Below are 47,336 nucleotides of genomic sequence, written 5' to 3'. Positions count from 1 at the left end.
ATTTCCAGTTCGTTGGCGCTGATGGTGGCAACCCCGCCGACATCGACCAGGCCTTGTTCCTCCCGGTAGCCCTGAAGCTTTTTCTCGGCAACACGCAGGTTGTCGCGCAGTTTGACCAATCGTGTGTTCATCCACGCGGTGGTGGTCTGCGAGGACTTTTCGCTGGTGTCGAGCTGACTGTCGGTAAAGCCATGGGCCAACGCGTTGGCCGCCGCTGCCGCCAGGACAGGGTCTGGCAGCTCGACCTCGATTTCGAGCAGTTGGCTCTTGCCGACGAACTTGACGCTGGTGTGCAGCATGAGGTTCTGCGTGACCTGATTGAAGACATCTTCTTCACTTGGCTCAGCTTTCATCGGCTTCAACAGGCCGCCCATTCCCGGGATCCATTGATCAAGGTTCAGGTCGGCCAGCCATTGGCGTGGCGTGAACCATGGCTTCGATTGCTGGCGCGGATCGGTGACCGGGTTGGTCGTCAGCTCGAGTTTTTTCACCGCTCGTTCGGCAAGGTCCCGTGATTGCAGGAGCGCCTGTTGTGTCTGCAAGTAATCAGTGGCGTTGCTGCCTGAGTCCTTGACTTGCTGGAAGGACATCAGCGGCGGGGTTTTATCGTTGAACAGCAAGGTGGTGCTGCCGACGTATTGCGGGGTGATGTTCGAGACCACAACGACCGCCAGCAAACCGCACACCAGGACAAACCATCCGATGCTCCATTTGGCGCGCCAGATCACCCTCCACAGTTTGAGAAGATCAATGGTGTCCTTGTCTTCGCTGTACTGCTGATGCAGATGCGTTTGCAGAGGACGTTCGACGTAGGTGCTAGGGCTGTTGTCCATGATTAGAAAAAGCCTTGTGCAATGGAAATGGTGTCGCCGGGGGCAATCGTGGTGTTTCGCGTGACCTCATCGGTGAGGGGCGGGCCGCCATCACCGCGCAGGATGGTCACGCGTTTGATGGAGGCTCGCTCGGTCAGTCCACCGCCCAGAGCGATGGCTTTTTCCAGGGTCAGTCCGGGTATGAAGGGATAGCTGCCGGGTTTTTTCACTTCGCCGTTGATGTAGAACGAGCGGTATTCGATCTGGCTCAAGCTGACTTTCGGGTCGTTCAGATAGCCTTGTTTAAGTCCGTTGACGATGATCTTTTCGACCTGGCCGGGCGTGAGTCCCTTGGCGGAAATCTCACCCAGGAACGGATAGGAAAATGTGCCGGCATCGCTGAGGCGGATCTTTTTAATGCTCAGCTCCGGCTCGCCGAACACGATGATGCGCAAGACATCGCCTGCGGCCAGTTTGTACTGGGTATCAGGGTCTGCTGCGTAGGTATCGGGTAGAACAACGAGTGCGAACAATAAGCCAAGGGTGCGTGAGTTCATGTCGAAACCCTCTTAAAGGCTGACGTTGAAGCTGATCTGAACAACGTTGCGGGTGTAGCTTTCGTCGTCGGCATCAGAGTCGTTGTCGCGGAATCGATAGCCGAGCTCGATGTCCAGCCAGCGGCGCATCGCGTACACCACGGCCAGGTTGTAGTCCTGATAGTTGTCGGTCCGGCTTTCGCCTTCGTAGACATAACGACCGTACCCGGCTTGTGCCACCGTGGTGATCCGTTCGGTCCAGCCATGGCGCCAACCGACCTGGGTGAAGGTGGACTTGACGGCATCGGCACCATCGTCGCCCTCGGCGAGAGCCTGGCGGGCCACAAGGGTGAATGTCGAATAAGTGCGTGGTTTCCATTGCAGGTCCACTTGCCAGGTGGGGTTGTCGAGGTCTTTGGATTCGCTGCTGTCGAAGTCCTTTTTCTCATAACCGACACGGACTTTACCGGTGGTCTTTGCGGTAATGTCCCAGACGGCACCGGCGAGTACCGCGTTGGATTTACTGCTGCGCGGGCTGTTGGGTTCCTGGTAGTCAAAATTGGTGTGGTCGTACTCGAGCAGGCCACGGGTATTGCTACCGATGCGGTGATACCAGGTACTGGTCAGGGCTGCGGTATTGCGCTCTTTGTCGTCATTGATGCCGTCGGCGTTGTCATAGCGAAGTTCCGCATAACTGGCGCCAAAATCGATCTGGTTGTCAGCGCTCCTGGCGCCGTAGGTATAGAGGCCGCCGACTCTTTTGTTATTGAGCTTGTCGTTGATGCCGTCGACCGCCGTGTCCTCGGTGCGCTCCCATTTGCGGTATTCGGCGTCGAGCTTCAGACGGTGCCGGTCGGTGAACTCCATGATGCTGTCCGCCCGCACCCGTTGTGCGGTGTTCGAGGCATCCGACTCGTCGTGATAAATGTAGCGGGTGGGTTGCCAGGTCAGTCGGGTAGCGCTGTTGCGATCTTCGGCCTTGAGTTCGAAAGAGGGCGCCAGCTTCGTGATCATCGAGGACTGTTTGTTGTTCTCCAGTTCTCGAAAGTTATCGTCATAGCTTTCTGAAAACAGAAAGGTAGGTGTGAAATCGAACCCGTAAACATCAATAGGTGCCGGATCAATACTCCAGGCCATTCCAGGGTAGAGAGAGGCCATGATCAGTGCAAAAGGGCAGCGTGAATTCAAGGCCATGTCATGGCTCCTGGAATAAGCGATCAGTCAGATATTGGATTGAAACGAGGGGTGCTGACGTTCGAGGTCACTTAGGGGCATGCTGATCGCCTGGTCCCGATTCAGAAACTGCATCAGGATCATGACGCGCTCAGCCCCATGTGAGGTGATGAAAATCCCCTCGAGTGTCGACAGTGGCCCACGGATAATTTGCAGGTGGTCGCCGGGTGTAAGGGGCGGGGCATCGTGGGATATCGATGATTCGAAACAGCGCGCACGCAGGTGCTCGATGACGTTCTCGGCCACCGTCGCAGGACCATGATTGAATTCGACGAAACGACTGACGCCCCGAGTGGAGCGTATGGGCGCCCAGTTGTCATTACCGCCAAGATGGATAAACAGATACCCGGGAAAAAGGGATTCGCGCACCCTCTGATATTTGCCGCGAATCAGGCGTTCACTCAACAGTTGGGGGTGAAATACGACATAGTTTTGTTGAAGCAGGTTGAGGTGCGCACGTTCATCCTGGTGAGGCTTGCACTGCAGAAGGTACCAGTTAGAGCGTTCGGAAGGGATTGCTGGCATGCTGGTAAACTCCGTATATATCGAAAGTTTAGGCAGGCAGTGGCTCTATAGAGGCCCGAGAAGTAATTAAGCGAGGCAGAGTTGTTGTTTTTATGGGGGGGGCGTAGATGTGTGTCAATAATGAATCAGGTAGTGTTACATCGGCGTAACAGCGTGATAATGAATGTGCGCTATATCTGACAGTCTGTTGGATATATAGCTTGAGTCATTATTCGGAGACAAAGCTACCGCACGGTCCATACGAAGGGGCCACAGGAAACAAATACTTCAGAAGTTGTCTGAGAAGCAGCGATAAAAGAACAAACTGCACTCGGATTCTGTTTCATCAGACCCGTGTAGTTATTGACCACTCGCAACAAGCTGTCAAACGTTCCTTGTCAAAAAACATGCCTTTCATCCAATAGTGTATTCGGCATTGGTTAACTTGTTGTTTTTAAAAACAATTTATTTTCCGTCAAACGGATTAAACTTTTTTAGCTATAAAGAGTCGTCGTGAAGGGCGGGAAAACCGCAAGGGTGCCCCAGTGATGGGGGCAGTTATGAAACTTGGATCCACGGTAATTGCAACGCTATAACTAACTGCCTGTAACTGGGTAAGCGGGGCGACATAATGACTATTCTCGTGACTGGCGCGGCAGGTTTTATCGGGTATCACACGGTCAAACGATTGTGCCTGGAAGGGCACGAAGTTGTTGGTATCGACAACCTCAACGCGTATTACAGCGTGGAATTGAAACACGCTCGGCTCAAGCAACTGAGCGAATTGCACGGCTTCCGTTTTCAGAGGATGGACATTGTCGATAAGCCGTCCTTGATGGCGTTATTCAAAGACAATAAGTTCACCGAGGTCGTGCATCTGGCGGCGCAAGCGGGGGTTCGTTATTCGCTGGATAACCCCGATGTGTATGCGCAATCGAATCTGGTGGGATTTCTGAACGTGCTCGAAGCCTGCCGCCACTACCGGCCTGTGCACTTGATCTATGCGTCCAGCAGTTCGGTGTATGGCGCCAACAGCAAACTCCCGTTCAGCGTCGACGACCCGGTCGATCAACCGGTGTCGCTGTACGCCGCCAGCAAGCGCGCCAATGAATTGCTTGCCCACAGCTACTGCCATCTCTATGGGATTCGTGCCAGCGGCCTGCGTTTTTTTACCGTGTACGGCCCTTGGGGACGTCCAGACATGGCGCTGTTCACGTTCACCGAAGCGATGCTCAAGGGCCGACCGATTGATATCTACAACCATGGCCAGATGGCGCGAGATTTCACCTATGTCGACGATATTGTCGAAAGCATCGCCCGTTTGCTTGCGAAGCCGCCGGTCCCGGACAAGGCGGCAAATGGCGTCAACCGGATTTTCAACATCGGGCGTGGAAAACCGGTCGCGTTGCTCGATTTTGTCGAATGCCTGGAGACGGCGCTGGGCATCACAGCGCAGCGCAATTATTTGCCGATGCAACAGGGTGATGTGATCAAGACGTGGGCCGATGTGTCAGCGCTGACAGACTGGGTCGGCTTCTCGCCCCACGTGGAGGTTGAAGCAGGCGTGAAGCAGTTTGTGACGTGGTATCGCGACTTCTATCAGGTCTGAGTCTTGCGTTTCACCTCAACACGAAATCCACCGGTTCGAGTGCCGCAGGCGGTGTGTCTCCCAGCGCTGCAAGAATTTCCCGCTCGATGTTGCGCACGATCGCGTCGATGGGCAGGTCGTTTTCGTCGCGGCCAAACGGGTCTTCCAGTTCATCACCAATCGCATCCAGACCGAAAAAGGTGTAGCTGACAATCGCCGTGAAAATCGGTGTCAGCCACCCCAGCGGTTCAGCCATTGCGAAGGGCAGCAAGAAGCAGAAGAGATAGCTGGTCCGGTGCAACAACAAGGTGTAAGCGAATGGCAGCGGTGTGTGTTTGATGCGTTCACACACGGCCTGGGCCTGGGTCAGGTGCGCCAGGTGATTGCTCATGATTGTGTAGCGCCATTCGTTGATCACCCCGGACTCGCTGAGTGTCGAACATTGCTGGCCGACCTGCTGCAAAATTTGCCCGCTGAAGTCCGGCGTGTGGTCCTCTGGGACCGGGTAAAGCCAGGGGCTACTGGCCTGCCGCTGATTTTCCAGGCGCAGTTTCGCGTTCAACGCATGGGCAAATCCGCACAAATGATGAAGCATTTTCCGGCGCTCGGTTTCGTCCTTGATGACCCGGGTTTCGCGAATCATCGAGCGAATCGCGACCATCACATCGCCCCAGGCTTTGCGGCCTTCATACCAGCGGTCATAACAGGCGTTGTTGCGAAAACTCATGAAAATCGACAGGGACAAACCCAGCAGTGTGAAGGGCGTTGCACTGACCTTGGAGAAGTAAGTCGGGTGCAAGGTCTCGACGAGCACGATGCCCGAAGCGAGCAGTGTCACCATCAGGCAGCGCAGGGCGATCTTTTTCGCGATCGAGCCCTTGATCGCACTCATGATGTTGAGGAAGTTCGGTTTGGGTCTGACGATCATGGTGTTCCGCCTGCGCAGATAACGGGTGATTCAGGTGTTCGATGTGCAACACAGTCAGGGCGGGCGCAGGCTAAGAGCCCGTAAGCAGTCCGTCCAATCACGTTGCCGACCGAGTGATCGATGGGCTCTATGACCCACACTTTTACGGCGACAGGTCGTAGACAGGCGTTGTTCACAGCGCATCGCCAAGTAATTTCAGGTATTCGGGACTCTCGGAAATGGAATTGTGGCCCACCCCCGGTATGACCCGCAGCGTGGCCACGCCTTTGGCGAAATGCGTGTAGAGCTGCTCGGTGCTTGAACGCGGTATGACTTCGTCGTGCTCCGCCGCGATCAGCAGCGTCGGTATCGTGATGTGCGCCGCGTACTTCCATGATTCAAAGCGCTCCTGAAGCAACCACTTCACCGGAAACCACGGGAACTGACGCACGGCGAGGTCTTCCAGGCTGTTGTAGGGCGTAATCAGGATCAGGCTCGAGGCCGGCCGCTGGCTGGCGAGACGCACGGCGACCCCCGAACCGAGGCTGCGGCCGACCACGGCGATGTGCGGATGAGTGTCGTAGACCTTGTCAAACAAGGTCATGGCATCGCGCTGAATCGACTCCTCCGAAGGCGAGCCGGAGCTTTCCCCGAAACCTCGATAGTGCAGCAAATAGATCGCATGCTCCGGGAAAGCCTGGGCGAAGCCGGGCAGGTTGCGAGAAACATCCTCGGCATTGCCGCCGAAATAGATCAACGCCTTCGGCCCGTCGTGGGGCCTGACCGACACCCGCACGTCCGCATCGACTACCGTCAGCTTGAGCAGCGTTTCGGGCGTCTCGATGGCGCTGGGCTGCGGGAAGTAGATGAGCGCGCGCTGAAACACGAACAGCGCCGCACAGAGCGCCAGGTACAACGCGGCCAGGATGACGACGATTAACACCAGGGTTCGTGGCATTCGGCTAACTTTAGTGGGCGACATTGACGGCTCTGGGCTGAGAAACCCAATCCACTGGATCGGAGCCAGAGTTTAGTTCATCGGTAGCGAGGCACATCGAGCCCGGCTACAGAGGAGGGCGCCCATGCCCATCGCGGCAAAATGGCTCGACGTGCAGCCCGGCGAAAGAACCGCCCTGATGCTGGGGTTCGCGTTCCATTTCTGCGTGCTGGCCAGTTATTACCTGGTGCGACCGCTGCGCGATGCCCTGGGCCTTGAGGGCGGTGCCGACAAATTGCAGTGGCTGTTCACGGCGACGTTCGTGGTGATGTTGCTGATGGTGCCGGTGTTCGGCGCGCTGGCGTCGCGGCTGCCCGCCACGCGGTTCGTGCCGTTGATCTATCGCGTGATCGCCGCGTCGATGCTGGTGTTTGGTGTGTTGATCGCCAATCACATCGCGCCGGTGGCCGTCGGGCGGGTGTTTTTCGTCTGGATCAGCCTCTACAACCTGTTCATCGTCAGCATTTTCTGGAGCGTGCTGGTCGACCGGTTTTCCAGTGAACAAGGGCGGCGGCTGTTCGGATTCATCGCGGCGGGGGGCACCCTGGGCACGTTCATCGGGCCGTTGCTGGCGGCGACCATGGCCACGCGACTGGGCCCGGTGGCGTTGACCGTCGCGGCGGCGTTGCTGCTGGAAGTCGCGGTGCGCTGCTATCGGGCGCTGCTCTCCCGGACCCAATCGCAGTCCGGCAGCCGCTTGATGGATGATCGGCGCATGGGCGGCAGCATGCTGGCCGGGATCACGTTGATTACGCGTTCGCCTTATCTGCTGGGGCTGGTGCTGTTCATGCTGCTGCACACCAGCGCCGCAACCTTGTTGTATTTCGAGCAGGGACGGATTGTGGCGGGTAGCTATGCTGATGTGGCCAGCCGGACGCAATTCTTCGCCGTGGTCGATTTGATCGTGTCGGCGCTGACCTTGGTCTTTCAACTGCTGCTGACGGCGCCGTTGATTCGGCTGGTCGGTGTCGGCGGGGCGCTGGTGGCATTGCCGCTGGCGACCATCGTGGCGTTCAGCGCCATGGCGCTGGCGCCGGTGCCCGCTACCGTCGCCCTGGCGCAGGGGCTGCGTCGTGCGGTCGAGTTCGCCATCGTGCGGCCGGCGCGTGAAGTGTTGTGGACCGTGGTCAGCCGCGAGGAAAAGTACAAGGCCAAGAATGTGATCGAAACCCTGGTGTATCGCGGCGGAGACGCCGCCAGTGGCTGGTTGTCGGTCGGTCTGACGGCATTGGGCGCCGGTTTTGGTCTGGTGGCGCTGGTGATCGTGCCGTTTGCCGGGCTGTGGGGCTGGTTATGCCTGTGGCTGGCCAGGCATCAGGAAAAACAGGCTGAAAGCAAAAAGGTGGAAGGGTCATTCCATGAGCCACACTGATCAATACACACGTCGCCAAATACTCACGCTGGCTGCCGGTGCTTCGGCGGTTTTTACCTTCGGCCCGGCCTTCGCTGCAACCACGCCGTCGAAGGACACAGGAGGCAAGAACATGCTGACCCGCGCCATTCCTTCCAGCTCCGAGCCATTGCCCCTCGTCGGGTTGGGCACCTATCGCGGGTTTGATGTCGAGCCGTCGAGCCCCGCCTACAAGCAGTTGCCCGCCGTTCTGCGCGCATTGTTCGAGAAGGGCGGAACGGTCATCGACAGCTCGCCGATGTATGGCCGGGCGGAAGAGACGACCGGTGAGTTGCTGTCGATTCATGAGCCACGTTCGCCCGCTTTCCTGGCCACCAAGGTCTGGACCCGTGGCCGCGAAGAAGGCATCGCGCAGATGGAGCAGTCCTTCAAGCTGCTGCAAACCGATCGCATCGATCTGATGCAGATCCACAACCTGCTGGACTGGCAAACCCATTTGCCGACGTTGCGCAAATGGAAGGAAGAAGGGCGCATCCGCTACATCGGCATCACCCATTACACGGCGTCGGCGTATGACGAGGTGGAAGCGGTGCTCAAGGCCGAGCCGTTGGATTTCTTGCAGATCAACTATGCGCTGGATGACCGCGGCGTCGAGAAACGCATCCTGCCGTTGTGCCGCGAACGCGGCGTGGCGGTGATCTGCAATCGGCCGTTCGGCGGCGGCAACCTGCTTACCCGTTTGAAGGACAAACCCTTGCCGCGCTGGGCGGCGGACGTGAGGGTCAACAGTTGGCCGCAGATGGCGCTGAAGTTCTTGCTGTCGCATTCAGCGGTGACCTGCGTGATTCCCGGCACCGGCAACCCGCGCTACATGGCGGACAACGCCGGCGCCGGTTTCGGGCCGATGCTGACCGGTGCGCAGCGTGAGCAGTTGATCGATATCGTCGGTTAGGCGCTAGTTATTGCTGGGGGCGATCAGCGACGATCCAGCCACACCGTCTGGGCATTGCAGAACTCGCGCACGCCGAAGTGCGACAGCTCGCGGCCAAAACCGCTTTTCTTCACGCCGCCGAAGGTGACGCGCGGGTCGCTTGCGCAGTAGCCATTGATGAACACACCACCGGTTTCCAGTTCGCCGGCCATCTGCTGGGCACGTTCGACGTTGCCGGTGTAGATCGTCGCGGCGAGGCCGAATTCGCTGTCATTGGCCAGTTCCAGCGCGTGGGTGGCATCGCGTGCGGTGATGATCGAGGCGACCGGGCCGAACAGTTCCTGCTTGAACGAAGTCATCTGGTCGGTGACATCACCGAAGACAGTCAGCTCGTAGAAGTTGCCCGGGCCTTCAGCCTTCTTGCCACCCAGCAGCAATGTCGCGCCTTCTTCCAGGGTGTCGCGCACCTGTTGATCCAGTTCATCACGCAGATCGAAGCGAGCCATCGGGCCGATGTAAGTGTCGGCGGCCAGTGGATCGCCGACCACCAGGTTGCGCGTGGCTTCGACGAACTTGCGTGTGAATTCCTCGACGATGCCTTGTTCGACGATCAAGCGTTTTGCGGCTGCGCAGACTTGCCCGGTGTTCTGATAACGGCCAATCACGGCGGCTTTGACCGCTTCGTCGAGGTCGGCATCGTCGAGTACGATGAAAGGATCCGAACCGCCCAGTTCCAGTACGCATTTCTTCAACGCTGCACCGGCCTGCGCGCCGATGGCCATGCCGGCGCGCACGCTGCCGGTGAGGGTCACCGCTGCGATGCGCGGATCAGCGATCGCCGTGGAGACGCCCTCTGGCGTGACGTTGATGACCTCGAACACACCTTCAGGGAAGTCGGCTTGCTTGAAGACTTCCCGCAGCAGGTAAGCGCTGCCCATCACGTTTGGCGCATGTTTGAGCACGTAGGTGTTGCCAGCGATCAGCGCAGGAACGGCGCCACGCAGGACCTGCCAGATCGGGAAATTCCACGGCATCACCGCGAGAATCGGGCCGAGCGGACGATATTCAATGCGTGCTTTGCCGCCTTCAACCAGGGTCGGCTCGGCGGTCAGCATGGCCGGGCCGTGTTCGGCGTACCACTCGCAGAGCTGGGCACATTTTTCGATTTCACCGCGGGCCTGGGTGATCGGCTTGCCCATCTCGAGAGTAATCATGTTCGCCATCGCTGCGGCGTTAGCGCGTAACGCTTGCGCCAGGGCGATCAAAAGCTGTGAGCGTTGCGCAACCGCTGTGCTGCGCCAGACACGGAACCCGGCAGCGGCACGGGACAGGGCGGCTTGCAGCGCCGAAGCGGATTCAAACGGGTAGTGGCCGATCTGCTCGCCGGTGGCGGGGTTGATCGAAATGGCGTGGGTGAGGCTGGAAACGTTGGTCATGGCACCGTCCTGCTAGGTGGGAATACGCTCAGGTTACGGTGGCGTTAGTTTTCTGGAAACTGAATAATGCTGAGCATATCGTTCACGTTTGGAGAATGACTTTGGATCTGGTTCAGCTGGAAATTTTCAAAGCAGTGGCCGAGCACGGCAGCATCAGCGTGGCCGCCCAACACATCCACCGAGTGCCGTCGAACCTGACGACACGGATCAAGCAATTGGAGCAAGACTTGGGCGTGGACCTGTTTATCCGCGAGAAAAGCCGCCTACGCCTGTCGCCGGCCGGTTGGAGTTTTCTCGATTACGCCCGGCGCATTCTCGACCTGGTGCAGGAAGCCCGTGCGACGGTGGCCGGTGAAGAACCCCAGGGCGCCTTTGCGCTGGGATCGCTGGAGAGCACGGCGGCGGTGCGCATCCCCGAGCTGCTAGCCGCGTATAACCAGAAACACGCCAAGGTCGAGCTCGACCTGTCCACCGGACCTTCCGGGACCATGATCGACGGCGTACTGTCGGGCCGGCTGGCCGCTGCGTTTGTCGATGGACCGGTGCTGCACCCGGCACTGGAAGGCGTGCCGGCGTTCGAGGAAGAAATGGTGCTGATCGCGCCGCTCAATCATTCACCGATCCATCGGGCGCGGGAGGTCAACGGCGAAAACATCTATGCCTTCCGCTCCAACTGCTCGTACCGCCACCACTTCGAAAGCTGGTTCAGCAAGGACGCGGCAGTGCCCGGGAAAATCTTCGAAATGGAGTCCTATCACGGCATGCTGGCCTGCGTCAGCGCCGGTGCCGGCCTGGCGCTGATGCCGCGCAGCATGCTCGAAAGCATGCCGGGCTGCACCACGGTCAGCGTCTGGCCGTTGTCGCAATCCTTCCGGTTTTTGTGCACCTGGCTGGTGTGGCGCAGAGGGACGGTGTCGCAGAGCCTGACCATGTTTGTGCGCCTGCTGGAAGAGCGCGGTGTGGTGCGGCCAGAAACCTGAATCCCTGAATAAACACAAAACCCTGTGGGAGTGAGCCTGCTCGCGATAGCGGTCTGACAGCCATGAATTCTTTGACTGACACACCCTCATCGCCAGCAGGCTGGCTCCCACATAGGTATCCGTACCTGCATCATTCAGCCTGAGCAGCGAACCATTGCATGACCTGCGCGCATGCCGGATGAGTCGCCGCCGAAGGTTGCAGGCACAGCGAATAGACGCCGCGGGTCTTCAACGGGCTGCCGAACGGAACGACCAGCACCCCGCGATCAATCGATTCCTGCGCCAGGGTCAGATCGGTCACCGCCACCCCCAGCCCACGAGCTGCCGCATCAAGCGCCAACTCGTCGAGGTTGAAGGGAATGTGCCGATAGTCCTGCAGCGGCTTGCCGTCATTGGCGGCCAGCCATTCGATCCAGGCTTGCTGGTCGGCCGAACGATGCAGCAGCGGGTATTGCACCAGATCTTCCACCGACGCCAGCGGCCGGGTTGCGCTGGCCAGGCCGGGTGCACACACCGGCACCAGCGCTTCCTCGAACAGGGTCAGGCAGGCGGGTTCGCTGGACGGTTCGGGCAGGTAGAGGATGTAGGCGTCGCTGTCGCTGGCCGGCTCGACGATCTCGGTCGCCACGGTTTCGATCGACAGGGAAATGTCCGGGTGAGAGCGATAGAAATCACTCAGTTTCGGCAACAACCAGCGCACCGCCAGCGACACATGCATGCGGATGCGGAACGGGCGTTTTTGCGGAGACAGCCGATCCTCAAGGGTTTTCAGTTGTTCAAGAATAGTGCGCGCGCTGGCCAATACCTGTTCGCCCTCCGGTGTGAGGCGAATGCTGCGGCTGCTCCTGACAAACATCGGCACACCAAAGTGGCTTTCCAGCTGCTGTATTTGCCGGCTGACGGCGCTTTGGGTCAGGCAGAGCTTATGCGCCGCTTGGGTGAAGCTGCCCATCTCAGCAACTTCCACCAAGGCCTGCATGGCTTGAAGGGAAGGCACGTGACGTATCTTATCCATGCTTTTTATGAATGGCTCAATGAGTTTATAACGTTGGTTGTAGCACCGAAGACCTAATAGATTCTAGTCCTGGCCGCCGCCGTCAGACATTGCCTATGCAATGGCCGCATGCATCGGCGAGCAGAACGACAGCATAGGCAGGTGACGCATGAAAAATGAATGTGGCTGGATCGCGCAAGCAGGATGTGCCCCGGCGCGCGAGGGTCTGATCGGCGCGCAAAAGGCCGATTGGCTGATCATCGGTGCGGGCATTACCGGCCTCAGTGCCGCCCATGCGCTGGCGCAGATGCACCCTCAGGCGCGCATCGTGGTGGTCGACAGGCAACGCGCAGCACAAGGCGCTTCAGCGCGTAATTCCGGATTTGTGGTGGCCCACGAACACCCCTCCAATGATGAATTGATCGGCAACTCCGGGTTTGCCGGGTTTGAAGTGGACACCACGATTTCCCGTGCCGCCAGTGCGGAAGTGCGCAAGGTGATCGCCCGACACAGCATCGAATGCGACTTCCGGGAGTCGGGCTATTTCTTCGCCGTCAGTGATCCCGGCAAGCTGACCCATATCGACGCCAAGCTGCACACCCTGCGGGCGCTCGGTGCATCGGCGGAGTTTTTTGAAGGTGAACAACTGAAGCAGAAACTCGGCACCCGGCATTACCGCGCCGCGATCTGGTGCGGCAAGGGCAACGCGTTGCTGCAACCGGCAAAGTACGTGAAGGGCTTGCTGGAAGCACTGCCGGAGACCGTGACCGTCTACGAAAATACCGACATCACCGGCCTCGAACGCTTGGGTAAAGGGCGAGTGCGGGCCAATGGCATCGATGGCAGCCTCGAGGCGAAGCAAGTGCTGATTTGCCTCAACGCCTTCGTGCCTCGCGCCGGCATTCAGGACAGCGGCACCTTTGCCATGGAACTCAGCGCCAGCCTGACGCGGCCGTTGAGTGACGAAGAGTTTCGCAACATCGGCAGTGTCGAGCCCTGGGGCGTGCTGTCCACCCGTCCGCTCGGCGCCACGGTACGGCTGACACCCGATCGTCGGGTGATGATCCGCAACACCGCGGAATACCGCTCGCGGGATTTGTCCGGCCCTGAACTGGCGATCCGTCGCCAGCACCATGTCCTGGGTTTACAGCGGCGTTTCCCGTGGTTGACCGAGCAGGATATCCAGCACACCTGGACCGGACACCTGAGCGCCTCGCGCTCCGGGCAGCCGTTTTTTTCCAAAGTGGAAGAGGGCGTGTTTGCCGTGGCCGGCTGCAATGGCTCCGGCGTGGCGCGCGGCACTCTTTGGGGCCGATTGCTCGCTGAATTGGCATCAGGTGTTGGCTCGCCTCTGCTCGATTCCGTGATGGATCGAGCCCAGCCTGGCTGGCTTCCGCCGCGACCCTTGCTCGACATCGGCGCGATGTTTCGGATGCGCGTCGAAGCCGTCCGGGCCAGGACAGAAATCTAGATTCCGGTTATCCCAAAAGAACAAAAAAGGTGATTGAACATGCAGGCCCCTACTATTTCCCTGATGGTTGCGCTCACGACGTTTTCAGCAGTCAGCTACGCGGCCGAAGAGGTCAATATTTCCAACTGGAACGGCTACATCGCCGACGACACCTTGAGCAACTTCACCCAGTCAACCGGAATCAAGGCCACTTACGACATTCACGACAGCAACGAAGTCCTGGAATCAAAACTGATGACCGGCAATACCGGTTATGACGTGGTCAGCCCTTCGAACCATTTCCTGTCGCGATTGATCAAGGCCGGTGCGATTCAGAAACTGGACAAAAGCCAGCTGCCGAACTGGAAAAACCTCGATCCGGCGCTGCTGAAAAAACTCCAGGTCAATGACCCGGGCAACCAGTACGGCTATCCGTACATGTGGGGCACGGCGGGTATTGGCTACAACGTCGAGAAAATCAAAGCAATCTTCGGCACCACCGACGTCACCCATTCCTGGAGCCTGATTTTTGATGAGAACAACATCAAGAAGTTGAGTGAATGCGGCGTGGCGATTATCGATAATCCGACGCAAATCCTGCCGATCACCCTCAATTACCTGGGACTGCCGCCCCATAGCCACGAGCCGGCGGATTACAAGAAGGCCGAGCAAGCGCTGCTCAAGATCCGGCCTTACGTCCAGTATTTCCATGCGTCCAAGTACGTCAGCGACCTGGCCAATGGCAATGTCTGTGCCGTGATCGGCTTCAACGGTGATGTGGTGCAAGCCGCCGCCAGTGCCAAGGAAGCGAACAACGGCATCGAGATCGCCTATTCGATCCCGGACGAAGGCTCGACCCTGTGGCTCGACATGGTGGTCATGCCCAAGAGCGCGCCCCACGAGAAGAATGGCTACGCCTACATGAACTACCTGTTGAAGCCGGACGTCATTGCCAATATCAGCAACAGCATCCACTACGCCAACCCGAACCTGGCAGCGGATACGTTGGTCAATCCGGCGGTGAAGCAGGACCTGGCGATCTACCCGCCGAAAACCGTGATGGACAAGTTGTTCACCGTCGAGGACCTGCCCGCCGCGATTGCACGGTTGAGCACACGGTTGTGGACCAAGCTGAAAACCAACACCTGACGCAAAGTTGCCTGGGTTCCGTTGACGGAACCCAGACCTCAAAGCATCACGCTCGTTTCGGCAGTTTCCAGTTCGGCCGAATGAAGTGGCAGGTGTAACCGGTGGGCAGTCTTTCCAGGTAATCCTGATGCTCCGGCTCTGCCTCCCAGAACGGGCCCGCAGGGACGATTTCAGTCACGACCCGGCCGGGCCACAGACCGGAGGCATCCACATCGGCCGCTGTGTCCTCGGCCACCGCTTGCTGCTCTTCGTTCAGATAGAAAATCGCCGAGCGGTAACTGAGGCCTATGTCGTTACCTTGGCGATTGGCGGTCGACGGATCGTGAATCTGGAAGAAAAACTCAAGGATCTGGCGGTAGCTGGTGATGGCCGGATCAAACACGACCTCGATCGCTTCGGCGTGGGTGCCATGGTTGCGGTACGTGGCATTGGGCACATCGCCGCCGGAGTAACCCACGCGCGTCGACAGCACGCCTTTTTGTTTCCTTATCAGATCCTGCATGCCCCAGAAGCAGCCGCCGGCCAGAAGGGCGGTTTCAGTTTGCGTGGTCATCGCTTACTCCTCAGTGTTCATTGATGTGATCAGGTTATTGCGCAGGGGCTCGATCGAGGTCTGCAGTGGCGTGAACTCATTCTGCATCAGACCGGTCGCGCCCGAAAACCTCGTTTCTGCCTTCCGACGGGTCGACGTGCACGGACACGTCGAACCCGCCGCGCGGTGTGTCACGCCGTGAGGACTTTCAGATCCACGTCGATGTTGCCACGGGTTGCCTTCGAGTACGGGCAGATCTGGTCGGCGGTGTGGGCCAATGTCTTTGCAACGTCGTCCGCCAGGCCGGGCACGCGCAGGGTCAAACGAGCTTGAAGGAAGTACTCCGCACCGGTCTGACCGACGTCGACTTCGATGTCGACGGACATGTCCGCCGGCAGCACCACGTTCAGGTCATTGGCCACCAGCCCGACGGCGGCGGTGTAGCAGGCCGACCATGCACCGGCGAACAATTGCTCGGCGGCCGGGTGCGGCTGGGTGGCGGCGAACACGTGCGCAGGCTGGGCGTTGCCGGGCGACGAGAGGGCGATGTCGAGGCTGCCGTTGTGGCCGCGCGAGGTGCTGCCGGTGCTGCTGGCGGTGGTGTGGGTTTTGCCGGTGGCCAGTACTTTTTCGATCTTGCTCATGGATGATTACCTGAATGTTTCAATATTTGGTGTTCGTATGCGCTTACATCGCATGCGATATATAAGATATTTCTAGAAAGCCAATTGATGTCAAAGCTTCGCGGTGTATCAGGCCGTGATGACGTTCAGGGCCACGTCAATGTTGCCGCGGGTTGCTTTGGAGTACGGGCAGATCTGGTCGGCGGCGTGGGCGATTTCTGTTGCGACACCCTGCTCCAGACCTGGAGCGCGCAGCGTCAGGCGTGCCTGGAGGAAGTAAGCGTCGCCGGTCTGGCCCAGGTCGACTTCGATATCGACGGACAAATCCGAGGGAAGCTCAACGTTGCGCTGTTTGGCAGCAAGACCGACGGCGGCGATGTAGCAGGCCGACCAGGCACCGGCAAACAGTTGCTCGGCTTTCGGGTGTGGCTGAGTGCCTTTGAATTCATGAACGGGCTTGTCGCTGCCGGGCGACGAAAGCACGATGTCGAGGCTGCCATTATGGCCGCGCGAAGTGGTACCCGTGCTGCTCATGGTGGTGTGGGTTTTGCCGGAGGCCAGGACTTTTTCGATCTTGCTCATGGGATGAATCCTCAAAGGTGCAGTAAGGTTTGGTTGTATGGCGTATACGTTTGTATCGTATGCGATGGAAATAATACTCGCGCAGTTGCCAATTGAAGTCAATAGGGGAAAGGCCTGCTTGGCGACAAACGGTCGGATGGGAAGGAAGTGGCATTGGCTCCCGGTTATTCGTACAACGAAAAAGCCCGCACAGGGCGGGCTTCGAAATCGAGTAGGTGGCCAGCGCTGGTCTCTGGCTTACAAGGTTTATCAGGCTTCTGACAGAACAGTTTTGTGCTGTCCTGCTTCACACGGCATAAGGGCTGGACCTCACCTCGGAGATCTTTCTAACCGTGTACCCTTAGGAGCGCGCCCCACGCTTCCTCGCTATCCTCTTGCGCATCAGTCTGCGTCTTCACCTACAGGTTTTAGAATAGCAAAGGCTGCGAATCGCAAACCGGACTTTTTAGACCGATTTCATCCTTGGGCAACGGCGGCAGGATGGATAAATGCTCAGGGAACAACCCGGTACCGCCTGCCGGGAAGGCAGGCCGCCATGGGGCCCGGCTTAAACCAGATTGAGGGTGACGTCGATGTTGCCACGGGTTGCTTTGGAGTAAGGGCAGGTCTGGTGGGCAGCATCCACTAACGCCCGTGCGACGACAGGATCAAGGCCAGGAAGGCTGACATTGAGGCGAGCCTGGAGGAAGAAGGCGTTGTCGGTCTTGCCCAGATCCACTTCGGCATCAACGGCGACGCCGCTCGGCAAGGTCACCTTCAGCGCGGCAGCCGCTTTACCGATCGCGCCGATGAAACAGGCCGACCAGCCAGCAGCCAGCAGCTGTTCCGGGTTGGTGCCAGCCCCTGAAGAGCCTGGCGGGGAAAGCTTGATGTCCAGACGCCCATCATCGCTTCGCGATTCGCCGTCGCGGCCGCCAGTGGTGTGGGTCTTGCCGGTATACAGCACGGTGTCGATTTCATTGATCATGACGGGTTCCTGCTAAAGGGTTGGGGGCCTCACCGTTTATGTCGCCGCGTTACGGACGAACGGGAGAAGCCCCACTTTTCCACCTTTATGTAGTGCCTATATGTCCTGATCCGCTGGTTGTGTATCGCTGTGTAAGATCGTCAGCGAACATACACACCGATACAAACCCGTTACGCCTGCCAGTTTTTTCGGTGAGCCGGTGCGCCCAATGGCGAACTGGTTGCGCCACCGTCGACGACAATCTCTGCGCCCACGACATTCGAAGAGTCGCTGGAGGCGAGGAACAAGGCGACGGTGGCCACTTCTTCAGCTTCGCCAATGCGACCGAGCGGGATGGTGGTGTTCAGTTTTTCCTCCAGCGCATCCATGCCCACTTTTGCCGTGTGGGGGTCCCAGACCGGTGTGCGTGCAGCCCCGGGGGTAATCTGGTTGACGCGAATGCCACGCGGCGCAAATTCTGCGGCCATCACCCGTGTCATCGAGCGAACGGCGCCCTTGCTTGCTGCGTAGGCGCTGTAACCCGGCCATCCCATGACGGCATGCACCGACCCGTTCAATATGATCGAAGCGCCCGGGTTGAGATGCGGTTCGGCTGCCTGCACGGTGAAAAACGTGCCGGTGAGGTTGGTCTGGATGATGGTCTGGAACGTTTCCAGCGAGGTGCCGCCGACCGGGGTCTGTCCGGCAATGCCAGCATTGGCGAACACGATATCCAGCTTGCCGAATGCCGCGACGGCTTCTGATACGGCGCGCTCGATCTCTTTCACGTCGGTCAGGTCCGCCTGGATCGCCAGCAGGTTGGGACCCAGCGCTTCCCGGGCTTCATCCAGGGTTTTTTGACTGCGCCCGGTGATCGCCACTTTTGCGCCTTCAGCGATGAACAATTTGGCGGTGGCCAGGCCCAGGCCGCTGTTGCCGCCGGTGATGAATGCAGTTTTTCCAGCCAGTTTCATTGGGAATCTCCTACGGTTTTATCATGCAACCATTGAGGGCGAAATCACTGTGCGTCTGGCACAGGGAATCACTCGAAATCGGGTTGTAGGTTTCATTATGAAACCAACGGAAGTGATTTTTACCAGTATGGGTTGTATTATGCAACCACCTGCCATCTGACCGAATTTGCGTCAGCGTTGGCACCCTTTTGGTGGAGGTTCGTTTACGTGAAACGCAAAAGCTTGCAGGGCAGTCCGTGTCCGGTCGCTCGATCCCTGGACCTCATTGGCGATTGGTGGTCCTTGCTGATCATTCGTGACGCGCTCTCAGGCACAAGGCGCTTCAGCGATTTTCAGAAAAGCCTCAATGTCGCGAAAAACATTCTGAGCACCCGCCTCAAAGGCCTGGTGGCAGAAGGTGTGATGCGGATGGAGCCGGCGGCTGATGGAAGTATCTACAAGGAGTACGTGCTCACTGAAAAGGGCAGGGCCTTGCAAACCGTCCTGATTGCCTTGTCGCAGTGGGGCAACGAGTTTTTGTACGAACCCGGCGAAGCGGGATCCGTCATGGTCGACGCACAGGATCGTCAGCCCATCCAGAAATTGCAGTTGGTTTCAACGGACGGGCGACGTCTCAAGCCAGAAGATATCGTGACCAAATTCGGCGTTGCGCATTGACGCGCATCTGCGGTTGTATCCGAACGTATCCCCGGCGCCGGTAGTTACCTGGGCATACAAAACCATGCTGTTCTCGACACTTGCGCGATACACCGCGACCTCGTAATGAAGCCACCGCAACCGCGGCATTCATTGGAGAATTGCGATGTCCCGTATCACATCCCGTCACACCGCAGGCCTGCTCGGCATCGCCCTGGCTGCCGCCGTATCACTTAACGCTTTCGCGGCTGAAGAAGCCAAAGCGCCGGCGCAAGCCACTCCGGCAAAAAGCTGGCAGACAGGCCTTCACCGCACGGACCTGGTGCGCCAGGACCTCGACATTTCCAAGGGTGAGGTGATTCAGGTGCGTGTCGATTTCGACCCGGGCGTCACTTCCCCCAAGCATTCTCATCCTGGGGTGGAAGTCGCTTACGTCATCTCGGGCACGTTTGAGTATCAACTCGAAGGGCGGGCGCCCGTCACGCTCAAGGCCGGTGACTCCTTGTACATCCCCGCAGGCACTGCGCATGTCGCGAAGAACATCGGTGACGGCAAAGCCTCGGAGCTGGCGACGTACCTCGTGAAAAAAGACACGCCGCTGTTGATCCTGGAAAAATAAGCGATAGCCGCCCGATGCACTGCATCGGGCGTCTTCGTTAAAGGGTATTCAGATCCCGACCGTCTCCCCTGGCCAACCCGCCTGACGCAAGGCCTTGAGCAGTGTTTTCGCGTCCAGACCCGGCACGGTGTGGCCGTTACCTTCAGTCGTTTCAGCGGCCAGCACGGCGTTGATGATCGCTTCCTCCACCGCTTCAGTCGCGGCCAAAAACAACTCGCTGATGTGGTCGTTGTTGACCATGCTCAGGTTGTCGCAAGTAGGCGCACCTTTCCCTTCGTAAGCGGCCGGTGGCACGTGTTGGTTGCCGGTGGCGAAGGCAATGAAAATGTCGCCGCTGTGGTCTTCGTTGCCGCCGCCGGTACGGGCAAGCCCGAGGCTGGCACGCTGTGCGAGGCGTGTGCATTGATGCGGCAGCAGCGGCGCATCGGTGGCCAGGCAAACGACGATCGAGCCCATGCCCGGATAAGGCAGCGATGCCCTGAGGAACGGTGAGTCAGCCTGTTCCATATAGCGACCGACCGGGTAACCGTCGACGCGCAGTTCATTGCGAATGCCATGGTTGGCCTGGACGATCGCACCGACGGTCCAGCCTCCCTGCGCCTTGCTCAATTGGCGCGAAGACGTGCCGATGCCACCCTTGAATTCGTGACAGATCATCCCGCTGCCACCGCCCACTGCGCCTTCCGTCACCGGTCCGCCGACGGCATTGCGCTGGGCCTCGGCCACATGTTCGGGCTTCACATGAAAACCGTTGATGTCGCTGAGCAGACCGTCAAAGGTTTCCAGCACCACCGGCATGTTCCAGTAAAGTCGTCCGTCATCGGGCTGAGCCTCGCGATCCAAAGCAATCAGCGCATCACGCACCACGCCCAGGCTGTGGGTGTTGGTGAAGGCGATCGGGCTGGTCAGCAGGCCGGCTTCACGAATCCACTCAAGCCCCGTGGCGTCACCGTTGCCGTTGAGCACATGGACGCCGGCAAAACACGGTTGCTGATTGGTGGACCCGGCACGCGGTTCGATCAGGGTCACGCCGGTATAGATGTCACGGCCATTGGCGGTCCGTCCGCGCACATCGCTGTGGCCGACGCGCACGCCGGGCACATCGGTGATGGCGTTGAGGGGGCCGGGTTGCAGCTGGCCGAACTGGATGTTCAAGTCGCGGGCACGTGGTTTCATCGTTTCTCTCATCTTGAATTTATTCAAAAAATGCGTGGCTGATGCGATCCCTGTAGCAGCTGGGATTACTGCCCGTTCTTCACCTTGCTCCAGATCCGTGTGCGCACCCGCTCGGTGGCCGGCGGCAACGGTTGAAGGGTGAACAACGTGGCCAGTGCTTCGGCCGACGGATAAACAGCGGGGTTGTTGCGGGTCGCTTCGGCCACCAGCGGTGTCGCGCTGCGGTTGCCGTTGGGGTAGGACAGGTGATCGCTGACCGGGGCGATGACTTCGGGGCGCATCAGGTAGTCGATGAAGGCCAGGCCTTGCTCTGGATGCGGTGCGTCCTTGAGCAGCACCAGCGTGTCGAACCAGACCGGCGCACCTTCCTTCGGCAGGCTATAAGCGATCTTCACGCCATTCTTGGCCTGCTCGGCGTTGGTCTTGGCTTCGAGCATCGCGCCGGACCAGCCCACCGCCACGCAAATGTTGCCGTTGGCCAGGTCGCTGATGAACTTGGAGGAGTTGAAGTAGGCGATGTGCGGCCGCAGCTTGAGCAACAGCGCTTCGGCCTTTTTATAGTCCTCGGGATTGGTGCTGTTCGGTGGCAAGCCCAGGTAGTGAAGGGCGACCGGCAGCATCTCCGACGGCGAGTCGAGCATCGCCACGCCGCACTGGCCGAGCTTGGCCAGGTTCTCTTCGTTGAACACCAGGTCCCAGGAATCCACCGGCGCCTTGTCACCCAGCGCGGCCCGAACCTTGTCGATGTTGTAGCCGATGCCGTTGGTGCCCCACAGGTACGGCACGGCGTACTGGTTGCCCGGATCGTTGTTGGCCAGTTTCGCCAGCAGCTCGGTGTCCATGTTCTTGAAATCCGGCATCTGTGCGCGAGGCAATGGCGCCAGGGCGCCGGCCTTGATCAGGGTCGGCAGGCTGAAGTTACTCGCCACCACCACGTCGTACCCGCTGCGGCTGGTCAGCAGTTTGCCTTCCAGCACTTCGGCGCTGTCGAAGGTGTCGTAAACCGGCTCGATTCCGGTGTCGCGCTTGAAGTCGTGCAAGGTGGTGGGGCCGATGTAGTCATACCAGTTGTAGACATGCACCGTGGGCCCCTCGGCAGCGAGCGCCGACAGCGAAACGCACAAACAGGCGCTCAGTCCAAGATTGATCTGTTGACGGCGACGACTCATGATGCGGCACTCCTGGCCTGCTGCAGGCCGGTGATGAACAGGTGCTTGCAGCGTATCGGCAGGCGGGGTACACACCCATTCCCATCATGGGTTACTCGAAAGGGGTAGTGCGTGGACGCGTTGTTGAAAGAGTTGCCGGTGCACCAGGGGCTGGCGCGGGTATTTGGCGCGTTGGGTCACGACGGTTTCTGGCGCGCGCTGGTCGACACGCTGCGGCTGCTGGTGCCGCTGGACAACGCACTGGTGGCGGTGATGCGGGAGGGGCGAGTGCCTCGCTTGTTGATCGACTTCGACTCAAAAGGTGGTGCCACCGAACACGAAGAACTGGCGGACTACAGCGCCGGCATGTACCTGCTCGATCCGTTTTACCAAGCGGCTTGCGCGGGCATTGCCGATGGCCTGCACAGCCTTGACTCGGTGGCCCCCGACCAGTTTCAGCAGAGCGAGTATTACCTGAGCTACTTCCGCTCGGTGGTCGGCGGTGACGAGTTGCAGTTCATGATCAACATCGACGGCGCCGTGCTCGGCTTATCGCTGGGTCGCTCGACGCGGTTCACGCTTGATGAGCAGGGGCGGTTGCTGTGCGTGCGCGATTGGGTGCTGTCGGCCATGCGCCGGCATCAGCAATTGATGCCGCCAGAAGGCACGACTGCCGAAGCCGTGGCCGGTGATCTGGCAACCTTGCTGGATCGCTTCGATGCGCGATTGTCCGTGCGGGAAGTCGAAACGGCTCGACTGATTCTCCAAGGCTTCTCCAGCAAAGCCATTGCCCAGCAAATGGGCATCTCGCCGGAGACAGTGAAAGTGCATCGACGCAACCTCTATCACAAGCTCAATGTGAACGGTCACGGCGAGCTGTTTGCGTTGGTGTTGCAGCCGCGTTGATCCATTACGAATCACCCCATCCCCCTGTGGGAGCGAGCTTGCTCGCGATTGCGGTTTATCATTCAACACAGATACCGGCTGACCCACCGCCATCGCGAACAAGTCGCACCGTCGCACCGTCGCTCCCACAGGGACCGGACTCAATCGCCGAGTGTGAACACCAACGCCTTCAACCCGCATTCAACATCAGCATCCGGAAACTCCGGCGGATTCTCCAGCCGCCGCTCAAACCGCAAACCCGGCGCTTCACGCATCACGCCATCAATCAGGAAGTCCGCCCCGAACGCCGGATCGTTCATGCACGCCAGCACCGTCCCTTGGGGGCTGAGCAACTCCGGCAGCCGACGCAATACGCGCTGGTAATCCTTGGTCAGCAGGAAACTGCCTTTCTGAAAGGACGGCGGATCGATGATCACCAGATCATAAGGGCCCTTGCCGATCACCTTGCCCCAGGACTTGAACAAGTCATGGCCGAGAAAACTCACCTTGCTCATGTCGTGGCCATTGAGCCGATGGTTGTCGCGACCACGGTTCAGCGCCGGGCTGGACATGTCCAGGTTGACCACGTGTTCGGCGCCTCCCTCAATGGAGGCGACCGAAAAGCCGCAGGTGTAGGCGAACAGATTCAACACGCGCTTGCCATCGGCATTGGCCCTTACCCAGTCGCGACCGTAGCGCATGTCGAGGAACAACCCGGTGTTCTGCTTGCGGCCCAGGTCCACGCGATAACGCAGGCCGCCCTCGGTGATGATCAATTCCTCGATCGCTTCCCCAAGCAGCCATTCGGTGGTGCTTTGCAGCAGGTAGCGGTGTTGCAGCAACAGGGTCTGCGCCCCTGACTGTTGCCACTGCGCCGATTCAGTGACCGCCATCAGCAACCGCTTCAACTCTTCCAGATGCGCTGCTTCAGGTTCCTTGAACAGCGACACCAGCACCACCCCCTGCAGCCAGTCGACGGTCAATTGCTCCAGCCCAGGCCAGCACCGGCCCCGGCCATGGAACAGCCGGCGGGTTTCTGCGGGTGCATCGGCCAGGGCCGTCAGCAAATGGTCGTGAAGGGTGGAGAGAGCGTCAGCGTTCATCGGGCAGGGGCCAGCAAAATTGTGGGGGCGGCATTTTAAACACAATTGTGGGCGGGCGAACGGCTGCGATGGTCGGGATGTACGCAGAATATTCAAGACGCGTGTATCAAAAATGAATTTCCGCCGAGTCCGCTGCTCATACCTGATAGACAGCGGATTTGAGCCGCGAAATCACTTATGCGATCAGGGAGTGGAAAGTCATGTGTCCAATACCGACGGCGGGCGAGCACCTTCCTGACGGGTTGATTCTGGTGGTTGAAGATGACCCGCTGATTCTGGAATTTCTCTGCGAAATTCTTCAGGAGGAAGGTTTCAAGGTTGAACCGCACGCTAGCGCGGACGCCGCATCGGTTTACCTGGAGTTGCACGCGAACGAGGTGGGTCTGTTGCTCACGGACATCACCATGCCTGGAAAGCGTAACGGCGCCGATCTGGCCAATGAGTTTGGCGATCGCTGGCCCGACAAGCCGATCATGATCATGTCCGGTTTTGAAACCCCCGAATCCTCCGGGGTGCGGCATGCGGTGTCGTTCATCAAGAAGCCCTGGGCGTTGGGACAACTGCTGGATTGTGTCGATGGGGCCCTCAAGTCGCGAAGGACTCTGTAGGTCGTGTACATTGACGGACCTGCCTGACACACGAAGGAAACGCATCCTTGTCTGCCGACGAATTCGTTTTTAATACCCCGTATCGTGCGTTCCTGTTCGACATGGACGGCACCGTTCTCAACTCCATCGCCGCTGCCGAGCGTATCTGGACCACCTGGGCCTTGCGCCACGGCGTGGATGTCGAGTCCTTCCTGCCGACCATTCACGGCGCACGCGCCATCGACACCATCAACCGTCTGGCGTTGCCCGGGGTGGATGCCGAAGCAGAAGCCAACTGGATTACCGAGGCGGAAATCGAAGACGTGGAGGGGATAGTCGAGGTGGCTGGCGCGGCAGATTTCCTCAGGTCCTTGCCGGCGAATCAGTGGGCAATTGTCACCTCTGCACCAAGAGCACTGGCGTTACGCCGAATGGCGGCGGCGGGGATTCCCGAGCCTGGTGTCATGGTCACGGCCGAAGATGTCAGCGCTGGCAAACCGGATCCTGCGGGCTATCGACTGGCGGCTAAGCGCTTAGGTGTTGAGGTGACCGATTGCCTGATCTTTGAAGATGCCACTGTCGGGATTCTTGCGGCGGAGGCGGCAGGGGCGGACCTTGTGATCATTACCTCGACCCATGACCATCCGATTCAGACACCACATGCGACGTTGGCCGGCTATGACTCCGTTTCGCATCGAGTGGATGGCGATGGCCGGCTCTGTCTACGTTCTTCGTAATCAACACCATCCCCTGTGGGAGCGAGCTTGCTCGCGATGAGGGGCTGACATTCAACATTTATGTTGACTGACACTCCGCCATCGCGAGCAAGCTCGCTCCCACATTGGATTTTCGGTGCTAATAAAACCCGGGGATCAGCCGCCAGCTACGGGCGCAGTACGCCTCATATTCACCCCCGAACTGTGCCCTCAGTAGCGCCTCTTCCGAGTGAATCCGGGCAATCAACGGAATCACCGTCAGCGCCGCCAGCAGCAACCCGACCCCCGAGCGAAACGCCAGCGCCCAGCCCACGGCGATGACCAACATCCCCAGGTAACTGGGGTTGCGCAAGCGACGATAAATCCCGTCGGTGACCAGACTGTGCCCCGGCTGAATCGCCACCAACCCGCTAAACCGCTTGCCCAGCACAAACACCGGCCACATCCGCAACGCGCCGCCGACGATGAACAGCAACGCCCCCACCCAGCGCACACCCACGCCACCGAAGGTCCAGAAATCGATCCGGTCGGTGTAGGCCGGCAGGTACCCACTCAAAACTCCGATGATGCCGAACGCCGGCAGCACCCAGCGATTGGCCCGGTCTTCACGTTCGCCGGAGCTCAGGTTGACCTCGGTGAACAGCGAGGCCACGGCCATCACCAAGGTTGCGACGGCAACCACCACCAGCGGCGCATGGGCGAAAAACGCCGCAAACCCGCCCAGCCCCCACACCGCGAGACCGAGGTAGGCGAGGGTGGAAACGATGGCGAAAAACGCCAGCCTGGCCGAGATTTTCATGAGCACCGATTCCAGTTGTTGAGCGATCTCCTCAGTGTAGAAGGTCATGCCGATTCGCCGGTTTGGGCTAGCCTGAGTGAACGGTTCGATCAGGCAAAAGGAAAGGCGCATGGGCCATTCAATGCTGGCTTATAAAACACCCCCGGGAGGTGCTCGTCGCTTGATAGCGATTGTGATGTTCCTGGCGGTCATCGGCGGCGTTGCCGCTTGCTCGACACCCTCGCTCGAACCCTTTTCAGCGCTTGTTCTGCCTCCGTCGGCACTCCCGTCCGACCGTCTCATCGCGCGATTCATGGGCGTATCGACCCTGATGCTCAGCGATGGCCATACATCGATCATGACCGATGGCTTCTTTTCGCGTCCGGGATTGCTGAGGGTAGCGCTGGGCCGGATAGGGCCGGACTGCGCGCGCATCGATACGGCGTTGCGCACTCTCGGCTATCCGACGTTGGCGGCGGTGATGGTGGCGCACGCTCATTACGACCATGCGCTCGACTCTGCCGTGGTCGCCTCGCGCACGGGGGCGGTGCTGATAGGGTCGGCATCGGTCGCCAACATCGGATTGGGGGCGGGGCTTGCACCCGGACGGATCAAAACTGTCGAAACACAACAGACTTTCGAGTTCGACCCGTTCAAGGTGCAAGCCTTCCCGTCGCCACACTCTCTGGACGCAAAATTCCCCGGGATCATTGACGCGCCTCTGAATCCACCGGCCAGAGCCAGTGCATACAAGGAGGGCGGTAATTACTCTTACTTGATCGAACAACACGATGGCCTGCGGATTCTCATCCACCCCAGTGCCAATTTCACCAAAGGCCAGTTCAACAACGTCAAGGCCGACGTTGTGTTTCTGGGCATCGGTATGCTCGGCAAGCAAGACCTGCAGTTTGCCCGGGACTACTGGCATGAAGTGGTGCAAGTCACCGGCGCACGGCTGGTGATTCCGATCCACTGGGATGATTTTTTCGAGCCGCTCGACAAGGGCTTGCACCCCATGCCTGCGTGGATGGACCCATTCGAGGTGGCGATGCAAAGGCTGATGCCAATGGCCCTGGCCGATGGCGTGGCCCTGCGGCTGATGCCGCTTTATCAAGCGGTCGACCTGCGAGCAGCGCTTCCCGCGCCCTGACGCTTATGCCGTCATCGGCGACCTGGCATTACGCCGAATCACCTGCGGCGGTTGGCCGAACGCCCGGAGGAAGGCTTCGCGCATGCGGCGACGGTCGGTGAAGCCCGCCTCGGCGGCGATCTGGTCGAGGGTCAGCCGTCCGCGCTCGAGCATTTGCCGCGCCGCCTCCAGGCGCAGGTTTTCGATGGCCTTGGCCGGGGACTGCCCGGTCTCGGCGCGAAACGTCCGGCTGAATTGCCGTGGGCTGAGGCGTGCCACTTCCGCCAGTTGCTCCACCGATAACGCCGATGTCAGGTGTTCCCGGGCGTAGCCGAGGACGGTCTGAATACGGTCGGATTTCGGCTCCAGTTCCAGCAAGGCCGAATGCTGCGACTGGCCACCCGCGCGGCGCTGGTACATCACCAGTTTCTGCGCCACGGCACGGGCCAGGTCGGCGCCATGATCCTTTTCAACCATGGCCAGCGCCAGGTCGATGCCCGCGGTCATGCCGGCGGAGGTCCAGATGGAACCGTCGACCACGTAAATACGGTCATCTTCCACTTTGATCGAGGGAAACCGCGCTTGTAGATCCCGCGCATAGGCCCAATGCGTGGTGGCCCGCCGACCGTCGAGCAGGCCGGCCTGGGCCAGCACGAATGCCCCCGAGCAGATCGACGCCGTGCGCCGGGCAGTTTTCACGCTGTCGCGCAGGTACGCCAACACACCCTCGGGCGCCTGCTCGAGAATCGAATCGCCGCCGACCACGATTACGGTGTCAAACACCCGCTTATCAAACGCCTGAGTGCCGACACTCAAACCGCCGGAAGCCCTTAAGGAACGGCCATCCTCAGAGATCACGCTGACCTCATAAAGCGCTTCACCAGCGCTGAAGTTGGCGTATTCGAACACCGGCATCGCCGCCAGCGCCATGGACTGGAACCCCTCGAAAACCATGAACGCCACGGAAGTCATGATGGTGCCCTCAAAGCCAATGTCCGAAAAACGTACTTTAAACGTCATTTGAGACGAGCGTCAGTCAATTTATAACGGTTCACACCCGGCGACCTTATCGCCTTACTGTGAAGGAAATTGAACATGGCCCTTTCATCCAAAGGCACTGCACTGATCACTGGCGCTTCGTCTGGCATCGGCGCGGTCTACGCCGACCGTCTCGCCCGGCAGGGTTACGACCTGATTCTGGTCGCCCGCAGCCAGGGCAAACTCAACGCTTTGGCCAATCATCTGAGCAACGAAACCGGCCGCGCCGTGGAAGTGGTCGCTGCCGACCTCAAAGACAAGGCCGACCTGCTGCGAGTTGAAAGCATTCTGCGCAACGACGCGAGTATCACCTTGCTGGTCAACAACGCCGGTGTTGGCGCAGTGATGCCGTTGCTCGGCAGCCCGGTGGACGACATGGAAGCCATGATCAGCCTCAACGTCACCGCGCTGATGCGTCTGTCCTATGCCGTGGTGCCTGGCTTCGTCGCACGGGGCACCGGCACCGTGATCAACATTTCCTCCATCGTCGCCGTCGCTCCGGAAATCCTCAACGGCGTTTACGGCGGGAGCAAGGCCTTCGTGCTGGGCCTGAGTCAGTCAATGCACCATGAGTTGGCCGACAAGGGCATTCGCGTTCAGGCGGTGTTGCCCGGCGCGACCGCCACCGACTTCTGGAGCGAGGCCGGCAACCCGGTGGAAAACCTGCCGCAAGAGATCGTGATGTCCGCCGAGGACATGGTCGATGCCGCGCTGGTCGGCCTGGCGAAGGGTGAAGTGGTGACCATTCCGGGCCTGCACGAGGGCGACAAATGGGACGCTTACGAAGCCCAGCGCCAAGTGCTGTCAGGCTCCTTCGGCCACTCATCAGCGGCACCGCGCTACCGGTAAACCGATAACCCTGGGGCAGGGTGAACTAAGCTTGGATAAGGATCGTTCATCACCGGCTCGTCGAAACCTCGACAAGCCGGTGCTGCCAAAGGGAGCACACAATGCTTCACATCAGAACGCCTTTGATTCTGCACCCGGGCTTGTCAACGCCGACCCGGCGCATCTGGCTCAAGCTGGAAAACCTGCAACCCAGCGGATCGTTCAAATTACGCGGCATGGGCCTTCTGTGCAGTCAGGCAAAGGCCCAGGGCAAGCGCAAAGTCGTCTGTCCTTCCGGCGGCAACGCTGGTTTTGCCACCGCCATGGCCGCCGCTGCCCTAGGCCTGAAAGCCTGCATTATTGTGCCGCACACCACCCCGGAAACCACCCGCGCCAGGATCAGGAAAACCGGCGCCGAGGTCATTGTTCACGGCAAGGTCTGGGATGAGGCCAACCAACGGGCCAAAGCGCTTTCACAGGATGCAGATACCGAATACGTGCCAGCCTTCGATCATCCCGTGTTGTGGGAAGGGCACAGCACCCTGATTGATGAAGTCCTCGAGGATTGCCCACAAGTCGATGCGCTGGTGACGTCGGTGGGTGGCGGCGGATTGCTGGCGGGCCTGCTGACCGGATTGATTCGCCACCATCGCATGGACTGCCGGATCATCACCTGCGAAACCCAAGGCGCGGCCTCATTTGCCGCCGCCATCGAGGCCGGACATCCCGTCAGGCTGCCGCGTATCGACACCGTTGCGACATCGCTGGGCGCTGCGAAAGTGGCCGCGTGGCCGGTGCGGCACATCCTCGACTTTCCTCACGAATGCGTGGTGCTCAGTGATGACGAGGCGATCATGGGCGTGGTGCGTTACGCCAACGACCTGCGTCAGTTAGTCGAACCGGCATGCGGTGTTTCATTGGCGGTGGCGTACCTGGACCATCCGGCGATCGCCGAAGCCCATGACGTGGTGATTGTGGTGTGTGGCGGGGTCAGCATCAGCGCGCAGCTGGTGGCCGGGTGGGCGCGCTTGTCCGCGGGGTGAAGCAAAAGGGCAGGGCTGGAGACTATCAGGCTGTCCCGAGCCCCACCGTTACCTTTTCAACCTTCATTGGCCAGCAGCAGCGCCTTCCTGGATGAGGATGGCTCTGGCGAGCTCTTCGTCGCTGGCTTTGAGTCCGGGATTTTCCTGGCGAATCTGATTCAACACCGACTCCAGGTACACACCGCGAATCGTACCGCCACTGGCCACGAAGCTGGAGGCGTCATCACGGGCGGGAATCGCCAGTTTGTGGTCCTTGAACGTCGAGTACAGCGATGCGGAAACCCCCGCAGAGGTGGCGACATCGCCTGCGTCCACTTTGGCGAAGGCCGAACCGAAGGGCAGACACAACATGAATGAGGAGATGATAATCAGACGGCGCATAGCGGTGTCCTCTGAAGCGTGAAGCAAAAAAGGAAGTACCTCATCATTTAGGATGCCCGGTGAACGTCAGGAGTTCCCTGTCGATGCGTTATCCGCATCTTATCGTTCAAAACCGCAGCGTTGCTCCAGTGGTCAGCCACTGATCGCGCTCCCCCGTCAAGTTGCGGCCCACCACCAGATCGACGTCGATGCGCTCACCGACATGCAACCTCGGCCCGGCCTGCCACGCCTGTTCGCCGCCTTGTTGGCCGTAGCGTTCAGCAATCAGCGTCAGGGAACGGGCCAGGTCGTATTCGACGCCGGTTCCCCAGGTCCAGCGATGGTTTTGCTCGCCATCGTCATAGGCATGGCTCCAGCCGGCATTGAGGTTCAGGCGCAGGGTTTCGATCGGTTGGTAGGTGAATGGCAGATTCAGGTCGACGCCATCGAAGGCGTGGGCCCGATTGAAGGCAAAGTGAGTCGAACCCGCCAGCGCCCACTCAAGGCCAAGGTCTTCCCGTGAGAATAGTTGCGCCTTGAATTGCGGGCTCAACTGGTTTTCCGAGTCCCCGTCGTCGCGGCTGTGCTGCACGGCGGCGCCGAGTTGTACGTTGGGCAGGCCTTTGAGCGTGCAGTCCTGTGACACCACGCTGGTACTGGATGAACCGTGCCGACCGTTCTGATACCAGGTGTCGATGTTGCATTCGCCGGGCGCATTGATTCCGGCGTCATCCACCGTATACGCACCGCCGGCAGCGTTGGCGCTGGAGATGATGCTGAGCACCGCAATCAGGCTCAGGGTGACGCTGACGAACAACAGATTGCGGCGCAGGCGCCGGCCTTGAGCGGCTGGCAGACTGCGCACGAAGGACGCGAATAGACGAGTGGGTTTTTGCATGAAATTTATCTCGAAGTTACTTGATGGCGGCGGCGGTCAGCCCCCGATCCTCTACCGATAGGGTTTGCAAACCGGCCGTCCGGGCCTGGGCGACCAGCTCTTCGGTGTCTTCCCCGCCGGGCAGGGCGATCACCACGTCAGGTCGGCTGTCGAGCAACATGAAGTGGTTGCGCAGGCGTTCAGCCGACTTGCCGTGGCGCTGCCAGTTGGGCGGGTAGCGCACGATGTCGGCGCCGTGTTCCCGGGCCCACTCTTCAATGTCACCGCCCAGGTATTGATTACCGCCATGGATCAGCACACGCACCGGGTGCAGGCGCTGGAAGGCGTCGAGGACCCGTCGGCACAGACGGCTGTCGGCGTAATAGCGGCCCGCGCAGATCAAGAGGCGCATGAGGGATTCTCCTTGCTCAGGTCGGTGCTCTCGACCGGTTGCTCGCCGGCACGCTCCAGCAGCGGATAGCCCAGGGCGGCGATGTGGTGATGCACACGGCGGTAATCGCGCAGGACCCGCTGGAAGATGTCGCCGGATTCCGCCCAGGTGTTCTTGTCTTCCTGCAACTTGCGAAAGTGCTCGCGGCTGGCGTGCGCTTCGAGCCTTCTGACGGTCTCCTTGCGATGGATCAAGTGGTGCGCGGTGGGAATGTCTTCGCGCAGGAACACGGTGATGGCCAGGCTCAGGCTTTCCAGCAGCGCGTCGTGCAGCGGTGCGATGTTGCCCAGCTCGAACGCCGAGAACTGTTCGCCACGGCGCAAGCGGCGCATGGCCAACTGCGTCAGGCTGCTGGAAAGAATGTCCGCGGCATGTTCGAGGTTGATCACGAACAGCAGGATTTCCTGGGAGCGATCGGCATCGCTGTCACTGATGCCTTCCTTGCCGATGTCCGCCAGGTAAGCGCGAATGGCCGCACCCAGCAGGTCCAGGGACTGATCGACGCGTCGCACTTCATCGGCACAGGCGGGCACCGAGGTGTGGAACAGCTGCACCAGGCGGCCGAGCATTGCCGAGAGCATGTCGGCCATGCGCAACGCTTCCCGGGCCGCGTTGGACAGGCCGATGTTGGCCACTTCCAGACCCGCTTCGTCGAGGTAGTGCGGCATGCCCGGATCGACATCCCGCTCGGGGGCCGGCAGCAGATGGGTCAGTCCTTTGGCGAGCACATCGGTCAGGCCGATGAACACCAGCGCCAGCAGCAGATTGAAACCCGTGTGCAGCGACACCACGAGCACCGACGGCTCCAGCTTCAGCTCGGCCAGCAGCCCGGCGAAAGGCAACACCACCAGGGCGCCGACCGCACGCACCAGCAGATTACCCAGCGGCAAGCGCCGGCCGACGCTCGAACCGGCATTGATCACCGAGGGCAAAGCACCGCCAATGTTCACCCCGAGCACCAGCGCGACGAGGGTGGTTCCCGACAGCAGGCCGGTGGCGGCCAGCGAGACGATCAGCAACACCACCGCCACGCTGGAATGGCACAGCCAGGTGAGGATCAGCGCCACCAGCAACGCAATCAGCAGATCGCCGTCCAGGCTCTGCATGATCAGCTGGAACACCGGCGCGCCTTCGACTTCCGCCAGTGTCGAACCGAGCATGCGCAGGGCCAACAACATCAGCCCCAGACCGATCAGCGCACAGCCGACGCTTTCGTAGCGCGAGTCATCGCGAAGCCGGAACACCATCAAACCGGCGAGCAACACGATGGGTGTGAGGATTGAAACGTCGACGCTGAGCAGTTGCACCACCAGTGTCGAACCGATATTGGCGCCGAGCATCACCGCCAGCGCCGGCGCCAGACCCAGGGTCCCGGCGGCCGTGAACGACGTCGCCATCAGGCTGACGGCGGTGCTGCTTTGCAGGATGCCGGTGATGCCGATGCCTGAAAGCAGCGCCATCCAGCGGTTGTTCAAGTTGTGGCCCAGCCACTGGCGCAGCGGCGTGCCGAAGCCGCGCAACAACGCCGAAGAAATCATGTGAGTGCCCCACAGCAAAAGTGCGATGGAGCCTGCGAGGTTGATCAGTAGAGTCGTTCCCGACATCAGGACTCTCCCTTTTTCGATAAGGCTTAACGCAATTCCCTGTGGGAGCGAGCCTGCTCGCGATGGCGGTGTGTCAGACGACTTCTTTTTTGAATGTCAGTCCGCTATCGCGAGCAAGCTCGCTCCCACAGGGGTTAGGGTGTTCAGGTGATTTGGGTTTGCCCCCGAATTTCGGGGGCTGAGGCCATCAGAACCACTGCTTGAAGCGGCGGATGTAAATCGTCTTCATGATCTGCGCGAACACGCAGTAGCTGAGCAGGGTGCCGACCAGCCAAGGGAAGTACGCCCACGGCAGCGGTTGCAGGCCGACCAAAGTGCCCAGTGGCGAGAACGGAATGTAGATACCCAGCGCCATCACCAACCCGGTCATCAGGATCACCGGCAACGCCGCCGTGCTCTGGAAGAACGGAATCTTCTGCGTGCGCAGCATGTGCACCACCAACGTCTGCGACAGCAACCCTTCGATGAACCAGCCGGATTGGAACAGACCCTGCATTTCCACGCTGTTGGCGGCGAACACGTACCACATCAGGGCGAAGGTGGTGATGTCGAACACCGACGAGGTCGGCCCGATCCACAGCATGAAACGGCCAATGTTCTTCGCATCCCACTTACGTGGTTTGCGCAGGAACTCCTTGTCCATCTTGTCCCACGGCAGCGACAACTGAGAGATGTCGTACATGAGGTTTTGCAGCAGCAGGTGGATCGACAGCATCGGCAGGAACGGAATGAACGCACTGGCCACCAGCACCGAGAACACGTTGCCGAAGTTGGAGCTGGCGGTCATGTTCAGGTACTTCATGATATTGCCGAAGGTTTCGCGGCCCTTGAGCACGCCTTCCTCCAGCACCATCAGGCTCTTCTCCAGCAGAATGATGTCGGCCGATTCCTTGGCGATGTCGGTGCCGCTGTCCACCGAAATGCCGACATCGGCATCGCGCAGGGCAGGGGCGTCGTTGATGCCGTCGCCGAGGAAACCCACGGTGTGACCGTTGGCCTGCAACGCCTTGAGCACCCGGGACTTTTGCAGCGGCGTCAGCTTGGCGAACACCGTGCGTTCTTCGACTCGCAGCTTGAGCGTGGTGTCGTCCATGTTCTCGATGTCTGGCCCGAGCAGCGGCGTACCGGGTTCCAGCCCGACTTCGCGGCAGATCTTGCACGTCACCACGGCGTTGTCGCCGGTCAGCACCTTGACGGTCACGCCCATGTCGCGCAGCGCGGCAATCGCCGGTCCCGCGGTTTCCTTCGGTGGATCGAGAAAGGTCAGGAAACCGCGAATCACCAGCTCGCGCTCATCCGCGGTGTTGTACTGGTTTTTGCTCTGCGCTTTCGGGATCTCGCGGGTGGCGACCAGCAGCACCCGGAAACCGTCCTCGTTGTACTCGTTGGCCAGGGCCAGCAGGTCTTTGCGGCGCTGTGCATCGAGTGCCACGACCGTGCCGTTTTCGTGAATATGGCTGGCGATGCTCAGCATTTCCTCGACCGCGCCTTTGCACACCATCAGGTGATCGTCGCGGCTGTCCTTGACGATGATCGACAGGCGCCGACGGACGAAGTCGAACGGCAACTCGTCGACCTTGCTGTAGGCGAACGGCACCCTGAATTTGGGATTGGCGTTGGCGAACTGCACCACGGCCTGGTCCATCAGGTTTTTCAGACCGCTCTGATGATGGCTGTTGAGCCACGCCAGTTCGAGGATCGTGTCGTCACGCCGGCCGTTGCTGTCGACGTGGTGCTCAAGAATGATCTTGTCCTGCGTCAGGGTGCCGGTCTTGTCGGTGCACAGCACGTCCATCGAGCCGAAGTTCTGGATCGCGTTGAGGCGCTTGACCACCACTTTGCGCTTGGCCATGGCCATCGCGCCTTTGGCCAGGTTGGCGCTGACAATCATCGGCAGCATTTCCGGGGTCAGGCCGACCGCGACTGCCAGCGCAAACAGGAACGCGTCACTCCAGTCACCCTTGGAGAAGCCGTTGAGCAGGAACACGATGGGCACCATGACCAGCATGAAGCGGATCAGCAACCAGCTGACGCTGTTCACCCCGCGGTCGAAGGCCGTTTGCACCCGCGAACCGACAATCGCTTTGGCCAGCGAGCCGAAGTAGGTGCGCGGCCCGGTCGCGACCACCACGGCTTTGGCGGTGCCGCTGACCACGTTGGTGCCCATGAAGCAGATGTTCGGCAGGTCCAGCAAGTTGGATTGATCGGCGGCGCTGCGGGTCGCCGACTTCTGTGCGACGTCGCCCAGGGTGTCGTACTTCTCGACGGGCAAGGCTTCGCCGGTCAGCACCGCCTGGCTGATGAACAGGTCGCGGGATTCGATCAGGCGAATGTCCGCCGGGATCATGTCGCCGGCGCTGAGCTGGACGATGTCGCCGGCTACCAGTTCGCGCATCGGCACTTCGCGCAGCACCGGGGTGTTGCCTTTTTGTCCGCGTCGCAGCACGGTCGCGGTGGTGCGCACCATCGCTTTCAGCGCTTCGGCGGATTTGGCCGAGCGGTATTCCTGCCAGAACCGCAGCAGGCTGCTCAGGGTGACCATGGTCATGATAATGATGACCTTGGTCAGGTCCGCCTCGTCGCCTTCGCCCTGGCTGATCGGCAGCCAGTAATCGGTGAAGAAACTGATGCCGGCCAGGGTCAGCAGGACATAGATGAAGGGATTGTTCAGGGCTTTGAGCAGTTGGACGATGGCGTGAGGCGGCTTGTCGTGGGCGACCTCGTTATAGCCTGCGCGGGCCAGCCGGCCTTCGGCTTCGAGTTCAGTCAAACCGTCAGGGGTGGCGTTGAGATTGGCGAGGGTGACGGCCAGGCCGTTTTGCGCTTCCCGGGCGGCGCGCATCGACAGTTTGGCATTGTTGCTGCTGGCGCCTTTGGCGCGAATATCCGGCGTTTTTACAGTCGTCATTGTGTGTGCTCCTGCCGCCGTCTTGCGGCACGACACACAGCACGCTCATCTATTCATAGGCGAGCGAATGTATGTCGAGTCGCAAACAGGCGATCAATTTCGAAAGTGTTGTTTTCTTGTGTTTTAACGTTCGCTGCGTATCAATGGAAAGTTGATAGGCAGCGAACCGTCTACTGGCTTCGTCCATAACTAACTCCGATAACGTTGTGTTTTGACAGGCAATAAGAAGTTGCCGAATTCCCTATTAAGGAAAACGTTGGGGGAAGAACTTTAAAGTGCCTTCAGGTCAACTGAATGTGCGGGTATCGAGGGTAAGACCGAACATCCGCGCAATGCGCCGACCCGGTGGTTCCTGGCTGTCGTCGAAGCTCCAGCGTTGCTGAAGCCGGCCCGTCATCGGGCAGACGCGCCAGTTGGCACGAGGGTTTGCCTTGGCAGGGGCAGAAGGGGTGGAAAACGGGGCGCTGACCCGCGTCGTCAACAGACGCTCACGGCACAGCTTGACCCGCATGGTCGATGCAAAGGCGCGCACGCCCGGCATTACGGTGGTGTTGAAGTTCATAACATGCCTCTGGACCGGACGGACGCCGGTGAGGCAAGTTACGGCGGAGCATCAAGCTCTAGCGCAGCTCACCCGACCGAAAAGTCGAGTCCCGTCATTGACTGGATTATGTGCCAGGTTCCGCGAATTCGCAGTGTCCCGGCAGCGACTAGATACTGTGTCCATTGGATTCTTTTGTGAGTTGAAAAAAGGCCTTCGTCGAAGGCCCGGGCAATTTACTCAGGGAGGTGGGTGAAGTCAACCTTCAATGCCCGCTAAATGCCGAGTTGAATGGAAAAACATCGAATCTTCATATTGAAGTTGGACGCTGTTCAGCTAAATGACAGTTAGTTGCAACCTGTGATTAACGAGAGACACGATTGCGATAATCTCTCGGCGAAATGCCGAGGTTGCGCTGAAAGGTAAAACGCATGCGTTCTTCATCGCCAAACCCGCACTGACGGGCGATTTGATCAATGTTGCGTTCGGACTCTTCCAGCAGGCGGCGGGCGGCTTCCAGTCGCAGCACTTCCACCGATTGGGCCGGGGTGCGACCGGTCTTGAGTTTGTAGACCGGGGCAAGCTCTCGAAAGCGATCTACCTGCCACCTCATCTGTTAAATGTGCGACCGTCATCGCGAGCAAGCTCACTCTCACAGGGTTTAGTGGCGATCAAAAAAACCGGGGATGACACCCATCCACTGTGGGAGCGAGCTTGCTCGCGATAGCGGTCTACCTGCAGCGCATTTGTTGAATGTACAACCGGCCAAATGGCTGGCGGACAAGCAGATCGTCGCGGTCGGCGGCGACACCTGGGCTTCGGAAATCTGTCCGGCGAAAGACGGTCAGGCGTTCCCGGTCAACCAGTTCATGCTGGCCAAAAACGGCACCTACAACCTTGAGCTGATCGACAGTCGCTGTACAAGGGCTCGACCCAGGTCAACATCAACCCGGTCGCGATCCATTGACATCAGCAGTGGTAACGTAGAAACGTCCGCCAATTTCTCCACTCAACACCACAGGAGCACCCTCATGGATTTGGCTATTTCGGGTCGCTGGGCGATTGTCTGCGCTTCCAGCAAAGGGCTGGGTCTGGCCTGTGCGCGCGCCTTGGCAAAGGAGGGCGTCAACCTGGTGATCAACGCGCGCGGCAGCGAAGCCTTGCAGGTCGCCGCCGAACAATTGCGCAGCCTGGCGCCGTCCATTGACGTGTGCACGGTGACCGGCGACATCAGCGATCCGCGGGTGCGAAAACAGGTGCTGGCGGCGTGCCCGCAGGTCGACATCCTGATCAACAACGCCGGTGGCCCGCCGCCCGGGGACTTCCGCGACTGGCAGCGCGAAGACTGGCTGAAGGCGCTGGATGCCAACATGCTCACGCCCATTGAGCTGATCAAAGCGTGCGTCGACGGCATGGCCGAGCGTGGGTTCGGACGCATCGTCAACATCACCTCGGGCGCCGTCAAAGCGCCGATTGATGTGCTGGGCCTGTCCAACGGCGCCCGTAGCGGTTTGACCGGATTCATCGCCGGGCTCGCACGGCAGTCGCGGCTGGCCGGACACAACGTGACCCTCAACAACCTGCTGCCCGGACCGTTCGAAACCGAGCGTTTATACAAGACCTTGAGTGCGGCCGCCGAAGCCAAGGGGGCCAGCGTCGAGAGCATTAGCGAACAGCGGCGCAAAAACGTACCGGCCCAGCGCTTCGGGCAACCTGATGAGTTCGGTGCGTATTGCGCGTTCATTTGCAGCGCCCATGCCGGTTTCCTCACCGGGCAAAACCTGTTGCTGGACGGCGGCAGTTACCCGGGAACGTTCTGATTTTTCAGCGTGAAAGGAATGCTCGCAATTGAGCGTCGATATCGAATGCGTGGTGGTCGGCGCCGGAGTGGTCGGGCTGGCGCTGGCTGATCGGCTGGTGCAACGCCTGACACCGCAATCCTTGTAGCAGCAGCTGCTACACCCGTCGCGTTGCGGTGAAGTGCCGGTTATCAGCGTCTGCGCTGCCAACCGCCGAGCGGTCTATGCTTGCCAGTGCGCCCATCGTAATGGGAGAACTCTGATGATCAACATACGCACTGCCCGCATGCTTGCCGATTACAAGCAATGGGCCGATCAGCGCCTCTTTGACAGCCTGGCCGCGCTGCCGCCGGGGGAGGTCAACAAAGAGCGGGTGTCGGTGTTCAAGAACATGATCGGCACCCTGAACCACATCTATGTCGTGGACTGCATCTGGCAGGCTCACCTCGAAGGCCGAGGGCACGGCTTCAAAACTTCACACGATCTGCTCCATCCCGACCTGGCTGACTTGCGCATGGCGCAAAAGGAGATCGATCACTGGTATTGCAACTGGAGCGCGAGGCAGACCGAGAGGTCATTGGATAAGTCCGTCGAGTTCACGTTCGTCTCCGGCGAGAGCGGCACCATGAGCGCCGGCGCGATGCTGCTGCACGTGGTCAACCACGCCAGTTACCACCGCGGCTGGGTGATCCAGATGTATTTCGACATCCCGGCGATGCCACCGATGACCGACATGCCGATCTTCCTGCGCGAGACCGACCCGGCTTTCAACACGCTCAGAGCACCGGCAACTCAGCCGACATGTGTTGGGCGATTCGCGAGCGCAACCAACGTTCTGCCGGATCGTTATCGTTGACCCCGTTCCAGACCATGGACAGTTCGGACAGCACGATGTCAAACGGCGGGTCGTCGGCCCGCAGCTGGTTGCTGCCTTCAATCAGCGCACACGCTGCGTAGTCCGGCACCGTGGCCAGCAGGTCGGTGCCGGCCAGCAGGGCGCGCAACCCGGCGAATTGCGGCACCGCCAGCACCACCCGCCGCGAGCGGCCGATGCGTGCCAGATCGTTGTCGATGGCACCGGTCAGATCCCCGGAAAACGACACCAGCGCATGAGGGCGTTCGCAATACTCATCCAGGGTCAGGGGGCCGGGACGGTTATCGCCACGCAGAATCTTCACGCTCAGGTCCCGCAATTTCTTGCGCTTGGCATTGGCCGGCAGTTCTGTGGTGTAACTGATCCCGACGGAAATCTCCCCGGAGGCGAGCATCGGTGACATCAGCAAGTAATTCACCCTTCGCACCACCACCACGACGTTCTGCGCCTCTTCGCGTATTTGCTTGAGCAGCGGCGGAAACAGACCAAACTCGGCGTCGTCGGACAAGCCGATGCGAAACACATCGCGGCTGGTGGACGGGTCAAAATCCTTGGCCCGGCTGACCGCGCCGGAAATGGTGTCCATCGCCGGCTGCAACTCCTTGAGAATCACCAGGGCGCGCTGCGTCGGCTCCAACACCCGGCCATTGCGCACCAGCAGCGGGTCGTCGAACAGATCGCGCAACTTGGCCAGCGAAGCACTGACGGCGGGCTGACCGAGGAACAGTTTCTCCCCGGCCCGGGTCAGGTTCTTCTCGAACATCAACGTTTCGAAAATCACCAGCAGGTTCATGTCCACGCGGCGCAGGTCGTTGCGGTTCATGTGGGGGTACTCGCAGGGTTTTTGAGTCTTTTCAGTAAAGCATCAAACCCTGTGGTGAGAGGACACCGGTGATAAGGGGTTACTTGTGATGTTTTGGGGCCGCTGCGCGACCCAACGGGGGTAAACCCCCTCGCCACCAGAAAGGGGACGCATCTATTTATCTATCCGCTGCGCCGCGAAGCGGCCCCAAAAAAAGGGGACCGCTGTATAACTCAAAGTCAGTTATTCACTCACCACAGCAAGCGGCACTTACTTGGGCAGATCAATCGTATCCAACACCCGGTTCGCCGTGATCTCCGCCATCATGATGCTGTTGGAAATCCCCAGCAGGGCGTAGCGCGACTCTCCCTCCAGGTGATCCACCAACTGGTGGACCATCACGTCGACCGAGGCGAGTATTTCGACCAGATAAACCGCCAGGGTTTCGGCCGTGGCCTCGGGGTCTACGGAGAACAGGGTGCTGCGGGTTCGCGGGGTGGCTTTGATGTCGGCGTTCGATGGGAAGTGGAAGTCGAGGGCCCGTTCGGCGGCCTCGTTGAGTTTTTTTGAATCGGGTTCGTAGGGGGAGACTGGATCGGTTTCAGGTGGGTTGGGCGTTACTTTGAACATAGATGCTTCCCTTATGTAGTAGGGACCGCAACCATCTCGCGACTAAACGGAGGGTGGCAGCCGTGCGCAAGTTAGTCGACCGGCAAGGAAAAGCAAAAATCCGGCGCGTCCGAAGACGCCTTGCGCACAGCTGCCATAAGTACAGGCGAATACCTGACTGACGATGCTCGTGCGACCGCTTTACCTTAGCCGGGCGACTAAACCCGATCACTGATGAGCAGTGACGGGAATCAAGTTACCGAGCGGCCCTCAGGCGCACAAGCCGGCGGATTCTGGCGCAGCCGTAGGCAACGGCGCAAGGATTTGTAGCTTTCAGGAAGTATCTTCGAGGGTGTTTAAACAAACACCGTTTCAGGCTTAAACAGACGAGCGGGACAGGATCTATTCATCCAGCTTTGTGGGTTGCACAGATTGAGAGGTCACCACCCCTCCACCTGTGGGTCAAAGCACAAAACGCAGGGCCGATTTTGCAAATCTCATCTGCTGGCTCTGCGGTGTTTGGGGCCAATCGCCCCGACGCACATTTCAGCCGCTGTGAACCTGCTCCGATTCCGTCAGCACCTTCCTGAACGTCTCCACCAGCGGCCGCAAATTGATCCGGTGCCACGCTGCCCACAGCGGTCTGGTGAAGCAAATCCACGGCACTTCCCGCAGGACCACGCCCGGCGGTGCATTGCGGCTCAAGCCTTTCTGAATCATGGCGATGCCCAGTCCCGAGGCCACCAGAGCCAATGCCGTGAAGGGGCCGGTGGCTTCCATGCGGATGTCCGGGGTGAATCCGGCGCGGATGCAGGCGCTGACGAAGTCTTGGCGGTTGGTGACATTCTGGTGGTGCTGCACGCCGATCCACTCCTGATCGGCGAGGTCGGCCGGGGTCAGTGTGGCCTGTTGGGCGAGGGGATGGTGCTCGGGCAGGGCCAGCAGCATTGGGTCGTCCAGTACCTGGAAACCCAATAAATCCGGATCGTCGGCGACAGGCGGCTCACTGACCAGGGCGATATCCAGACTACGCTGGCGCAGGCCTTCGAGTTGTTCGGCGGAACTCTGGTTGTACAGCGCGACGTGCACGTTCGGTCGGTCGACGCGCAGCACCCGCAAGGCATTGGGCAGCACGCCGGCGTGCATGGCGTTTTCGATGTAGCCGATGCACAAGCCGCCTTCTTCGCCGCGACCGAGGCGTTTGCCCAGGGATTCGAGGCGGCTGGCATGGGTCAGCAGGGCGCGGGTTTCGGCGAGGAACGTCTGGCCGTCGCGGGTCAGGCGGATGCGCTGCTGGCTGCGCTCGAACAGGGTCAGGCCCAGGCGTTCTTCGAGCTGGGCGATCTGCCGGCTCAGGGGCGATTGGGAGATGTGCAGGCGTTCGGCGGCGCGCCCGACGTGTTCTTCTTCGGCGACGGCGACGAAGTAGCGCAATTGGCGGATGTCGATCATGTCAGACCTACCGGGACTTAAGTGCTGCGCATTATGTCTTGGACGGTCCGATCATCGCAATCTAGGATCTGCCCAACGGTGTAGGAGCCGGCTTGCTGGCGATGCGGTTCGTCAAGCGATAGATGTGGCGACTGTTTCGCCGCCATCGCCAGCAAGCCGGCTCCTACAGGGTTTATCAGACATTTGAGAGGTATTTTCCATGAGTTTGAAAGACAAACTGCCCGGCGCGCTGGGTTTCGGTACCGCCCCGTTGGGCAACATGTTCCGCGCCATTCCTGAAGACGAGGCGCAGGCCACCGTGCACGCAGCCTGGGATGCTGGCGTGCGTTTCTTCGACACCGCGCCGTTTTATGGTTCGGGCCTGTCGGAGATTCGCTTGGGTACTGCACTGGCCCAATACAACCGCGACGACTACGTGCTGAGCAGCAAAGTCGGCCGGGTCATCCTCGATGAAGTCGAAGACGCCTCGGCCCGCGATCTGGGCGAAAAGAGCGGGGTGTTTGAACATGGCCGCCCGAACAAGATCGTCAACGACTACAGCGCCGACGCGACAATGCGTTCCATCGAAGACAGCCTCAAGCGCCTGCAAACCGATCGACTGGACATCGTCTGGGTGCATGACATCGCCCAGGACTTCTACGGCGACCAGTGGCTGGAATACTTCAACCAGGCCCGCACCGGTGCGTTCAAAGTGCTGACCCGTTTGCGCGAAGAAGGCGTGATCAAGGGCTGGGGCCTGGGCGTGAACAAGGTCGAACCTTGCGAGCTGACCCTTGATCTGACCGAAGCGCAGCCGGACGGTTTTTTGCTGGCGGGTCGCTACACTCTTCTCGACCACGACCGTGCCTTGCAACGTCTGATGGACGCAGCCCTGGCGCAGAACGTCGAGATCGTGGTCGGCGGTCCTTACAGCTCAGGCATTCTGGCCGGCGGTACCCACTTCGAATACCAGAAAGCCAGCCCGGCGATCGTCGACAAAGTCGAGCAGATCAAACGCATCGCGGCGGCCCACGGTGTCGACATCAAGGCCGCTGCGTTGCAGTTCTCGTTGGCTAACCCGGCCGTGGCTGCGGTGATTCCGGGCTCCGGCCGTCCGGACCGGATTGCTGAAGACGTTGCCGCACTGACGGCCGTGATTCCCCCTGCGTTCTGGCAGGCGATGCGCGACGCAAAACTGGTGAGCGAACGCGCGCCATTGCCCCTCTGAGGAGTTTGAGCATGAAAATCGATCTGACTGGAAAACTCGCCATTGTCAGCGGCAGCACCGCCGGCATTGGCCTTGGCATCAGCAAGGCGCTGGCCGAATCCGGTGCCACGGTGGTGGTGATCGGCCGCGAGACGGCCAAGGTCGAACAGGCACTGGCGAGCATTCGCCAGAGTGTGCCGGGCGCGCAACTGCGTGGCCTGACCGCCGACCTCGGTACCGCCGAAGGTGCCGAGCAACTGTTCGTCGCCGAACCGCGGGCGGACATCCTGGTGAACAACCTCGGAATCTTCAACGAGGTGGATTTTTTCGACACGCCGGACAGTGAGTGGACGCGTTTCTACGAGGTCAACGTGATCTCCGGCGTGCGCCTGTCCCGGCATTACGTACCGGACATGGTCAAGCAGGGCTGGGGCCGGGTGATTTTCCTGTCCTCGGAATCCGGCATCGCCATCCCGGCGGATATGCTCAATTATGGCGTGACCAAAAGCGCCAACCTCGCGGTGTCCCATGGCCTGGCCAAACGCCTGGCGGGCACTGGCGTGACGGTCAACGCGATCCTGCCCGGCCCGACGCTGACCGATGGCCTGGAGCAGATGCTCAAGGACGCCACTGCCAAATCGGGGCGCAGCGTTCAGGAGGAAGCCGACGCGTTCGTGCGCAAAGCCCGGCCGACGTCGATCATTCAGCGTGTGGCGAATGTCGAGGAAGTCGCGAACCTGGTGGCCTACATCGCCTCGCCGCTGTCCTCGGCCACGACGGGCGCGGCATTGCGGGTCGACGGCGGTGTCGTCGACAGCATGGCGATCTGATTTTTTTTGATTGAGAGAGAGGATTACATGGCAAAAGCATCAGCATTTATCGATATTCCGGCTTCGGTCGATGAGGTGTGGCAATTGATTGGCGGCTTCGACACGCTGCCGGACTGGCTGCCGTTTATCCCGAAAAGCGAACTGAGTGAAGGCGGTCGGGTGCGCAGCCTGCAAACGGCGGATGGGGCGGTGGTGGTTGAGCGGTTGGAGACGTTTGATAACGCCGGCAAGACTTACAGCTACTCGATTTTGCAGGCACCGTTTCCGGCGACTGAGTACCTGGCGACGCTCAAGGTCGAGGCCCAGGGGCAGGGGGCTCGGGTGACGTGGTCGGGTCGGTTCTTGCCGGTTGGGGTGAGTGATCAGGAGGTTGAGGCGTTATTTACCGGGATTTATCAGGGTGGGCTCGAGGCCCTGCGGGCGAACTACCCAACCTGACAGGCACCACAAAACCCTGTGGGAGCGGGCTTGCCCGCGATAGCGGAGTGTCAGACGACAGTGTTTTGCCTGTCAGGCCGCCATCGCGGGCAAGCCCGCTCCCACAGGTTTTGTGTCAACTCGGATGTTTGGGTCAGGTCTGGGGAATCAATTTCTGACCGCAATCGAGCACCAACCGCGCACCACCCAGTTCACTGGTGCCCACCTCCAGCGCAAACCCATGCAGGCTGACAATCGCCGCGACGATCGACAGGCCCAGCCCGAACCCGCTTTTCTGATTCCCGCCCTCGGCACGGTAAAAGCGTTGGAACACCGCTTCGCGTTCGCTTTCCGGGATGCCGGGTCCTGAGTCGAGCACTTCGATTCGCGTGTGCCCCGCGTCATTGACCCCGCGCAAAATCACCTCGCCCCCGGGCGGGGTAAATTTGATCGAGTTGCTCAGCAGGTTCGCCACGGCTTCGAATAGCAGCGCCCGATCGCCGTTCAACATTGGCAGCGACGCAGGCAATTGCAGATTGAACACCAGTTCGCCTTCCTCCGCCAGCGGCAGGTAAAAGTCATGCAGCTCCTGCAACAACGGCACCGGATCCAGCTGCACAAAACCCGAACGCCGCTGGCGGTCCTCCAGTTCGGAAATCCGCAGCAATCCACGAAACCGCGCCATCAAGGTATCCGCTTCACCGAGCACCGAGTCCAGCTGCACGGCCAGCGTCGAGCCGTCATCCGCCTGCTGCTGGATTCGATACAGCTGCGCTCGCAAGCGGGTCAGCGGTGTGCGCAGGTCATGGGCGATGTTGTCGCACACCCCCTTGACCTCGTTCATCAACCGTTCAATGCGTTCGAGCATGGCGTTGACGATGGCGGCGAGCATGTCCAGCTCATCGCGGCGGTTGGACAGCGGCAAACGCCGGGTCAGGTCCCCGGCGACGATGGCTTCGGCGCTGGCCTGGATCGCACGAATACGCCGCAGCGGACGCCGCCTCAACAGGTGCCAACCGGCGATGCCGGGCAAAATGGTCAGCGTCACGCCCCAGAGCAACGCGTGCAGAATGATGCGGGTCACGGCAAACAACGAACCGTTATCGCGCACCAGTACCAGCCAGCGACCGTCCTTGGTCTGGGTCGCGACCGCGTCGCAACTGTCGGCGGGCAGGCTGGGGTCGTCAGACTCGGCGCAGTCGCCGAGCATGTGGATCTTGCCATCCAGTGGCAAGCCTTTGGGTATGTGCCGCAGCGCACCGCTGAGGTAACGGTGCTGTGAATCGAACAGGCCGTAGGCGTCGATGCCGCGAATGTCGAAGGTCATGCTGACGGCGAGGGCGTCGGCCAATTGTTCGCCTTGAAAGTGCGAAAACAGGTGCTGGCGCTGCATCAGCGAATGCTTGGCCAGATTGTCCAGGTAGGCGGACACCTCGTAGTACATGACCCCCATCAGAATCCCGCTCCAGATCACGAACAGCGAACTGTAGAGCGCGAGCAAGCGGCTGCTGGATGAGCGCCAGCCGTTAGAGGGGTTCAGCAATGACATAACCCGAGCCTCGCACGGTCCGAATCAGTGGGACTTTGCCAGGCGGGTCGATCTTCTTGCGCAGCCGGCCGATGTGCACATCGATGAGGTTGGTGCCGGGGTCGAAGTGATACCCCCAGACCTCTTCGAAAATCATCATCCGCGACAGTATCTGCCCGGTGTTGCGCATCAGGAATTCCAGCAGCTTGTATTCGGTGGGCAGCAGCGTCAGCAACTGATCGTCGCGGCTGGCTTCGTGGCTGATCAGGTTCAGCTCAAGATCGGCCACCCGCAGCGTGGTCGCCTGGGCCGTGACCGTGTTCTGGCGACGCAACAGGACTTCAACCCGGGCGGCCATTTCATCGGTGGCAAACGGCTTGGTCAGGTAATCGTCCCCGCCGGCGCGCAAGCCGCGCACTCGCTCATCGACGTCGGAAAGGGCGCTGATCATCAGGATTGGCGTGGCCACGCCCATGGTCCGCAACGTGGTGACAATGGCCAGGCCATCGAGCTCCGGCAACATGCGGTCGAGGGTGATCAGGTCGTAGTTGCCGCTGACCGCACGCTCCAGGCCTTCGCGGCCGTTGTTGACCCAATCGACGTCGAGGCCGTGGCTACTGAGTTCGGCGACGATTTCCCGGGCGGTCACGGCGTCGTCTTCGATGGTCAAGATGCGGGTCATAGGGCCTGCCTGATTAGAGGTGCTCAACATAGAGCGGCATTTTGCCAAGAAATGACCGCCGGCTTTCTAAATAAAACTTCATGCGAGCTCGCTTTTGATCAATGCATAAAACCCGCTGCTATCCAGCCATCCTTGCAAAATGCAACGGGATTGGAAGTTCAAAATTTATAACTGATTGAAATAAAACGATTTATTAAAAGTCCTC

The 47,336-nt window shown here is 60.0% G+C and carries 48 protein-coding genes and 1 pseudogene; 19 read left to right on the top strand and 30 right to left on the bottom strand.

The window, feature by feature from the left end:
* The 4 genes from K0F88_RS32285 to rfaH all read right to left on the bottom strand — a co-directional run.
* Positions 1 to 833: Wzz/FepE/Etk N-terminal domain-containing protein (locus K0F88_RS32285; RefSeq protein WP_257605209.1), on the bottom strand; the 833-nt coding region annotated here is incomplete at its 3' end.
* 2 nt (positions 834 to 835) lie between these two features.
* Positions 836 to 1,369, bottom strand: coding sequence for a polysaccharide biosynthesis/export family protein (locus tag K0F88_RS08975; protein WP_219094859.1), 534 nt, complete (start codon positions 1,367 to 1,369; stop codon positions 836 to 838).
* 12 nt (positions 1,370 to 1,381) lie between these two features.
* Positions 1,382 to 2,542 (bottom strand): outer membrane beta-barrel protein, encoded by a 1,161-nt coding sequence (locus K0F88_RS08970; protein WP_219094858.1) that lies wholly within the window; start codon positions 2,540 to 2,542, stop codon positions 1,382 to 1,384.
* A 27-nt stretch (positions 2,543 to 2,569) separates the two neighbouring features.
* Positions 2,570 to 3,106, bottom strand: coding sequence for a transcription/translation regulatory transformer protein RfaH (rfaH, locus tag K0F88_RS08965; RefSeq protein WP_219094857.1), 537 nt, complete (start codon positions 3,104 to 3,106; stop codon positions 2,570 to 2,572).
* 610 nt (positions 3,107 to 3,716) lie between these two features.
* On the opposite strand from rfaH, the gene K0F88_RS08960 reads away from it, so the two are divergent.
* On the top strand, positions 3,717 to 4,694 hold the full coding sequence (locus K0F88_RS08960) for an NAD-dependent epimerase (protein WP_219094856.1): 978 nt from the start codon (positions 3,717 to 3,719) through the stop codon (positions 4,692 to 4,694).
* 10 nt (positions 4,695 to 4,704) lie between these two features.
* Here K0F88_RS08960 and K0F88_RS08955 read toward each other — a convergent pair whose 3' ends face one another.
* Together K0F88_RS08955 and K0F88_RS08950 are read right to left on the bottom strand one after the other, a co-directional pair.
* Complete coding sequence (locus K0F88_RS08955; protein WP_219094855.1) at positions 4,705 to 5,601, bottom strand: bestrophin family protein; 897 nt, start codon at positions 5,599 to 5,601, stop codon at positions 4,705 to 4,707.
* Positions 5,602 to 5,773: 172 nt separating this feature from the next.
* Entirely contained in the window at positions 5,774 to 6,538 is a 765-nt protein-coding gene (locus K0F88_RS08950) for an alpha/beta hydrolase (protein ID WP_255142999.1), read from the bottom strand.
* Positions 6,539 to 6,662: 124 nt separating this feature from the next.
* Here K0F88_RS08950 and K0F88_RS08945 point away from each other — a divergent pair, with 124 nt between their 5' ends.
* The gene (locus K0F88_RS08945; RefSeq protein ID WP_094471878.1) at positions 6,663 to 7,949 is read left to right on the top strand and encodes an NTP/NDP exchange transporter; all 1,287 of its coding nucleotides are present in this window, start codon (positions 6,663 to 6,665) and stop codon (positions 7,947 to 7,949) included.
* On the top strand, positions 7,936 to 8,880 hold the full coding sequence (locus K0F88_RS08940) for an aldo/keto reductase (protein WP_094471879.1): 945 nt from the start codon (positions 7,936 to 7,938) through the stop codon (positions 8,878 to 8,880). Before K0F88_RS08945 ends, K0F88_RS08940 begins: the two co-directional genes overlap by 14 nt.
* Before the next feature lie 23 nt (positions 8,881 to 8,903).
* On the opposite strand, the gene K0F88_RS08935 is transcribed toward K0F88_RS08940, so the two are convergent.
* Positions 8,904 to 10,295, bottom strand: coding sequence for an aldehyde dehydrogenase family protein (locus K0F88_RS08935; RefSeq protein WP_219094854.1), 1,392 nt, complete (start codon positions 10,293 to 10,295; stop codon positions 8,904 to 8,906).
* Between the two features lie 101 nt (positions 10,296 to 10,396).
* On the opposite strand from K0F88_RS08935, the gene K0F88_RS08930 reads away from it, so the two are divergent.
* Entirely contained in the window at positions 10,397 to 11,275 is an 879-nt protein-coding gene (locus tag K0F88_RS08930; RefSeq protein WP_219094922.1) for a LysR family transcriptional regulator, read from the top strand.
* Positions 11,276 to 11,405: 130 nt separating this feature from the next.
* Here the strand turns inward: K0F88_RS08930 and K0F88_RS08925 are convergent, their stop codons facing one another.
* Complete coding sequence (locus K0F88_RS08925; protein WP_219094853.1) at positions 11,406 to 12,290, bottom strand: LysR substrate-binding domain-containing protein; 885 nt, start codon at positions 12,288 to 12,290, stop codon at positions 11,406 to 11,408.
* Between the two features lie 148 nt (positions 12,291 to 12,438).
* Here K0F88_RS08925 and K0F88_RS08920 point away from each other — a divergent pair, with 148 nt between their 5' ends.
* Positions 12,439 to 13,740 carry an FAD-binding oxidoreductase gene (locus K0F88_RS08920; protein WP_219094852.1) on the top strand — a complete coding sequence of 434 codons (1,302 nt, stop codon included), beginning with the start codon at positions 12,439 to 12,441 and terminating at the stop codon, positions 13,738 to 13,740.
* A 39-nt stretch (positions 13,741 to 13,779) separates the two neighbouring features.
* Complete coding sequence (locus K0F88_RS08915; RefSeq protein ID WP_219094851.1) at positions 13,780 to 14,868, top strand: polyamine ABC transporter substrate-binding protein; 1,089 nt, start codon at positions 13,780 to 13,782, stop codon at positions 14,866 to 14,868.
* 46 nt (positions 14,869 to 14,914) lie between these two features.
* Here the strand turns inward: K0F88_RS08915 and msrA are convergent, their stop codons facing one another.
* The 5 genes from msrA to K0F88_RS08890 form a co-directional block, all read right to left on the bottom strand.
* Positions 14,915 to 15,421 carry a peptide-methionine (S)-S-oxide reductase MsrA gene (gene msrA, locus K0F88_RS08910; RefSeq protein ID WP_219094850.1) on the bottom strand — a complete coding sequence of 169 codons (507 nt, stop codon included), beginning with the start codon at positions 15,419 to 15,421 and terminating at the stop codon, positions 14,915 to 14,917.
* Between the two features lie 170 nt (positions 15,422 to 15,591).
* On the bottom strand, positions 15,592 to 16,044 hold the full coding sequence (locus K0F88_RS08905; RefSeq protein ID WP_219094849.1) for an Ohr family peroxiredoxin: 453 nt from the start codon (positions 16,042 to 16,044) through the stop codon (positions 15,592 to 15,594).
* Positions 16,045 to 16,152: 108 nt separating this feature from the next.
* The gene (locus tag K0F88_RS08900) at positions 16,153 to 16,605 is read right to left on the bottom strand and encodes an Ohr family peroxiredoxin (protein WP_094471883.1); all 453 of its coding nucleotides are present in this window, start codon (positions 16,603 to 16,605) and stop codon (positions 16,153 to 16,155) included.
* Positions 16,606 to 17,152: 547 nt separating this feature from the next.
* Entirely contained in the window at positions 17,153 to 17,572 is a 420-nt protein-coding gene (locus K0F88_RS08895) for an organic hydroperoxide resistance protein (RefSeq protein WP_094471884.1), read from the bottom strand.
* A 170-nt stretch (positions 17,573 to 17,742) separates the two neighbouring features.
* Positions 17,743 to 18,525 carry an SDR family NAD(P)-dependent oxidoreductase gene (locus tag K0F88_RS08890; RefSeq protein ID WP_094471885.1) on the bottom strand — a complete coding sequence of 261 codons (783 nt, stop codon included), beginning with the start codon at positions 18,523 to 18,525 and terminating at the stop codon, positions 17,743 to 17,745.
* A 207-nt stretch (positions 18,526 to 18,732) separates the two neighbouring features.
* On the opposite strand from K0F88_RS08890, the gene K0F88_RS08885 reads away from it, so the two are divergent.
* The gene (locus K0F88_RS08885; protein WP_094471886.1) at positions 18,733 to 19,182 is read left to right on the top strand and encodes a helix-turn-helix domain-containing protein; all 450 of its coding nucleotides are present in this window, start codon (positions 18,733 to 18,735) and stop codon (positions 19,180 to 19,182) included.
* Between the two features lie 145 nt (positions 19,183 to 19,327).
* Positions 19,328 to 19,780, top strand: a complete 453-nt coding sequence (locus K0F88_RS08880) for a cupin domain-containing protein (protein ID WP_094471887.1) — start codon at positions 19,328 to 19,330, stop codon at positions 19,778 to 19,780.
* Positions 19,781 to 19,828: 48 nt separating this feature from the next.
* Here K0F88_RS08880 and K0F88_RS08875 read toward each other — a convergent pair whose 3' ends face one another.
* Together K0F88_RS08875 and K0F88_RS08870 are read right to left on the bottom strand one after the other, a co-directional pair.
* Positions 19,829 to 20,956, bottom strand: coding sequence for a P1 family peptidase (locus tag K0F88_RS08875; RefSeq protein WP_094471888.1), 1,128 nt, complete (start codon positions 20,954 to 20,956; stop codon positions 19,829 to 19,831).
* A 65-nt stretch (positions 20,957 to 21,021) separates the two neighbouring features.
* The gene (locus K0F88_RS08870) at positions 21,022 to 22,125 is read right to left on the bottom strand and encodes an extracellular solute-binding protein (RefSeq protein WP_094471889.1); all 1,104 of its coding nucleotides are present in this window, start codon (positions 22,123 to 22,125) and stop codon (positions 21,022 to 21,024) included.
* A 111-nt stretch (positions 22,126 to 22,236) separates the two neighbouring features.
* On the opposite strand from K0F88_RS08870, the gene K0F88_RS08865 reads away from it, so the two are divergent.
* Entirely contained in the window at positions 22,237 to 23,010 is a 774-nt protein-coding gene (locus tag K0F88_RS08865; protein WP_094471890.1) for a helix-turn-helix transcriptional regulator, read from the top strand.
* A 140-nt stretch (positions 23,011 to 23,150) separates the two neighbouring features.
* Here the strand turns inward: K0F88_RS08865 and K0F88_RS08860 are convergent, their stop codons facing one another.
* Positions 23,151 to 24,092 (bottom strand): class I SAM-dependent methyltransferase, encoded by a 942-nt coding sequence (locus tag K0F88_RS08860; protein WP_219094848.1) that lies wholly within the window; start codon positions 24,090 to 24,092, stop codon positions 23,151 to 23,153.
* A gap of 200 nt (positions 24,093 to 24,292) precedes the next feature.
* Between K0F88_RS08860 and K0F88_RS08855 the strand changes: the two genes are divergently transcribed.
* The gene (locus K0F88_RS08855; protein WP_094471894.1) at positions 24,293 to 24,700 is read left to right on the top strand and encodes a response regulator; all 408 of its coding nucleotides are present in this window, start codon (positions 24,293 to 24,295) and stop codon (positions 24,698 to 24,700) included.
* Between the two features lie 47 nt (positions 24,701 to 24,747).
* Complete coding sequence (locus K0F88_RS08850) at positions 24,748 to 25,416, top strand: HAD-IA family hydrolase (protein ID WP_094471895.1); 669 nt, start codon at positions 24,748 to 24,750, stop codon at positions 25,414 to 25,416.
* Positions 25,417 to 25,534: 118 nt separating this feature from the next.
* Here the strand turns inward: K0F88_RS08850 and K0F88_RS08845 are convergent, their stop codons facing one another.
* Positions 25,535 to 26,194 carry an isoprenylcysteine carboxylmethyltransferase family protein gene (locus K0F88_RS08845; RefSeq protein ID WP_094471907.1) on the bottom strand — a complete coding sequence of 220 codons (660 nt, stop codon included), beginning with the start codon at positions 26,192 to 26,194 and terminating at the stop codon, positions 25,535 to 25,537.
* Between the two features lie 109 nt (positions 26,195 to 26,303).
* Between K0F88_RS08845 and K0F88_RS08840 the strand changes: the two genes are divergently transcribed.
* Positions 26,304 to 27,323, top strand: a complete 1,020-nt coding sequence (locus tag K0F88_RS08840) for an MBL fold metallo-hydrolase (RefSeq protein ID WP_219094847.1) — start codon at positions 26,304 to 26,306, stop codon at positions 27,321 to 27,323.
* Positions 27,324 to 27,326: 3 nt separating this feature from the next.
* Here K0F88_RS08840 and K0F88_RS08835 read toward each other — a convergent pair whose 3' ends face one another.
* Positions 27,327 to 28,274 (bottom strand): GlxA family transcriptional regulator, encoded by a 948-nt coding sequence (locus K0F88_RS08835; protein ID WP_219094921.1) that lies wholly within the window; start codon positions 28,272 to 28,274, stop codon positions 27,327 to 27,329.
* A gap of 123 nt (positions 28,275 to 28,397) precedes the next feature.
* Between K0F88_RS08835 and K0F88_RS08830 the strand changes: the two genes are divergently transcribed.
* Positions 28,398 to 29,189 carry an SDR family oxidoreductase gene (locus tag K0F88_RS08830; protein WP_094471897.1) on the top strand — a complete coding sequence of 264 codons (792 nt, stop codon included), beginning with the start codon at positions 28,398 to 28,400 and terminating at the stop codon, positions 29,187 to 29,189.
* A 101-nt stretch (positions 29,190 to 29,290) separates the two neighbouring features.
* Positions 29,291 to 30,211: a pyridoxal-phosphate dependent enzyme gene (locus K0F88_RS08825; protein WP_094471898.1), complete on the top strand. Its 921-nt coding sequence runs from the start codon at positions 29,291 to 29,293 to the stop codon at positions 30,209 to 30,211.
* Between the two features lie 63 nt (positions 30,212 to 30,274).
* Here the strand turns inward: K0F88_RS08825 and K0F88_RS08820 are convergent, their stop codons facing one another.
* The 7 genes and pseudogenes from K0F88_RS08820 to K0F88_RS08790 form a co-directional block, all read right to left on the bottom strand.
* Positions 30,275 to 30,592 (bottom strand): DUF2388 domain-containing protein, encoded by a 318-nt coding sequence (locus K0F88_RS08820; protein WP_094471899.1) that lies wholly within the window; start codon positions 30,590 to 30,592, stop codon positions 30,275 to 30,277.
* A 106-nt stretch (positions 30,593 to 30,698) separates the two neighbouring features.
* Positions 30,699 to 31,469 (bottom strand): hypothetical protein, encoded by a 771-nt coding sequence (locus K0F88_RS08815; RefSeq protein WP_094471900.1) that lies wholly within the window; start codon positions 31,467 to 31,469, stop codon positions 30,699 to 30,701.
* 16 nt (positions 31,470 to 31,485) lie between these two features.
* On the bottom strand, positions 31,486 to 31,860 hold the full coding sequence (locus K0F88_RS08810) for a DUF2493 domain-containing protein (RefSeq protein WP_094471901.1): 375 nt from the start codon (positions 31,858 to 31,860) through the stop codon (positions 31,486 to 31,488).
* Positions 31,848 to 33,503 (bottom strand): Na/Pi cotransporter family protein, encoded by a 1,656-nt coding sequence (locus tag K0F88_RS08805; protein ID WP_094471902.1) that lies wholly within the window; start codon positions 33,501 to 33,503, stop codon positions 31,848 to 31,850. Before K0F88_RS08805 ends, K0F88_RS08810 begins: the two co-directional genes overlap by 13 nt.
* A gap of 187 nt (positions 33,504 to 33,690) precedes the next feature.
* Complete coding sequence (gene mgtA / locus K0F88_RS08800) at positions 33,691 to 36,411, bottom strand: magnesium-translocating P-type ATPase (protein ID WP_219094846.1); 2,721 nt, start codon at positions 36,409 to 36,411, stop codon at positions 33,691 to 33,693.
* A 286-nt stretch (positions 36,412 to 36,697) separates the two neighbouring features.
* The gene (locus K0F88_RS08795) at positions 36,698 to 36,973 is read right to left on the bottom strand and encodes a hypothetical protein (RefSeq protein WP_094471909.1); all 276 of its coding nucleotides are present in this window, start codon (positions 36,971 to 36,973) and stop codon (positions 36,698 to 36,700) included.
* A 343-nt stretch (positions 36,974 to 37,316) separates the two neighbouring features.
* Positions 37,317 to 37,541 (bottom strand): annotated as a pseudogene (locus tag K0F88_RS08790) (helix-turn-helix domain-containing protein); the annotation flags it as partial.
* Between the two features lie 442 nt (positions 37,542 to 37,983).
* On the opposite strand from K0F88_RS08790, the gene K0F88_RS08780 reads away from it, so the two are divergent.
* A complete protein-coding gene (locus tag K0F88_RS08780; RefSeq protein ID WP_094471911.1) occupies positions 37,984 to 38,772 on the top strand; it encodes an SDR family oxidoreductase in 789 nt (262 codons plus the stop codon).
* A 241-nt stretch (positions 38,773 to 39,013) separates the two neighbouring features.
* Positions 39,014 to 39,607 (top strand): DinB family protein, encoded by a 594-nt coding sequence (locus K0F88_RS08775; RefSeq protein ID WP_094471912.1) that lies wholly within the window; start codon positions 39,014 to 39,016, stop codon positions 39,605 to 39,607.
* Here the strand turns inward: K0F88_RS08775 and K0F88_RS08770 are convergent.
* The 3 genes from K0F88_RS08770 to K0F88_RS08760 form a co-directional block, all read right to left on the bottom strand.
* The gene (locus tag K0F88_RS08770; RefSeq protein WP_094471913.1) at positions 39,528 to 40,448 is read right to left on the bottom strand and encodes a LysR substrate-binding domain-containing protein; all 921 of its coding nucleotides are present in this window, start codon (positions 40,446 to 40,448) and stop codon (positions 39,528 to 39,530) included. The genes K0F88_RS08775 and K0F88_RS08770 overlap by 80 nt on opposite strands.
* A 249-nt stretch (positions 40,449 to 40,697) precedes the next feature.
* Positions 40,698 to 41,057, bottom strand: a complete 360-nt coding sequence (locus tag K0F88_RS08765) for a DUF6124 family protein (RefSeq protein WP_094471914.1) — start codon at positions 41,055 to 41,057, stop codon at positions 40,698 to 40,700.
* Between the two features lie 525 nt (positions 41,058 to 41,582).
* Positions 41,583 to 42,488, bottom strand: a complete 906-nt coding sequence (locus K0F88_RS08760) for a LysR substrate-binding domain-containing protein (protein WP_219094845.1) — start codon at positions 42,486 to 42,488, stop codon at positions 41,583 to 41,585.
* Between the two features lie 199 nt (positions 42,489 to 42,687).
* Here K0F88_RS08760 and K0F88_RS08755 point away from each other — a divergent pair, with 199 nt between their 5' ends.
* Genes K0F88_RS08755 through K0F88_RS08745 form a run of 3 tightly spaced genes read left to right on the top strand, consistent with a single transcriptional unit; the run spans position 42,688 to position 44,942 of the window.
* Positions 42,688 to 43,695 carry an aldo/keto reductase gene (locus K0F88_RS08755; RefSeq protein ID WP_219094844.1) on the top strand — a complete coding sequence of 336 codons (1,008 nt, stop codon included), beginning with the start codon at positions 42,688 to 42,690 and terminating at the stop codon, positions 43,693 to 43,695.
* A gap of 11 nt (positions 43,696 to 43,706) precedes the next feature.
* On the top strand, positions 43,707 to 44,504 hold the full coding sequence (locus K0F88_RS08750) for an SDR family NAD(P)-dependent oxidoreductase (protein WP_219094843.1): 798 nt from the start codon (positions 43,707 to 43,709) through the stop codon (positions 44,502 to 44,504).
* 27 nt (positions 44,505 to 44,531) lie between these two features.
* Complete coding sequence (locus tag K0F88_RS08745) at positions 44,532 to 44,942, top strand: SRPBCC family protein (RefSeq protein ID WP_094471919.1); 411 nt, start codon at positions 44,532 to 44,534, stop codon at positions 44,940 to 44,942.
* Positions 44,943 to 45,075: 133 nt separating this feature from the next.
* Here the strand turns inward: K0F88_RS08745 and K0F88_RS08740 are convergent, their stop codons facing one another.
* A complete protein-coding gene (locus K0F88_RS08740) occupies positions 45,076 to 46,470 on the bottom strand; it encodes a HAMP domain-containing sensor histidine kinase (protein ID WP_219094842.1) in 1,395 nt (464 codons plus the stop codon).
* Complete coding sequence (locus K0F88_RS08735; protein ID WP_010455216.1) at positions 46,448 to 47,131, bottom strand: response regulator transcription factor; 684 nt, start codon at positions 47,129 to 47,131, stop codon at positions 46,448 to 46,450. Before K0F88_RS08735 ends, K0F88_RS08740 begins: the two co-directional genes overlap by 23 nt.
* Between the last annotated feature and the right edge of the window lie 205 nt (positions 47,132 to 47,336).

Source organism: Pseudomonas sp. UMAB-40 (genome assembly GCF_900095275.1).
Classification (GTDB): Bacteria; Pseudomonadota; Gammaproteobacteria; order Pseudomonadales; family Pseudomonadaceae; genus Aquipseudomonas; species Aquipseudomonas mandelii_B.
Note: the sequence above shows the minus strand (reverse complement) of the source record. Positions and strands in the feature narration are given on the sequence as shown.

Coding starts and splice junctions, on each gene's coding strand:
- K0F88_RS08975 (WP_219094859.1), bottom strand. CDS start 1,369: ATGAACTCACGCACCCTTGGCTTATTGTTCGCACTCGTTGTTCTACCC.
- K0F88_RS08970 (WP_219094858.1), bottom strand. CDS start 2,542: ATGGCCTTGAATTCACGCTGCCCTTTTGCACTGATCATGGCCTCTCTC.
- rfaH (WP_219094857.1), bottom strand. CDS start 3,106: ATGCCAGCAATCCCTTCCGAACGCTCTAACTGGTACCTTCTGCAGTGC.
- K0F88_RS08960 (WP_219094856.1), top strand. CDS start 3,717: ATGACTATTCTCGTGACTGGCGCGGCAGGTTTTATCGGGTATCACACG.
- K0F88_RS08955 (WP_219094855.1), bottom strand. CDS start 5,601: ATGATCGTCAGACCCAAACCGAACTTCCTCAACATCATGAGTGCGATC.
- K0F88_RS08950 (WP_255142999.1), bottom strand. CDS start 6,538: ATGCCACGAACCCTGGTGTTAATCGTCGTCATCCTGGCCGCGTTGTAC.
- K0F88_RS08945 (WP_094471878.1), top strand. CDS start 6,663: ATGCCCATCGCGGCAAAATGGCTCGACGTGCAGCCCGGCGAAAGAACC.
- K0F88_RS08940 (WP_094471879.1), top strand. CDS start 7,936: ATGAGCCACACTGATCAATACACACGTCGCCAAATACTCACGCTGGCT.
- K0F88_RS08935 (WP_219094854.1), bottom strand. CDS start 10,295: ATGACCAACGTTTCCAGCCTCACCCACGCCATTTCGATCAACCCCGCC.
- K0F88_RS08925 (WP_219094853.1), bottom strand. CDS start 12,290: ATGGATAAGATACGTCACGTGCCTTCCCTTCAAGCCATGCAGGCCTTG.
- K0F88_RS08920 (WP_219094852.1), top strand. CDS start 12,439: ATGAAAAATGAATGTGGCTGGATCGCGCAAGCAGGATGTGCCCCGGCG.
- K0F88_RS08915 (WP_219094851.1), top strand. CDS start 13,780: ATGCAGGCCCCTACTATTTCCCTGATGGTTGCGCTCACGACGTTTTCA.
- msrA (WP_219094850.1), bottom strand. CDS start 15,421: ATGACCACGCAAACTGAAACCGCCCTTCTGGCCGGCGGCTGCTTCTGG.
- K0F88_RS08905 (WP_219094849.1), bottom strand. CDS start 16,044: ATGAGCAAGATCGAAAAAGTACTGGCCACCGGCAAAACCCACACCACC.
- K0F88_RS08900 (WP_094471883.1), bottom strand. CDS start 16,605: ATGAGCAAGATCGAAAAAGTCCTGGCCTCCGGCAAAACCCACACCACC.
- K0F88_RS08895 (WP_094471884.1), bottom strand. CDS start 17,572: ATGATCAATGAAATCGACACCGTGCTGTATACCGGCAAGACCCACACC.
- K0F88_RS08890 (WP_094471885.1), bottom strand. CDS start 18,525: ATGAAACTGGCTGGAAAAACTGCATTCATCACCGGCGGCAACAGCGGC.
- K0F88_RS08880 (WP_094471887.1), top strand. CDS start 19,328: ATGTCCCGTATCACATCCCGTCACACCGCAGGCCTGCTCGGCATCGCC.
- K0F88_RS08875 (WP_094471888.1), bottom strand. CDS start 20,956: ATGAAACCACGTGCCCGCGACTTGAACATCCAGTTCGGCCAGCTGCAA.
- K0F88_RS08870 (WP_094471889.1), bottom strand. CDS start 22,125: ATGAGTCGTCGCCGTCAACAGATCAATCTTGGACTGAGCGCCTGTTTG.
- K0F88_RS08860 (WP_219094848.1), bottom strand. CDS start 24,092: ATGAACGCTGACGCTCTCTCCACCCTTCACGACCATTTGCTGACGGCC.
- K0F88_RS08855 (WP_094471894.1), top strand. CDS start 24,293: ATGTGTCCAATACCGACGGCGGGCGAGCACCTTCCTGACGGGTTGATT.
- K0F88_RS08845 (WP_094471907.1), bottom strand. CDS start 26,194: ATGAAAATCTCGGCCAGGCTGGCGTTTTTCGCCATCGTTTCCACCCTC.
- K0F88_RS08840 (WP_219094847.1), top strand. CDS start 26,304: ATGGGCCATTCAATGCTGGCTTATAAAACACCCCCGGGAGGTGCTCGT.
- K0F88_RS08835 (WP_219094921.1), bottom strand. CDS start 28,274: ATGACTTCCGTGGCGTTCATGGTTTTCGAGGGGTTCCAGTCCATGGCG.
- K0F88_RS08830 (WP_094471897.1), top strand. CDS start 28,398: ATGGCCCTTTCATCCAAAGGCACTGCACTGATCACTGGCGCTTCGTCT.
- K0F88_RS08825 (WP_094471898.1), top strand. CDS start 29,291: ATGCTTCACATCAGAACGCCTTTGATTCTGCACCCGGGCTTGTCAACG.
- K0F88_RS08820 (WP_094471899.1), bottom strand. CDS start 30,592: ATGCGCCGTCTGATTATCATCTCCTCATTCATGTTGTGTCTGCCCTTC.
- K0F88_RS08815 (WP_094471900.1), bottom strand. CDS start 31,469: ATGCAAAAACCCACTCGTCTATTCGCGTCCTTCGTGCGCAGTCTGCCA.
- K0F88_RS08810 (WP_094471901.1), bottom strand. CDS start 31,860: ATGCGCCTCTTGATCTGCGCGGGCCGCTATTACGCCGACAGCCGTCTG.
- K0F88_RS08805 (WP_094471902.1), bottom strand. CDS start 33,503: ATGTCGGGAACGACTCTACTGATCAACCTCGCAGGCTCCATCGCACTT.
- mgtA (WP_219094846.1), bottom strand. CDS start 36,411: ATGACGACTGTAAAAACGCCGGATATTCGCGCCAAAGGCGCCAGCAGC.
- K0F88_RS08795 (WP_094471909.1), bottom strand. CDS start 36,973: ATGAACTTCAACACCACCGTAATGCCGGGCGTGCGCGCCTTTGCATCG.
- K0F88_RS08780 (WP_094471911.1), top strand. CDS start 37,984: ATGGATTTGGCTATTTCGGGTCGCTGGGCGATTGTCTGCGCTTCCAGC.
- K0F88_RS08775 (WP_094471912.1), top strand. CDS start 39,014: ATGATCAACATACGCACTGCCCGCATGCTTGCCGATTACAAGCAATGG.
- K0F88_RS08770 (WP_094471913.1), bottom strand. CDS start 40,448: ATGAACCGCAACGACCTGCGCCGCGTGGACATGAACCTGCTGGTGATT.
- K0F88_RS08765 (WP_094471914.1), bottom strand. CDS start 41,057: ATGTTCAAAGTAACGCCCAACCCACCTGAAACCGATCCAGTCTCCCCC.
- K0F88_RS08760 (WP_219094845.1), bottom strand. CDS start 42,488: ATGATCGACATCCGCCAATTGCGCTACTTCGTCGCCGTCGCCGAAGAA.
- K0F88_RS08755 (WP_219094844.1), top strand. CDS start 42,688: ATGAGTTTGAAAGACAAACTGCCCGGCGCGCTGGGTTTCGGTACCGCC.
- K0F88_RS08750 (WP_219094843.1), top strand. CDS start 43,707: ATGAAAATCGATCTGACTGGAAAACTCGCCATTGTCAGCGGCAGCACC.
- K0F88_RS08745 (WP_094471919.1), top strand. CDS start 44,532: ATGGCAAAAGCATCAGCATTTATCGATATTCCGGCTTCGGTCGATGAG.
- K0F88_RS08740 (WP_219094842.1), bottom strand. CDS start 46,470: ATGTCATTGCTGAACCCCTCTAACGGCTGGCGCTCATCCAGCAGCCGC.
- K0F88_RS08735 (WP_010455216.1), bottom strand. CDS start 47,131: ATGACCCGCATCTTGACCATCGAAGACGACGCCGTGACCGCCCGGGAA.